Below are 57,671 nucleotides of genomic sequence, written 5' to 3'. Positions count from 1 at the left end.
CGCCGTGTGCTCATCAAGTAATAGAATCTTAGACGGCTGTAGTGATGCCATCAATAGGCTAACGGCTTGGCGCTGACCACCGGATAACAGACCCATGCGGTCAGTCAAACGATTTTCTAAGCCAAGTTTTAAGACCGACAATTTTTCGCGAAATAAGTCACGGTTATTTTGGTTTAGAGCAAAGTTTAAACCACGTTTACCACCACGCTTATAGGCAAGCGCCATGTTTTCTTCAATCGTTAACGCTTCACACGTTCCCGCCATTGGGTCTTGAAAGACACGAGCCACCCAGTGGGCACGCTGATGGGCGGTTTTTTTGGTAACATCAATACCATTTAACAAGATTGAACCACTATCAACGCGTGTGGTACCACTGACCGCATTTAAAAAGGTCGATTTACCGGCGCCATTGGTACCGATGACGGTGACAAATTCACCATCAGCGATATTTAAATCGATACCACGTAGGGCAGGGTTTTCAATGGGCGTTCCAGGATTAAAGGTCAACCGCAAATCTGTAGCTTGCATCATAATTATTATTCCTTATGGGTGCACATTGACATTAAGCCCGAACTTTACGACTTAAGAATTTATTTTTAGCTTTTGGCAATACCAATGCCAATACCACGAGTAGGGCAGTAATCAAGTTCAAATCTTGCGGCCCAAAGCCGATACTACGTAGCGTATCGCTCGATAGTGCCACTTGAATAAACAGCTTGTATAACACCGCACCGACGACCACTGCAAATGTAATCAGCCAAATGCGTTTAGCTGGAATAATCGTCTCACCGATGATGACCGCTGCCAAACCAATAACGATAGTACCGATACCGATCGAGATATCTGCGCCACCTTGGGTCTGGACAAACAGCGCGCCAGCTAATGCAATCAAACCGTTAGAGATTGCCATACCAATGATGGTCATCCATGAAGTATTGATACCTTGTGCTTGCGCCATACGTAGGTTTGAGCCGGTTGCTCGCATAGATAAACCGGTTTCAGTACTATAAAACCAATTTAAAAATAACATGGCCAGTAGCACGACAATACCAATGATCAGACAGCGCATCCAATAGCCATTGCCATCATTAACCAAAGTACTAAAGACAGTCGTTTCACCCAACAGTGGCAAGTTTGGCGCACCCATAATCCGCAAGTTGATAGAATAGAGCGCAACCATCACCAAGATACTGGCAAGGAGCTGTAGTATGCCAAGCTTAACGTGCAACCAAGCAGTGACGATACCGGCAATTGAGCCGGCTAGCATACCAAAGGCGCAAGCAAGCCATGGATTGACACCAGCGATGATAGAGATGCCAGCGACCGCACCACCTAATGGAAAACTACCGTCAGCGGTCAAATCAGGGAAGTCGAGGGTACGAAATGAGATAAGGACGCCAAGCGCCACGAGGCCATAAATCAGACCACTTTCAAGTGCACCAAAAAAAGCAATTAAAGACATAAGAGATCAGTAAGTCATAACCAAGTGTTTAGAGAACCATGAGGTTGAGACGAGTGGCATATATCAGCCATCATCTACAAGCCAAACACTTAGGCGGTGAATGTAACAGATTGTATAATCTGCAGCTAGGGTAAAGCGCAACCGATCACTGTCATAAATGATCATAATCTTTGCTTATTGAAAGCCTTTAAACAACAAGCCCAGCCTACTGACACATAGCTGGGTTTTGTTTGTAGCAATAATTCGCACCAATAAATAGCAAGGTAAAGCTAATGTAGACGATAATGACAGCTTGCGCAATCAACATTATCATCTACTGTTTGTTTTATACTGATTAGGTAAAAGGCAGTTACTCTACCACTTCTTTTGCTTTATCAATAACCGCTTGTGGTAAGGTGATGCCTTGCTCTTTAGCATGTTTTGGGCTGACATATAAGTCAAGAACTTTTGGCGTGTATACGGGAATTGCGCCTGCTTTTTCACCATTTAGGATACGTACAACGATTTTGCCAGTTTCACGACCAAGATCATAGTAGTTGACGCCCAATGCTGCGATGGCACCGCGCTCAACTGAGCTAGTATCCGAAGCAATTAACGGAATCTTACTTTCTTTAGCGGCTTGATATAGTGACTCATAAGCTGAAACCACATTATTATCCGTTGAGGTATAGATCATATCGACTTTACCTTCTAGGCTACGTGCTGCCATCGCAATATCAGTACTACGCTGGGCAGGGGCTTCATGTACTTTGATGCCAAGTGGCGTCAGTTTTTCTTTTAGATTTTTTAGGATAATCGTTGAGTTAACTTCACCTGGGCTATAAACGTAGCCGACGTTTTTGAGACTAGGAATAATTTGGCGCATCAAGTCGATTTGTGGCTCATAAGGAAGCGCATCAGAACCACCAGTGACGTTGGTGCCAGAACCATCAAGTTTTGAGACCAGTTTGGCTTCAACCGGATCAGTAACTGCTGAAAACACTAACGGGATACTGCTGGTTGCAGCAGCAACTGACTGAGCCGATGGCGTACCAATAGCAATGATAACGTCTGAATTGTCGGCGACGAATTGCTTGGCAATCTGACCAGCAGTGGCAGTATTACCTTGAGCACTTTGGAAGTTAACTTTCAGGTTTTCACCATCTTTAAAGCCGGCATCGTTTAGCTCATCGATTACGCCTTTACGTACGGCATCAAGTGCTGGATGCTCAACGATAGCGGTAATAGCCACCGTTTTCATTTCTGTTGTGGTATCGGTGCCCGCAGTACCATCAGTCGCGGTACCTTCTTTAGCTGGCTGATTACAACCAGTCAAAATAGCGGTACATATACCGCCCCATAAAAGAGCTTTGGCAAAACGATTCTGATACAACATGGGTCTTACTCCTGAAAATAATAATGTGTCCGTACATTATATAAAAGATAAATAGAAGATCTTACGTACTGCGGTTATAAACAGTGTTTGTTATAAATTATAAGCTATCTACTGCGTATTCACTCTTATCTACTAGCGATTATTTGCTGGCAGTTTTTGCTTTTTCATCGACATTAATAGCATTTTTCAACAGCTCATCTGACAGTACTACACCTTGCGTTTTAGCATGTTTAGGGCTGACGTAGAGCGTCAATTCGTTCATGACTTCAGGCTTAACGGTACTGACCGCTTCACCATTTAAAATGCGATAAACCATCTTACCTGTCGTACGACCAAAGTCATAATCATTGACACCAAGTGCTGCTGTGGCGCCGCGTTGGACACTGAATTCATCAGAGGCAACAATAGGCAGCTTTAGCTCATTGGCAGCTTGTGCCATCGCTTCAAAGGCTGAGGCAACATTATTGTCAAACGAGGTATAAATAATATCCGCGCGACCCTGTAAGCTACGTGTCGCCATACCGATATCTGTTGGACGGTTGGCTGGAATATCTAGTAATAATAAGCCACGTGCTGGCAGTGCTTTTTTAAGCGCATCACGTAGTGATACTGAGTTGGCTTCACCAGGACTGTATACATAGCCAATGGTTTTGAGGTCAGGCTTGATTTTTTGTAGCAAATCTAGCTGCGGCTCTAATGGCAATTGGCTTGAGAGTCCGGTCAAATTGCTTTGAAAGGGTTTACCATCTGCAGTGATCAATTTGGCACCCAGTGGGTCTGAGACGGCGGTATATATAATTGGTATGGTCGTGGTTGCAGAGACGATAGATTGTGCCGATGGGGTTGAGATAGCAACGATGGCATCAGGATTGTCGCCGACGAACTGCTTGGCAATTTGTCCTGCGGTTGCGGTATTGCCTTGCGCACTTTGAAAGTTAACCTTTAGATTTTGACCTTCGACATAACCGTTGTCCGCCAACTCATCAATAATGCCGCGACGCATATCATCCAATGAGGGATGCTCAACGATTTGAGTAATTGCCAATGTTTTGGCAGGTTTTTGAGCAGTAGTGGTACTGTCATCGGTAGTCGTTGTAGTATCTGCAGGTTTAGAGCAGGCTGATAATCCAAGCGCGGCGCTCATCGCAGCACCAAGTAGGCTAAAGCGTAAAGTAGTAGCAAAAATCATTTTATAGTGGCTCGTAGGTTAGAAAGTGCAGGTTACCCGAGTCAATGTTATGTGAATACTGAGATAACGGGCTAACATCAAAGTAATCAATCCATTGATCATTATGTTCATATTATGACAGTAATGTAACTTATCGCAATAAAAAATTAAAGCGTATTCGTCACCAGTGTTATTAAAGCAAGTATTGACTGTTTTATTTGGCAAAATCATCTTTATTCGGCAAAACTCTGCTTAAAAAACGCACAAACCAGCAATTCAGCGATTACAAACGCACTTTATAATAAACGTAAGCTAATTTTTATACGAAAGTTACAGTGAGTCTGAAATCCATATCATTATTAATCATGCTGACCTTAGTGAATGTTCAACAGACTCTACCATCTACTTAATCTTTTTCAAATGAATATTTTAAGGATGACATTATGAACACTACTAATCTTAAGTTATTAACCATCGCTGGCATTACAGCGATCTCATTGATTTCCTTACCTGCTATGGCAAAAGAGGGTCACGGTAATAATCATGGCAAGGGCAAATCTGCGTATGTCGGTAAAGATAAGCATGAACAAGTACAGCTCAAGCAGCATCAGTCAGAAAAATATAAATTTAAAAATGGTTATAGCAGCAATGCCCAGCCTAACATTAATGCTTATCGTCATGCTAACTCAAACGCCTCATTCAAGCGTGATCTCGATCAATACGGTTACAGAGTAGTCGGCAACATTGATAGAGATATTTATGATCGTTCAGTAATTTTAGACCGTTATGATGACCGCTATGTTCGTATTCGCACGCCAGAAAATAAAATTGTGACGGTCGTTAATGATACGTTGCAGATCATTGATATTTTGACCAGATAAACAGCAAGCTTACTTTCTATTCTTTTTAACATAAAAAACGGTCTATTTAGACCGTTTTTTGTTTTGTTCTTTTGTTATTACTTAATTAATTTAACGTTTTTAAGCAAGTGAATCACCGATAACGGCTTCATCAGGTAAGGTCATTACCACCAGACCTGTTTTCGGGTCGCCTGACGACAATATCATGCCTTCCGATATGCCAAATTTCATCTTACGCGGTGCCAAATTGGTCACGCAAATAACCTTTTTACCTTGTAATTGCTCAGGCTCATAGAATTTGCGAATACCGCTAAAGACGTTGCGAGGTTGTGCTTCACCAACATCTAGTGTGAACTGAAGTAGTTTGTCCGCGCCTTCGACATGGTTGCAAGCGATAACATGAGCGACTTTCATCTCGACTTTGGCAAAGTCCTCGATACCGATATAGTCTGCTTGTTCGGTACTGCTTGGCATTGCTGCAGGTGAGGTATTTTTTGCTGCTGCTTTATCGTCTAGGCTAGCGGTAGGCGCACCTCCTTGTGTCAATGAGGCTTTAGAATCTTCAACCATCGCTGCAATATCTTTTTCTTCAATACGCTGCATCAGTGGCTTAAACTTATTAATTTGATGACCAAGCAACCACTCATTACGGCTGGCAAAACTTAAATCATCAATGTTCAAGAATTCTTTAGCATTGGCAGTCAGCTCAGGTAATACAGGCGCAAGATATACCATTAATTGACGGAAGATATTGATTGCCACAGAGCAGATATCTTGAACTTCTTGCTCTGCGCCTTCAACCTTGGCAAGCGCCCACGGTTTTTTGTCATCGATGTATTCATTGGCTTTATCAGCACACTGCATAATCAGGCGCATGGCACGAGAAAATTCACGGTTTTCATAAGCCGCAGCAATCTCATCGCCCGTCTTGGTGATGTCTTCTAATAGGCTTGGCTCAGCACAGACGTCTGTCAGCATACCATCATACTTTTTGACCAAAAATCCAGCGCTGCGACTGGCGATATTGACTACTTTACCAACGAGATCAGAGTTAACCTTTTGCATAAAGTCTTCTAAATCAAGATTAATGTCTTCGACTTTGTCAGATAACTTACTCGCAAAGTAATAACGCAAGTATTCAGGATGCAAATGCTCCGCATAAGTGTCGGCTTTAATAAAGGTGCCACGCGACTTACTCATTTTTTCGCCATTGACCATCAAGAAGCCATGAGCAAAGACGCCAGTTGGGGTACGCAGCTCACTACCAGCAAGCATGGCAGGCCAAAATAGCGCATGGAAGTAAACAATATCTTTACCGATGAAGTGATACACTTCGGTTTTATGCTCGTTTTCTTGCGCCCAATAATGGTCAAAGTCTAGAGCCTCTTCTGTACCTGCACGTTTATCACACAAGTTCTGAAAGCTTGCCATATAGCCAACAGGCGCATCTAGCCATACATAGAAGTATTTATCTGGCTCATCGCTTGGCGTGTCTGGAATTTGAAAGCCAAAGTAAGGCGCATCACGCGAGATATCCCAACTGGTCAAGCCGGCATCGAACCACTCTTGTAGCTTATTGGCAACTGAGGTTTGCAAGCGATTATCACTGCGCGTCCAATCCTTTAAAAATTGCTCAAACTCTGGTAAATCAAAGAAATAATGCTTTGAAGTCTTTAGAATAGGCGTCGCATTTGATAACGTAGAGTACGGATCTTTAAGTTCTGTCGCATCATAAGTCGTACCACAAACTTCACAATTATCACCATATTGGTCGGTAGCGGCGCACTCAGGGCAGGTACCTTTAACAAAACGATCGGCTAAAAACAGCTGTTTTTCAGGGTCAAATAGCTGCTCCACATCACGAGTAGAGATATGACCTGCATCTCTAAGGCGGCGATAAATCAGCTCAGAAAATTCCCGATTTTCTTCTGAATGCGTTGAATGATAATTGTCAAAATTAATCAAAAACTTAGCAAAATCGGCTTCATGAGCAGCTTGCACATTGGCAATTTGCTGTTCTGGTGTTACGCCATTGTCTTCGGCTTTGAGCATGATGGCAGTACCATGAGCATCATCAGCACAGACATAAGTCACCTTATGGCCTTGCGCCTTCATCGACCGTACCCAAATATCAGTTTGGATATACTCTACAAGATGCCCCAAGTGAATGTCTCCATTGGCGTAGGGCAGGGCACTGGTTACTAAAATCTCACGCACTTTCATCACCTATATTCTTATATAAACGGGTTGGTTATCAATAGAAATTGAAAAAGTGTGCCTATGATACCGTAATTCGGCTAAATTTGTGATATTGCTTACGAATTAATATGGTAATAAGCGCTATAGTTGATTCACTTTTAGAAGAGTGCAGCGCTACTGGTATTAATTATTCGTAGACTCTGTCTGCGTAGGTACAGCAAGCAAGAAAAGTTTATACCAGCAGTACGTTATAATAAGTGTAATGTATTTATTGATATTTATGATAAAAGTCCAACATAGTAAATCCTTATAAAGCGCTCATAAAAACCCCGCTAAGCAAAAGCTTAGCGGGGTTTTTGTAGTCAATTTACAACAGTGAAGCTGTCCCTTTTTTAGATTGACTTCATTATATGCTTTACTGATTCAACCCAATTAAAATGAACCAAACATCGTGCCCAAGGTAATGACAACGACGACAGCAATCAGTGGAATCACCATAGTGACCATTGCCAAGTTTAAGTAGGACTGTTTATGTGTCAGACCACAAATGGCCAACAAGGTAATGACCGCACCACTGTGTGGTAAGGTATCCAAACCGCCTGCTGCCATTACCGCCACTCGGTGCATGAGTTCTGGATCAATACCGGCTGCGACTGCCATTCTTAAATAGTCTTCACCCAAGGTTGATAGTGCGATACTCAAACCACCGGATGATGAGCCAGTGATACCAGCCAACGTGGTCATAGCGACTGCTTCTGAAATGAGTGGATTGTCTGGTGTTAGGTTCAAGATACTATCACGAATGAGCAGAAAGCCTGCTAATGACGCGATAACGGCACCATAGCCTACTTCCGACGCGGTATTAAAGATCGGTAACATCGAGTCATAAGTACCGCGGTTGATGGTTTTTTGTAGATTGGTCCAATGACCGAGACGCATGACGATTAGCACGATACAAGCTACGACCAATGAGAGGATAATCGACCATAGACCAAGCGAACCTGCGATATTCAAATCTGGGAACTGAGCCTGTAGGCCACTAAAATCCATCGATGGGAAGACAAAGTAAGTTAGTAAAGCGTTCAAACTGATGACCAGTATCAGAGGAATCATCGCAACGGTGAATGAGGTATGATGGGTACTAAGCAAGTTGGTCTCTGCTGCGCCTCCACCAACACCGCCTACATCACTCTCATCATGCTGACCATATCCTTCACCAGCGGCATTCGCTTTTCTGGCACGCGATTGCAACCACAACCAACCACAGACAAACATGATCGTACCACCAATAAGTCCCAAGACAGGTGCGGCAAATACGTTGGTATTGTAATAAGGAATCGGAATAGCATTCTGAATGGCAGGCGTGCCAGGTAATGCTGTCATGGTAAAGGTAAACGAACCTAGGGCAATCGCTGCTGGAATCAAGCGCTTAGGAATATCAGCGGCTTTAAACAAGTCTTTGGCGATTGGATAAATAGCAAATGCCACGACAAACAGTGACACACCGCCATAGGTCAAAATACCGCAAACTAAAATAACCGCCAAAATTGCTTTACTGGCACCAAGCTTTTCGACCACCGTTTTGGCAATCGCTGTTGCCGCCCCAGAATCTGCCATCAAACGCCCAAAGAGTGCGCCTAATAAGAAGATAGGAAAGAATTTGAGTAGGAAGCCACTCAATGCGCCCATAAAGACATCAGTATAAGCAGGAATACTGCTTAAAAAATCACCTGAAAGCAGTACGGCTAAAGCAGCCATAATTGGCGCTAAAATCAGTACGGAATAACCGCGATAAGCAAAGAACATCAAAAGTAATAAAGTAATAATAATAGCAAGTGTGCTAAACATGACTGCCCTCCTTGGCTAAGTTAAGCCTGAGAGTATGCAGGGCATAGGGAAATAGGTCAATAAAATTAAACGTAACGGGCTATTTAACGTATTTTATCAAACATTATTTTAGACAATTAGGATGGTGACCTCACCCATATTGCTCAAGCTGCGCTGCCTTGTACGCGCTTTATATTATTGTCTAGTCGCTGCTAGAATTATATGTTAAGTTATTACAGCTGTACTCTATATTTTATAGTGATATAAATTGTATTGCTTTAAATATAAAACTGATTGGTAGTCTAGTGTTTGCTTAAATAAGCAAAACCTATAATGAATCAATGTAAATAATAAAAATGAGACGTGTAAGGAGATAAGCATGAGTCAATCAAAGGTGTATGACAGCGCAGAAGCGGCGTTGAGTGGTATTGTGCGTGACGGACAGACGCTGGCGATAGGTGGTTTTGGTCTATGCGGTATTCCTGAAGCGTTAATCGAAGCATTGCGGGATAGTGGTGTTGAAGATTTGACGTGCATCAGTAATAACGCTGGTGTCGATGACTTTGGCTTGGGATTGTTATTACAGACGCGCCAAATTAAAAAAATGATCTCATCTTATGTGGGTGAAAATAAAGAGTTTGAGCGCCAGTACTTGGCAGGCGAGTTGGAAGTTGAGCTGACTCCGCAAGGTACATTGGCAGAAAAACTGCGTTCAGGTGGTGCAGGTATTCCGGCATTTTATACCGCAACTGGCGTTGGTACCTTAGTTGCTGAAGGTAAAGAAACCCGCGAATTTGACGGTCGTACTTATGTGCTTGAGCATTCATTACGCGCTGATGTGTCTCTAATCAAAGCGCAGAAAGCGGATAAAGCAGGTAACTTAATCTTTAATAAAACGGCGCGTAATTTTAATCCAGACTGTGCGATGGCGGGCAAGATTACTATTGTTGAAGTTGAAGAGATCGTAGAAACAGGCATCTTAAATCCTGATGAGATTCATCTGCCGGGTATTTTTGTGCAGCGTATCGTATTGAATAGCAGCCCTGAAAAGCGTATCGAAAAGACAACAACTAAAGTGGTCGAAGGCGCTTAATCATTGCGATTACAGCATAATTAATAAATTAATAAATTAATAATAATAGAATATCGTAAAAATTAAGGAAGCTACCATGGCATGGACAAGAGAGCAGATGGCACAGCGTGCCGCACAAGAGTTACAAGACGGTTATTATGTTAACTTAGGCATCGGTCTACCGACACTCGTTGCAAACTATATCCCTAAAGACGTCGATGTCTGGCTACAGTCAGAAAACGGCTTATTAGGTATTGGCGAGTTTCCTACTGCAGAAAACGTCGATGCAGATTTGATTAATGCAGGTAAACAAACGGTCACTGCCGAATCAGGTGCGAGTTATTTTAGTAGCTCGGAGTCGTTTGCGATGATTCGTGGTGGTCATGTCAACCTTGCAATATTGGGCGCGATGGAGGTCTCAGAGCAGGGCGATTTGGCAAACTGGATGATTCCCAAAAAAATGGTCAAAGGCATGGGCGGCGCGATGGATTTGGTCGCAGGCGTACAGCGTGTGATTGTGCTCATGGAGCAAGTTAACAAACACGGCGAGCCAAAAATCCTTGCCAATTGCGAATTACCACTGACAGGGAAAGGCGTGGTTGATCGTATTATCACAGAGCTTGCGGTACTTGATGTGACTGATAATGGCCTAAAATTGGTTGAGCTTGCAGATGGTGTTAGCTTCGATGAGCTACAAGAAAAAACACCAGTGAGCATTGCTCAATAGCTTTGATAAACCACTCAATAGTTCAAATACTGATTAGTAAATTGTTTAATAGCCACTATATTTTAGTGGCTTATTTATAGGCTTCATTCATTACTACTCATCACTACACACCATCACCTATTATTAAGGATAATATATGGCGACCCAATTACAACAAGATTTGACCGGCAAAGTAGCATTGGTCACAGGCGCTGCCAGCGGTATCGGACGTGATATCGCCGAAACTTATGCTAAGGCAGGCGCGGCAGTCGGTATTGCAGATATTAATCTTGAAGCTGCTCAGCAAACTGTCGATGCTATTGAAGCCGCAGGTGGGCGTGCCGTTGCAATTGCGATGGATGTAACGTCTGAAACTGCTGTTAATAACGGTGTTCAGAAACTGGTCGATACCTTTGGCGGTATTGATATTCTGGTATCTAACGCCGGTATCCAAATCATTGACCCTATCCATAAAATGGCGTTTGAGGATTGGAAAAAAATGCTTGCCATCCACTTAGATGGGGCATTTTTGACCACTAAAGCTGCCGTACAGCATATGTATAAAGATGACAAAGGTGGCACAGTGATTTATATGGGTTCTGTGCATTCACATGAAGCCTCATTATTTAAAGCACCTTATGTCACCGCCAAACATGGTTTACTTGGTCTATGCCGTGTATTGGCAAAAGAGGGTGCCGCCTATAACGTACGCTCGCATGTGATATGCCCAGGGTTTGTCAAAACGCCTTTAGTCGAAAAACAAATCCCTCAGCAAGCGGCTGAAAAAGGCATCAGCGAAGAGTCAGTAGTGAACGATATTATGCTCGTTAATACGGTTGATAAAGAATTTACTACGGTTGATGATATTGCTCAACTGGCTTTATTTTTGGCTGCATTTCCAAGCAATGTCTTTACCGGACAATCGATTGTCGCAAGCCATGGCTGGTTTATGAATTAATAGTACGAATTAAGAACTTGTTTGATCAGTCAGCTTAATTGCTATGAGCTTGCTAGAAAAGACCAATCGACTAGGATTTAGCTTCATATTGACCAGAGCCAATGATATTGGCTCTTTTTTATGAGCACTCGTTGGGCCATTTTGGGCGCAGGGATAAAGTGATGAATAATAAAGATATATCAGTAAAGTAAAGCAATACTATTGAAAGACAGGATTTTAAGCGCGCGATTGATGCGGTGCAGACGTTAAGTCCTAGTGATATTGTCGATATCACAGCGCTGATTAAGCCCAAAGTTGCTTGGTAATTATTACAGCAGTTGCCCAATCGCTCGATAATATTTGCGTATCCAGATGCCGATATTCAGGGGACGCTTGCTTCGGTATTCCTCGTGCTGTGTTCGCGGTGATTCCATAGTGTCGATGGTATTGGTAATGAGTATGATGTCTGTGGTGATGAGAGCCTATCCCAGATTCTGTGTAACTGCCCTTTAAATTAAATGCTTACTGATGCGGTCATCAAACATAATCATAAAGCGATTAAGAGCAGACGTCCAGTTACGAATGGGCATCGACCACTTTTTGGATGCCTGCTGGGTTGCCAAGTACACCACTTTAAACGCCGCCTGGTCAGACGGGAACACCTTACGCTTATTCACCGCTGTCCGAATCACGCTGTTTAGCGACTCAATCGCATTAGTAGTATAAATCGCTTTTCTGATGTCTTTCGGGTACTCAAAGAACACCGTTAAGCCCTCCCAGTTATTGCGCCAAGACTTAATAACATGCGGGTACTTATCACCCCACACCTCATCAAAGTGCTCAAGATTGGCCTCTGCTATCTCAAGCGTATCAGCGCCGTAGATGGCCTTTAAGTCAGCCGCTACTGCCTTCTTATCCGTCCATGGCACAAACTTCATTGAATAGCGCACCATATGAACGATACACAGCTGAACCTGAGCATTGGGATAGACGGTATTGATGGCATCAGGGAAGCCCTTTAAACCATCGACACAGGCAATGAGTATGTCTTGTACCCCACGGTTTTGTAGTTCAGTGAGAACGCCTAGCCAGAACTTAGCGCCCTCATTCTCTGAGAGCCACATACCAAGCAGCTCTTTCTTACCATTAAGACCGACGCCTAGGGCTAAGTAAATGGCTTTGTTGATGATCTGCTTGTCTTGACGTATCTTCACGACGATGCAGTCCAAATAGACGATAGGATAAACACTGCTTAACGGCCGGTTCTGCCAAGCGGTGATGTCCTCTAATATGTTATCGGTGACTCTTGAAACCAAGCTGCTTGAAATGTCGACGTCATAGAGCTCTTTAATGCTCTCTACAATCTCGGTGGTGGTTTGTCCCTTGGCGTATGAGCGAGGATCAGCAAGTGTCTGGGAGACACTTGCCCGAAGCGCAAGACGTAAGGCTATGCCTGTAGTGAAATATGATCTTGTCATCAAGCCCTGAGATACGAGTTTGATACTTGCGCACGAGTGTAGGTTCAAAGTCACCATCACGCTCCCTTGGGGTGGAAATCTCAAGGTCACCTGTGTCACTGCGGACTGTCTTTTTAGTGTGACCGTTGCGCTCGTTTGGCTTGTCTGCTTTCTCATGCTTGGGGTAGCCAAGATGGTCTTCCATCTCAGCTTCTAAGGCAGTATCGATAAAGGATTGCATGAGCTGCTTTTGAAAGTCTTTGATGTCATCAAAGCTATTCATGCTACCAGCCATTTGCTGGGCCAGTTTTTTAATGTCAGATTGAGTAGTCATTGCTTATTCTCCGGTTAGTGGATTATAAGCAGTTACACAGTTTTTAGGAAAGGCTCGGTGATGATAAGCTGCGAGCTTGCCTTTTGTATTAAACAAACTCATCCTTGTCTCGTGTCATAAAGTAATTCATCTATGTTATTTGATATCGATGATACCGTAGGCTCAAAGCTGTACGCAAAATGCTGTCTTACTGGCATCATGGTTTTTTTATGCTTGCAATTGAGCTACACTGACACGATAAAAGGTTTGGCTAAAAAGCTTATGGCTTCTATCGTTAATTATTCTCGTTATAGTATTAATAATACTTTTTAGCATACCAACCCACTTGTATAGGCAGTCACGGTCGCTATGTTTAATTTTATGAAGAAAAAACCCACCGCACAAAAGGAAACTCCAGAGCAGAAAGCTGCGCTTGATAGCGCTGTTGATAAAGTATTGCTGGGTTATCACGTTGGGGATAGCAGTATTGCTACGATGGTCACTGGGCTTGAGCGTAATGGTGGTGAGCTGACATTAGAGTTGCGTCTGCCACATGAAAGCGATCCTGAGGCCATTCAGCAAGCGCTTGGGCAGTTATTACAGCCGCATGGTATTCAAAGCATTCATATGAATGTTCGGATACCAGCGCCGATGAAAGGTGAAGGCTCAAGTTTGCCAAAAGCAATGCCAAAAACCACCAATGCGATGGATAGTCATAGTAAACCTGTTGCCAAGAGCGATGATAGTACGGTAAATGCTGAACCACCTATCACTAAGCAAGCTCCTACCCAAGCGTCGTTGTCCGCTCATCCGCGTATTCGTCATATCATTGTCGTTGCCTCTGGTAAGGGCGGCGTGGGAAAATCAACCACTACTGTCAATATCGCTTTGGCATTACAAAAGCTCGGCAACCGCGTTGGTGTATTAGATGCTGATATTTATGGACCCAGTATGCCAGCGATGCTAGGTGTGAATAGTATCAGACCTGAGCTTGAAAATGAGCAGTTTGTGCCAATCAATGCGCATGGACTAGCGATGTTATCGATTGGCAGCTTGCTTGATGGTGATAATACGCCTATCGCATGGCGCGGTCCAAAAGCGACCGGCGCGTTGATGCAGCTATATAATCAAACCAATTGGCCACAGTTAGATTACTTAGTCATTGATATGCCACCAGGCACCGGTGATATTCAGCTCACCCTTGCTCAGCGTATTCCGGTGACGGGCGCTGTCATTGTGACGACGCCGCAGCATATTGCGTTACTTGATGCGCAAAAAGGCATTGAGATGTTTAATAAAACCAATATTCCTGTGCTTGGCGTGGTTGAAAATATGGCGCTGCACACTTGTAGTAACTGCAATCATACTGAAGCTATCTTTGGTACAGGCGGCGGCGAAAAGATCGCTGAGCAATATCAAGTGCCGCTATTAGGACAGCTTCCACTGGCAAGCGCTATCCGTGCACAGGTAGATAAAGGTGAGCCAAGCGTATTAGTCGATGATGAGTTTGCGTCTTACTATCTGAGTATTGCCAAAAATATTGAAACCAATATTAATAAGTTTGCCAAACCGGTTAATGATAAGCGTATTTTTTAATGGTTATAGTTTCCTACTAGGAATCACAGCGTTTTATTTTTAATGGGCTATTGTTTGCTATTATAGTGAAGTATTAGTTAGCAATAGCAATAGCAATAGCCATTACATAACAAACTGCTTAACTCTTGGTATAAATTTGGCTAGGATGCCGCCATTATGATTCAAAACAATCATCAACCTTTTTCTGATATCGCTAATGAATTGAAACCAGCGGTGCTCGACCAACTAATCCAAAAAGGTCAGCCTCATTCTGGTATTTTTGCCCAAATCAAAGACATCAACTATTTAGATTATCACAGCCACCTTATCTCACAGAAACCTCTGCCCAATTGGCGTAAAGATTTAAAAGCCAACCAATTCTGCTTTATTCAAATCATTCAACCACCTTATCGAGTCTGCTTGGCACTGGCGACTATTAAGCTTGCGACCAGTGCTTTTGTTTATCTTTATAATGATGAAACAAACGAGATAGAGGTGTGTGAAGCCTTGCAGCCTTTGACGCTTGATACGCGTTTAAAGGGTAGTTGCTATCAAGGGCAGATGGCATTTAGACATAAAAAGCTGACATTGACGTTAGATTTTACCCCGTCACAAGTCAACGTTGTGTTAGACAGTCAGTATCTGGCTATTGAAGCAACGTTACAGCGGCAGTCGCAGCCATTGGCGGTCTGCACACCGACTGGCAGGCGTGGTTGGACTTTTACGCAAAAAGAGCCGCTTACCAAAATCGTAGGTCACTTAGCTATTAAGGCCAATTCAACGTTTAATAACGAACATCAAGCTCAGCAAATATCATTCAATGATGACACTATTGCCAATTTAGATTGGACACTTGGATATATGCGTCATGAGACCAATTGGTTTTGGACATGTATCAATAGCTATTTGCCAGATGGTCGTCATTTCACATTGAACTTATCGATGGGTGTTAATGAAACGGGCACTAGTGAAAATGCGTGCTGGCTAGATGGGCAGATATGTTATTTACCGCCTGTTATGTTTCTTCGTGATGCTCTAAATTTGCCATCCAATCAGCAAGACACTGTTGCTAATAGGTTAGATGACACACCGCAGCCTTGGCATATCTATCATCAAAACCTTGGCTGGAGCAATGTTGATATTGATTTAACCTTTACCCCTATAACGGTTTATAAGAAGACCGATAACTTTGGTATCGTTGCCAGTATTTTTGAGCAATGGCTTGGTTTTTATAATGGTGAGATTAGAATCAAACAAGAGGTGATTAAGCTTGATAATGTGATGGGACTGGCAGAAGATCATTATGCAAAATGGTAGGCGATTATCGTTTTGACTAGAGATTTATTTTAAACGTAGCCAAGCCTATAAATTGAGCGCTCAATTCCGTATAATCGTCGCTATCAAAACACCATCCATATTATAAGTTTTATTTTATATCTGCTAAGGAATAACAATGTCTATCAAGTCTGACCGCTGGATTCGCAAAATGGCTCAAGAACATGGCATGATTGAGCCGTTTGAAGCCGGTCAAGTACGTTTTAATGATGCCGGTGAGCGTTTGGTCAGTTACGGTACCTCAAGCTATGGTTATGATGTACGCTGCGCGCCTGAATTTAAGGTTTTCACCAACGTACATTCAGTAATTGTGGACCCTAAAAACTTTGACGAAAAAAGCTTTATTGATGTCATCGGTGACGAGTGTATTATTCCGCCTAATTCTTTTGCATTGGCTCGTACGATGGAATATTTCCGTATTCCACGCGATGTATTGACTATTTGCCTTGGTAAATCAACCTATGCCCGCTGCGGTATCATTGTCAATGTCACACCACTTGAGCCTGAGTGGGAAGGGCATGTGACTTTAGAGTTTAGTAATACCACCAATCTTCCTGCGCGTATTTATGCCGGCGAAGGCGTTGCGCAGATGCTGTTTTTCCAAAGTGATGCTGATGATGTCTGTGAGACGAGTTATAAAGATCGTGGTGGTAAATACCAAGGACAGCGCGGTGTGACCTTACCAAGAACCTAATCGTTTAAGGTCATCACCACTTTTGGGCTGACAATAAAAAAAGCTGACCGTATATAATACGATCAGCCTTTTTTATACCGGAAAATTGACTATTTTAATACTTTTAAACCGGCTTTATTATCACGTTTGGGCTTAGGAGCTGCTACGTTTGTTTTAGAGCTACTACTCGCAACGGCATCGTCTTCAGGCACATAATTGTCATATTCATTGGGGTCAAAAAACATCCCTTGAGAATTCTCTTTTGCATAAATACCTAGCACTGCTGTGAGCGGTACCCAGATCTCTTGTGATACACCGCCAAATCGCGCACTAAAGTGGATATAGTCATTCTCCATACTCATATTACCGGTGGCACGGCTGGCAATATTGAGCACGATACGACCATCTTGCACATGCTCTTTTGGAATTTGAACATTATCGGCGGTTGCATCGACCATCAGATACGGCGTAAGCGCATTGTCTTCTATCCATTGATACAAGGCACGTATCATATAAGGACGTGTTGGAGTAATAGATGTGGTTTCTTCGCTCATCTTTGGCTTCCTATATTGACGGTATTAAGTAAGGGTTAAAAGGTATCAGTGGCAAAAGATTATTTGCAGAAATTCATTTGCGCTTCATTATTTGTTATTTTAAGGCAGCATTTGACTGTTGTCTAATTAACGCACGCTTTTTTGAAAGCTATCTCGCTCAAAGACCCGTTTTTGATACTCAAACAGAGGGCGACTGATAGCGCGTGGTAGCTCAATGTGCATCTCTTCCAATCGCCATAATAAAGGTGCTAGCAGCACATCACACCAGCCAAACTCATCTGCCATAAAGTAAGACTTGTGCGCAAATAATGGTGATATAGTGATGAGCGAATCGCTCAGCTGTTTTCTAGCCATAACCGCTTGAGCTTTATTAAAGCTGTCTGGATGCATAAGCAATCGCTTACCGAGTGAGAGCCAATCGCGCTGAATACGCCATGCTAACTGGCGAAATTGTGCCCGCTCTTGTGGCGTCTCAGGCAAGAGCTTATTGGCATGATAACGCTCTTCAAGGTACTCAAAGATGACGTTAATCTCATAAAGCGCAATCTCACGCTGCTGTAGGACAGGTAAAGTATGATAAGGGTTTAGCTCGGTTAAATCCTCAGGACGCTCAGAATGCAAACGTGATAAATAATAAGCGAGCTTCTTTTCTTCAAGCAATAGGCGCACCACATGACTGTCGTAGCCGTCATCAGCGTATAAAATTAGCTGACTACTTGGAATGTCATTCGCATCAATCATGAAAGCCTAATGTTAATAGTAAAGCCTGCCATCGTAAACAATGTTGCTGTGTTTATCAAGGTAGCGTACGTAAACACTGTCGCTTAAAAATTTGGCGCTTAGCTCGCTTTTGCGGCTGATTTATAAATATTTAAAGCATAAAAAAGCACTACCGAAGTAATGCTTTTTTTATACCAACATCTTGCTCGATTATCAATATCGCTTATTTGATATCTTTCCAGAATTCTTTATTGAGCAAGTAAACTGGAATCAATAAGACAAGTAAGAATAAAATCACAAAGAAACCAATCACTTTACGGTCATGACGAACAGGTTCTGCCATCCATGCCATGAAGTTAACTAAGTCACCTACTTCAGATTCGAACTCTTCCTGACTCAGCTCTTCTTGCATGTTATGCAAAACGTGAGGCATTGCCGCATTTGCGAGGACTAAGTTATTAGCACCCCAAGGACGGCTTGGATCTTCGTAAAAAGACAATAGGTAAGTGTAAACCCAATCATCGCCACGCAGTCTTGTCTCAAGTGACAAATCTGGAGGAGCCGCGCCAAACCATGAGGCTTGTACTTCAGGGTCAATCTCAGCATCGATATGATCACCGATCTGATCGGTCGTCACCATCAAATACTTTTCGACCAGCTCAGGTGGAATCTCTAAATCTTTAGCGATGCGTGAGTGACGAACATACTTGGCTGAGTGACACCCAGCACAGTAGTTCATAAACGTCTTAGCACCGTTTTGTAGTGAGCCCTTATTGGTAAAATCAATAGGCGCTGTACTACAAGCCAAATGCTCTACAATACCCTCAGCATTGGTAAACGTACCGCAGCCACTACCTGCTGCTAGAGCGCTACCAGCAGTCAAAGTTAATGCCGCGCCTAAGCCCAAACCTGCTAGGGATTTAATTAGCGTGCTCATTAGTGACCTCCGGTAACGCGTTCTGGTGGCTGTTTACACTTCTCAATGGCAGTGTAAAACGGCATCAATAAGAAGAACAAGAAATACAATATGGTAAAGATACGAGCCATTATAGTTGCTGTTGGGGTGGTAGGCGTCGCACCTAAATAACCCAATACTAAGAAACTAATAGCAAACACGGTTAAAGCGATTTTAGATAAAATGCCTTTATAACGTATCGAGCGTACTGGGGATCTATCAAGCCAAGGTATTAAGAACAATACGGCAATAGCAGCACCCATCGCAATCACACCACCAAGCTTATCAGGAACGGCACGTAAGATGGCATAGAAAGGCGTGTAGTACCATACCGGTGCAATATGCGCTGGTGTTTTCAGTGAGTTGGCAGTCTCAAAGTTTGGTGGCTCAAGGAAGAAGCCGCCGCCTTCTGGGAAGAAGAACACCACAGCAAAGAATAAGATAAAGAAGACAACAATACCAACCATGTCATGCACAGTGTAGTACGGATGGAATTCGATACCATCTAATGGCACGCCGTTTTTGTCTTTTAGCTTCTTAATGTCAATACCATCAGGGTTATTAGAACCCACATGATGCAGAGCCACTAAATGCATAAAGACTAAGCCCACAAGCACGAGCGGAATCGCAACCACATGCAAGGCAAAGAAGCGGTTTAGGGTGATACCTGAGATGATATAATCACCACGGACCCATTCAGCAAGACCGTCACCAATGACAGGTAAGGCTGCAGGTAAGTTCAAGATAACCTGAGCACCCCAGAATGACATGTTGCCCCAAGGGAGTAGGTAACCGAAGAAACCTTCTGCCATCAATGCTAAGTAAATACCCATACCGATAAGCCAAATCAGCTCACGCGGTTTTTGGTATGAACCGTATAGCAAGGCTCTGAACATATGCAGATATACCACTACGAAGAACGCTGACGCGCCAGTCGAGTGCATATAACGGATGAGCCAACCGCCCTTAACATCACGCATGATATATTCAACAGACGCAAATGCCCCTTCGGCACTTGGGTTGTACATCATTGTTAGCCAAATACCAGTGACTAACTGATTGACCAGTACCACCATTGATAACACGCCAAAGAAGTACCAAAAGTTAAAGTTCTTTGGTGCATAGTACTTTGACATATGATATTCATAGGTTTCAGTCGCAGGAAAACGCGCGTCCACCCAATGCATTAACTTTTTACCCATGCTCATATTAAGCCTCCCCAATCGTCAAGATGGTACCATCCATGTTGTACTCTGGGATAGGTAAGTTAAGCGGTGCAGGTACGCCACTATAAACGCGACCCGCTAAATCGTATTTAGAGCCATGACAGGGGCAGAAAAACCCGCCATACCAGTCATTACCACCTAAATCGGCTGCGCCAACATCGGGACGGTAGTTTGGTGCACAACCTAAATGTGTACAGACGCCTTCTACCACCAATACTTCTGGCGAGATAGAGCGTTCAGGATTTTTACAGTACTCAGGTTGCAAAGAGGCACTAGAATCAGGGTCAGACAATAATGGCTTTACTGACTCAAGCAACGTCAGCATCTCTTCAGTACGCTTAACCACAAAGATGGGTTTGCCACGATATTTGACAACAATCATTTGTCCTGCTTCGATAGAACCAATATCTTGGGTCACTGCTGCACCAGCAGCTTCAGCTTTAGCACTTGGGGTCCAAGAGCGAACAAAAGGTGTTGCCACAGCAGCTACCCCAGCTGCACCAATTACGGCAGTCGAGGCAATCAGAACTCTACGGCGTTGTACGTTAACGCCTTCGGCATGGCTCATTAATACTTCCTCCAGGTGAATGAAATGGGATTATCCCACACTGGGTTTGTGACTTAGAATAGAAACAATTATCAAGCCACGTTAGCTGTGCCTAATTTTGCTAATTGTTGCTATTCTAAGCTATTTTGGTCATAAAATAAATTATTGTGTTAAAAATAAAGCAACCTTAATAGGGCACGCTTCAGCATTAAACAAAGTGATTAAGACATAACACCTTAATTATCAATGTTTAATAACAGCTTTATATCAACAAAAATGTTATAGATAATGACCTTATAAATGATAAGGGTATTCGGCAATAGCGAATGATACTTGAAATTACGACAATGTTCACTAACTTTCAGCACATCACTAGTTTGTAAGTCGCTGTGACGCTATTATCACCACTTTATATTATAAAATGATGATAAGTACGTGCATAAAGATTTAGATTAGCTCTCAAGCGTATTCCAGCGTTCAAGCTTAATCATCATCTCATCTTCAATGGCAAGCAGTCGCTCACTAGCAGCTGTTGCCGCATCAAAATCTTGATTAAACCAAGTACCGTCGGCTAGCTTTTCTTCTAGCTGCGTTTGTTCCGCTTCTAAAGCAGCAATCTCTTTTGGTAACGCATCAAGCTCACGCTGGTCATTAAAGTTAAGCTTTTTAGCAGCAGTATTAAGTTTCGCTACTGCCGCTGATTTATTAACAGATTTACTGTTGGCAGTAGTATTACTACTAGAGGATTTAGCTGCTTTAGAAGCTTCTTCGCGGTTTTTTTGTACCAAATACTCTTGATAGCCGCCGACATACTCGCTGACCGTCCCTTTACCATCTTCATCAGTATCAAATACCCAAGTGGAAGTGACGACATTGTCCATAAATGAGCGATCATGGCTAATGAGCAAAATCGTACCACCAAAGCTGGCGACGGATTCTTCTAGTAGCTCAAGTGTCGCCATATCTAAGTCATTGGTTGGCTCATCGAGTACGAGGATATTTGCAGGTTTTAATAATTGCTTAGCTAGTAGCACGCGGTTACGCTCACCACCTGATAATGCTTTGACGGGCGTACGGGCACGCTCTGGCGCAAATAAGAAATCTTGTAGATAGCTCATAATGTGTGTTTTACGACCACCCACTTCGACGAAGTCAGAGCCTTCTGAGACGTTTTGCGCCACACTGGCTTCCAAATCTAACTGATCACGCAACTGATCAAAGAAAGCAATTTTTAAGTTAGTACCTAATTCAACGCTGCCTGTTTTGATCACATCATCGTCTGACATATCGAGTAGGGCTTTAATAAGCGTGGTTTTACCTGCGCCATTCGGACCGACGATACCGATTTTGTCACCGCGCATGATGGTCGTACTAAAATTGTCGACCAATACATGGTCATCATATTGTAGGTGTAAGTTTTTAACCTTGCAGACCAGCTTGCCGCTTTTCTCGCCTTGACCCATGGTAATATTAACATTACCGACTTGCTCACGGCGGTCGCTACGCTCTTCACGCAATGCTTTTAGCTCACGCACACGACCTTCGTTACGGGTACGGCGTGCTTTGATACCTTGGCGAATCCAAACTTCTTCTTGTGCTAATTTTTTATCAAAGTTGGCATTATTCTTCTCTTCAGCTAGTAACTGTAGCTCTTTTAATTCTTGATAGCGTGCATAGCCACCTTCACCTTGAGTGACGTCATAGCTGGTCAATTGACCGCGATCAAGCTCAATGATACGAGTCGATAATTTATTCACGAACGCTCTATCATGGGTGACGAATAACAATGTCAAACCTTGCCAATCTAATAAAAAGCGCTCAAGCCACTCAATGCTATCAACGTCTAAATGGTTGGTCGGTTCATCGAGAAGCAGTACATCAGGCTTAGTCACTAAAGAGCGTGCTAATAAAACACGGCGCTTACGACCACCAGATAGTGACGATAAGTCATCGTCTGGATCGAGACCCATTGTCGTGATAAGACGTGTTGCTTCGCGCTCTAAATCCCAACCATGTACCGCATCGATATCATGCTGCAAATCTGCCATACGCTCGCAGGCATCCATGTCACCATTGGCACACAAATCAGTTTGCGTATTATAGTTAATCAGCAGCTCGGCAGTGCGTTTGCTGCCACCCATAACGATATCTAAAATTCTACCGCTGGTTTCAGGTACATCCTGCTCGAGCATAGCGACGCGTACACTATTATTAATAATAACTTCGCCGCTATCAGGCAACAATGTGCCATTAATCAGTTTAAATAAGGTGGATTTGCCTTCGCCATTGCGACCAATTAAGCACACGCGCTCGCCTGAATCGATAGCAAAGTCAATACTATCAAGGACAGGAGCGACGCCAAAGGCTAAGTGAATATCTTTTAAATGTATCAGTGCCATAGAGTATCTTAAGCTTATATAATAGTGAGGTAGGGGTTGTTGCAAAATTTGCAGCAGTATAACATGCTGCCACGTAACTGTAGCGTGCGTAAATAGATTTATCAGCACGATTTTATGACGATTAATTTGTCAAGCAATGTAGAACATCTTATCAAGGCGTTAGCCATCGTTAGCCATCGTTAGCCATCGTTAGCCATCGTTAGCCATCGTTAGCCATCGTTAGCCATAGCATCTAGTATTGAGAAAAATATGAATGAAGCAAATCCAAAAAATAACAGTGTATCCAAGCCGCAAATCGACAGCTTAGCCACACAAGCTGATTTACAATTACAGTTAGTTGAACTGCAGATGAATATGTCTCATCTTGAGCTGACCGTAGAACGCCTTGATGAGGTGATCACTCGTCAAGACAAACATATCCAAACGCTACAACGACAGTTACAATTTATTTATAAACAAGTTGAAAGCCAAGATGAAGAAGGAGGCGTAGCACCTTTTGACGTCATGGCAGATAGACCACCACATTACTAAACAAAATATCGCCATGTTTAACTAGCAAATAAATCAAATTCTGTTAATTAGATTTATATGTGGATTTTTAAATAAAGACACTATCCAGTCATATTGAAGAAATAATGTTGTTTTAGTGTAAGAAAAACATTAGTATCTTTCCCCTTATATACCGTCTACCTAACAAAGTTCGGGCTAGCGGTAAACAATGTGGATGTTTGGAGATACACAATGGGCGCAAATTTTAATCTTAAAACCCTTACAGTAGCTATCGCTGCTCTTTCTGTTGCTAGTGTCGCGAGTGCGGCGGGTCTTGATCGTTCAGGTCAAGATATCACGGCATTCTTACAAGATGGCGTATATGCTGAAGCGGTTTATACTTATCTAGATGCTGATGTTAGTGGTTATGATAAATCAACGCCTGAACCAAAAGTGATCGGTGATATCGCTGAGTCTTATGACTTTTTCCGTTACGGTGTAAAAGCGGACATCAACGACACGTTTAGCGTTGGTGTTTTATATGACGAGCCTTTTGGTGCCGCAGCTGACTATAGTGGCAAAAACGATTTCATATCTCATGAGCCAAATCCTAGTTTTGGTGGATTTATACAACCAAATGGCGAGTCAACTAACGTTGAGGTGCGCACTGAAAATATCACAGGTATTCTTGGCGCGAAACTTGGTGAAAATAAAAACTTCCAAGTATATGCTGGTCCAGTAGCTCAGCGTGTTCAAGCCGACGTGAAATTGCGTGGTAAAGCATATGGTCAAGCAGATGGCTATACTACACATATTAGTGCTGCTCAAGATTATGGTTGGTTAGCTGGTGTTGCTTATAGTAAGCCTGAGATCGCTCTACAAGCGGCAATTACTTACCGCTCAGAGATTGATCATACCTTACCAATTTCAGAAACGTTTCCAGCTTTAGCTCTTAAGCAAATGAATACAACAAGAGTTGGTGAAATCGAAATCACGACTCCTGAATCTGTAAATTTCGATTTCCAGACAGGTATTAATCCTACTATGTTAGCGACGGCTAAAGTACGCTGGGTACCTTGGAGTGATTTTGCTATTGTGCCACCTCTTTATAATCAAGCTAGTAATTTATCACTAGTAAGCTACGATAAAGACCAATGGTTAGTAGAATTAGGCTTAGCCAAACGTTTAACCCCAGCCTTAGCTGTTACTGGTACAGTTGGCTGGGACAGTGGTGCTGGCAATCCAGTCACATCTTTGGGTCCTATCGAAGGCTATTACAGTGCGGGTCTTGGTGCAAAATACAACCTGACTGAAAACTGGGCTGTTTCTGCTGGTGGTAAATATCTGTGGTTCGGTGATGCTGAAGGACAGATACCAAATAAGAAAGTAGTTAGTAACTTTGAAGACAATGATGGTTTTGCTCTGGGTGTGAAACTGTCTTATCAAGCCAAGCAAAACTTTAACTAAAATATCATAAGTTAACTTGATATAAGTCTGATGTCATTATCTATAAAAAGCGATCCATAATGGGTCGCTTTTTCATATGTTAAAAAAATGTATTGCCGTAATACTATTCTCTAATATTTTTACTAAACATTTGAAGTTATTAATTTATAGAACTTAAGTTTAGTTATATATAGATGGTTAAAATATTGATATTAATATAGATAAACTATTGTTTGCTCGATTTTATTGGTTATTAATGCTCTTCAGTCATTCGCAAGAAATAAATTATTTTAGCAGTTGTCTTAATATTAAAAAATCATTACTATTCATTTAGGACGTCGTTTACATAAGTTTATATTTTGAGCAACAATACTGAATATGAGTTATGAAAATGATTTAACAACGAGGATGTTTGGAGATACCCAATGCGCGCTACTTTTCACTTAAAAACTCTTGCTGTAGCGATAGCTACTCTTTCTATAGCTAGTATGTCTAACGCTGCTGGTCTGGATCGCTCAGGTCAAGATATTACTGCATTCCTACAAGATGGCACCTATGCTGAAGCGGTTTATACCTATATTGATGCTGATGTCAGTGGCTTTGATAGTTCTAATAACAATCCTTTTGACAATCGTTATGAACGAGGTAATGCCACTGGTGATATCGCTGAATCTTATGATTTTTTCCGTTATGGCGTAAAAGCGGACATCAATGATACTTTTAGTGTTGGTATTTTATATGACGAGCCGTTTGGTGCTTCTGCAAAATATGAAGGCGATAATAATTTCGTTGCAAACACTAGTCCAGCTCAATCAGCAGGTGAGTTTGCAAATGATCCAAAACCTAGTGGAGCAATCGGCAATGCAATTATAGGGGCTGAATCAACGACTCCTGGAGAGAGTACGAACGTTGAAGTTCGTAGCGAGAACTTAACAGCTATTCTTGGTATGAAGCTTGGCACAAATAAGAATTTCCAAGTTTACGGTGGCCCAGTAGCACAGCGTGTACAAGCTGATGTTAAACTGCGTGGCTTAGCCTATGGTCCTGCTACTGGCTATACCTCAAATATTAACCCAGATCAAGATTATGGTTGGCTGGCTGGGGTCTCTTATAGTAAGCCTGAAATCGCTTTAAAAGCTGCTTTGACCTATCGTTCTGAAATTGACCATAGTATGGACATATATGAGCGTTATCCATTAGCACCAATTATTGGCGCGATTGGTGTGCCTCCGCGTGGGCTGCCAGCTATCCAAGTGACTAATATGGAGTTGACCACACCCGAATCTGTAAACTTTGATTTCCAGACAGGTATTAATCCTACTACCTTGGCTACAGCAAAAGTACGTTGGGTGCCATGGAGCGATTTTGCCATTACTCCACCATTATATAATCAAGTTAGTCAATCTACCGCACGCCCTAATGGTTTGAATTTGGTAGATTATGAAGATGATCAATGGCAGGTAGAGCTTGGTCTTGCTAAACGTATCGCGCCAGCTTTAGCGGTTAGTGGTACAGTTGGTTGGGATAGTGGCGCTGGTGATCCAACGACTTCATTAGGTCCAATTGATGGTTATTACAGTGTTGGTCTAGGTGCTAAGTATAACCTTACAGAGAACTGGGCAGTATCAGCAGGTGGTAAATACTTATGGTTTGGTGATGCTCAAGGTCAACTACCTACAGATAAAATCGTTGGTGACTTCCAAGACAACGATGGTTATGTGGCTGGTGTAAAAATATCTTATCAAGCTAAATAAAACATTATTATAGACAAATAGGTTAGAGATGAGAAAGCGATCCATTAAGGGTCGCTTTTTTTATTGCCTATTGTTTGTTCAGAACAGATGTTTAATATAATTATGGAATTGTTTCGTGTAAAGCCTCGATTATCCTTCACGATTGCCGCTATTTTTTACAAGAAGCTGACACTAATCCCTTGAAATATAATTAAATGATATTTGGACTATACAGTCACATTAGTATAATAGCGTACTTTTGTTGTTGATTTCATGTATAAAAGATATTAGTATGATTTCAGGATACCGAACAGATGATTGGACTTTTGTAGATTTAATAATGAGTCATCATAGTCTAATTGATCAAAAGGTAAAACAACAGGGATGTTTGGAGATAAAAAATGCGTACCACCTTTCATTTAAAAACACTTACGTTAGCCATCACTGCTCTTTCTGTGGCTAGCATAGGTAATGCTGCTGGACTTGATCGTTCAGGTCAAGAAATCAAGGGTTTCTTTAACCCTGGTACATATGCTGAAGTTGATTTTGCTTATATCGATACTAAAGTTACAGCGTATGATAATGCAGGTGCTATTCGAACTTCACCTACTACTGAGATTCGTAACGGTATTACTTCAACAGAAGCCGCTTACGAAAAAGGTGTATCTACTGGCAATGCCACTCCTGATACATATACTTTTATGCGCTATGGCGTAAAAACTGATGTCAATGAAAATATTAGTGTTGGTGTATTTTATGATGAGCCGTTCGGTGCTGAAGTAGAATACTCTGGCGATAATACCTTTGTGTCTAAAGCTGGGAAACCAACAATAGCTGATTCCTCTACAGGTACTTCTGTTCCAAACGAAATCATTAACTCTTCTGTACTAGATCCTAATTACAATAAAAATACCAAGGTTAGTGTACATACAGAGTCTTGGACAGGTTTATTAGGCTATAAGTCTAATGGTTTCCAAGTATATGGTGGTCCTGTACTACAAAAAGCAAAAGCTGATGTACATCTGCGAGGTCAAGCTTATGGTCCATTAACAGGCTACGATGCAAACGTAAATACGGATACGGATTATGGTTGGGTCGCGGGTGTTGCTTACAGTAAACCTGAGATCGCTCTAAATGCAGCTTTGACTTATCGTTCAGAAATAGAGCATAAAACATCAATAGCTGAGAGAGTGCCATTGCTAGGGTCACCGCTAAGAAACATAGCATTAGGTAAACTTGGAATAGATCCAAACTCTGCATTGGGTCAATCCATTAGCGAATATGCTACTACGGAAGCTACTGTTACCACCCCTGAATCAGTCAACCTAAACATTCAAACTGGCTTGAGTGAGAAGTATCAATTACTAGGAACATTGGATGTACGTTGGGTGCCTTGGAGTGATTTTACTATCGTACCGCCTCTTTATAATGCTTATTCTAAAGCCGCTGATCCCAATGGTTTACCGTTACTTTCATATGACAAAGACCAGTGGAAAGTCGATGTTGGCTTAGCCAAACGCTTTAACGAGAAATTGGCAGGTTCAGTGGTTGTAGGATATGACTCTGGTGCAGGTAATCCTGTCAGCTCACTAGGTACGATTGAAGGTTATTACAGCTTTGGTGGTGGTGTGAAGTATAACGTTACACCAGAGTGGGCAGTATCAGTTGGTGGAAAGTATCTAAAATTTGGCGATGCGACGGGAGAATTACCTAACGGCAGTATCGTGAGTAAAGCAGAAGATAACGATGGCTACATAGCTGGCGTCAAAGTTTCTTATCAGAGCTTGTAGTTAAACATAAAGGTCACATGCTTTTCAGTAATACGGATGCTCAGCGTAGTATCACTATAGATAAGGTATTGAGTGATTATAGGTGCAAATACTTAATGCCTTTTTAATGAAAATATGTATCAGGTCTTATTAATCGCTATTAATTGTTTATCAATTTAATTTATATCAATTATTGAATCAGTAATTAATAGATAACGGAATGTCTATCAATCATCCATGGAGGAAGAAAAATGTCACCTAACCGTCATTCAATCTCAGCGGTATCAACCGCTAAAAAGTTTAAAACCCCGCTCAAAGCCAGTGTTGTGTTGCTGACGACTATGATACTAGCAGCGTGTAATACGACAGATGATCCTTCTTATAAGTTAGAAGATATTTTTAGCCCATTACCAGGCGCAACCGATAAAGAAGTAGAAAAAGCTAAAGCAGAAGCTGAGAAAGCTAAAGCTGAAGCCAAAAAAGCAAAGGAAGAAGCTGAGAAAGCCAAAGCAGAAGCTGCTGCAAAGATAGCCTCCGCTGAAAAAGCTGCCGAAGAAAAAGCGCAAGCAGCTATTAAGGCAAAAGAAAATGCAGAAGCTGCTGCTGCCGCTGCTGAAATAGCAAAGGCTGAGGCTATTAAGGCAAAAGAAGACGCCCAAAAAGCTTTAGAAGATGCTTTGGCAAATGGGGGTGGTTCAGAGGCTTTACAAAAAGAAGCCGCTCGTAAAGCTCAGTTAGCACAGCAAGCTCAAATTGCTGCTGATTCAGCTCAAGCTGCTGCTGTAGCTGCACAAGAAAAAGCCCAAGTCGAAGCAACTGCTGCAGCTGCCGCACAGACTGCCGCACTAAATGCAGCGGTCGCTGCAGAGATAAAGAACGCCGCTGAAACTAAAAAATCAGGTGTTCAGCATATTAGTATTGATGCTAGCATATTGAGTCAAGGAAAACTGACTACAACCACACGCGATTTTAAAATCACAGATGCAACCCAAGTAGATGCGCGAGCAGATACCGCTTCAGGAGGCTTGGTTTCTGATCCTGTCGTGCTAAAAGTCAGTGGTGATAACGATGTTCAAATAGCAGGCTCTAACGGCTTTAAATCATTTGAGAATACTACCAAAGTTAAAACTGCATCAATAGGTGAGGTTGATCTGGTTTATACCTCAACTTATAAAGACTTTGGTGATGAACTAAGAATTGCTCATATTGATGGCGTTGCCGGTCCATTACCTGTCAATGGTGTGGCGATAGTTGGTAATGCTACTAAAGCTGAAAATGTGCCAACAGAAGGTAGTGTCAAATATAGCGGTGATGCCACGTATCGCAAATTAGGTGTAGACAGCAATATTGAGTTTGGCACTTCAGTCTTTACCGCCGACTTTGTAGCTAAAAACCTAAAAGGTGATTTAACCTTCAATGATAAAAAAGTTGGCTTAGAAGCGACCATTGCGGGTAATAAATTCTCAGGTAGTCAGGGTGGCTATAATACTGATGGCGGTTTCTTTGGTGGTGATGCTCAGTACCTAGGTGGTGTCTATGAAGGCAATGGTGCTCAAGGTACTTATGGTGCGAAGAGTGACAAGCAAACGGCTGCAGAAAAAGCTGCTGTAGATGCTAAGGCGACGGCAGATGCTAAGGCACAAGCTCTAGCGGCTGCTCAAGTACAAGCGGCAGCCGCCCAAGCTGCGGCAACCAAGGCCCAAGCTGATGCGGCAAAGGCAAAAGCTGAAGCAGAGAAAGCTCAACAAGCGGCTGACAATGCAGGTAATAGTGGCGATGATCAAGCACTTCAAGAAGCCTTAGATAGAGCAGCCGCGGCGGAAGCAGCGGCAGAAAAAGCTAAAGCTGATGCAGCAATTGCCATTCAAGAAGCAGCAAATAAAGCGAAAGAAGAAGTTAAAGCGGCACAAGATAAAGTGACAGCCGCTCAGGCAGAAACGGCTGCCGCTCAAAGCGCTGCAGCCGCTGCTAAAGCAGAAACAGCCGTCGCTGAAAAAGATGCCGCTGCTAAGATTGCAGCAGCAGAATCGGCAGCTGCGAAAGATATAGCAGCTGCGAAAGAAGAGGCTAGAGTAGCTCAAGAAAAGGCTACAGCAGCTAAAGTGGCTCAAGATAAGGCGGAAGCAGATGCCAAAGCTGCACAGGATAGAGCCGCCGCCGCGGCAGCAGCACAAGCAGCAGCTGAACAAAAAGCTAAAGAGTTACAGGATCAGTTAGACAAGTTAACACCTAAAGTGCAGAGTGGTGTCCAATCGCTGAATATTGGCAATGCTTTCGTTACTACAGAGCGTGACTTTGTAGTTAATGCTGACGGCTCTCTCGAAGCTCGAGCTGATTTAGCATCAGAGGGTAAATTGCCAAAAGTTCTGGTTAATATATCTGGTAATAATGATATTACGCTCGATAATGGTTATAAGAGTAATGTCGATGATTCAACGACGATTGTCACTAGCCCAGAACTAGGTAGCGCAAGCATTCCATTAACGTACACCTCAGTCTATAAAGACTTTGGCAGTGATATGCGTGTCAGTCATATCAATGGTACAGCAGATGCTACTGGCTTGGGCATGGGTCCACTACCTGTAGATGGCGTTATAGTGGTAGGTAATGCCACAACAGCGGTGCCAACCGAAGGAGTATTCAACTACGCTGGTGATGCAACCAACCGCAAAAACGGTATCGGTAATGCTATTGAATACGGTACATCTGCATTCAAAGCTGATTTTGTCGGAGGTAAAATAGATGGTACTTTATCATTTGTTACTGCAGGGGACATTAATTTAAAAGCTGACATTACTGGTAATAAATTCTCAGGTACGGCAGCTGTCAACGGTGGCTACAATACCGAAGGTGGGTTCTACGGCGATGCTGCTAAAAACCTGGGTGGTATTTATGAAGGTAATGGCGCTCAAGGTACCTATGGCGCAATTAAAGGCAACGAAGTTATAGTAACCCCACCTGCGCCGCCAGTGAATGAAAATAACCCCGTCGATAGCAATATGACAGGCGTGCAAAGTTTCACCTTATCTAACGCTGACGCTATTGGTTTTAGATCATTCTGGAATGATAAGGATAGCAAAGGGGCTACTGACAGAAGTGACACTTTTGTTAACACTGGAGATGGTGATAATTTTACTGCTTTTGATAAGTTGACTGCACGTGCTGATTTAACTAAGCCTGACACGGTTGAAAAAAGCGTTACGGCGACAATAGCCAGCGCTGGTGATGGTGTTTACGCCAGTAACACAAAAGACTTTAAGGTATACAGTGGTTCAACCAACGTAAATGTTCTTAAGCCTTTTAAACTCTCCTTAACGCTACCTTATCAATCGGTTTATAAAAATTTCGATGAAGTAATGCAAATAGGCCATGTAACGGGCGATGCTAACTCTCCCTTTGGCAAAGCCGCTCGAGTTTCTAGTGTTTATGTACAGGGCAAACTAACTGCTGCTGCAGATATGAATTACATGAAAGATTTGGCTCAGTTTAACAAAGATACGGATATTAATGATGGCCTATTTAAATATGCAGGTAATGCAACTTATGTAGATAACTTACATTTTAGTGCTGCTGATCGTACAGTAAAGGTAGACGGCGTTTCTAACTTCGATGTTGACTTTGTTAATGACACATTAACAGGTAACCTAGCATTTGATAGCATCAGTAAGAGCATTGATATCAGCGCAGCTATTTCTGGTAATTCATTTGCTGGAACCAGCGCTAGCAAAGTTCAGACCTCAGGCGGATTCTATGGTGAGGATGCTAAGTTCTTGGGTGGCATATATCAAGAAGCATTACAACCAGGTGGTTCAGGCACGGCTAATGGCACAGGAACAACGTTCCAAGGTACATTTGGCGCTGAGAAGCAATAAAATAATTTAAAGATAAAGCTAAAAAAGGCACCCTAGGGTGCCTTTTTTAGCTTTATCTTTCTTCGAATTGAATGAAGTGAGCAGCAGATTAGTATTAAATAATTTATAGACAAAAAAATGGTCTATTAAATTTTGAATTTATTTAAAAAGATTTTAATAATTTTTATAAACTATAGTTTATTTATAAAAATAGTAGTTTATGAGAGAAGATAAACATACATCACTCTTATCGGAAATATTTTCATAGATATTTAATCAAAAATATTCCTATATCTTGTTGAAATAAATGGTTTTATCAATCGTATTGATACGATTTATATCATAATTACAGCGTATATTCAAAATACGACATTAATTTGTAACTAGATATTTTAATAGACATTATTTCATTTATTATAATTGACTTCTTACAGGTAATTTGTTTATCTATGCATGTTAATAAACTTATGTTCGTTATCTAATGCATCAACTAAACTTAAGATCTTCATGGAGGAAGATAAATGTTACCTAATCACCACCCAGTCTTGATGGCATCATCAGCAAAGAAATTAAATACTCCTTTAAAAGCCAGTGTGGTTATTTTAAGCGCGATTATATTATCCTCGTGTGCCAGTAGTGGTGGTGATAACGCAACTTCTCCAAATCCAACACCGGTTTTGCCTGGTGATGGGGGTAATGCCGGAGGAAGTGGTGCTATTAGCGAGTTTGAAAAAGCCATTAAAGCTGCAGAAGCAAAAACTAAGATAGCAGAAGAAGCGCTTAAAGTTGCTGAATCTAAAACCAAAGCGGCCACAGAAGCATTGAAAACCGCAGAAGAAAAGTTTGGTAAAGAATCAAAAGAAGCTGCTGCCGCTGCTAAAGCTGCTATAGACACTGCAAATGTAGAAGCAATTCAAGCGAAATCCGCTGCTGAAGCAGCTAGAATAGAAGCAGTCGCAAAAATTGAAGCAGCCGCAAAAGCATCTGCAGTAGAAGTAGACGCTGCTAAAAAAGCAGCAGCAGAAGCAGTAGCAAAAGTAAAAAATGCTGAGGATAAGGTTCAAGCAGCTGATGCCCGTGTTCTAGCAGCAGAAACTAAGTCCAAAGAAGTACAAGAGTCACTTAATGCAGAGATCGCTGCTAAAGAAGAAGCCCAACAACAAGCCACGTCAGCAAATAATCAAGCAACGGCTGCCCAAGCACAAGCTGTACTTGAAAAGCAAAAAGCGGCAGCAGCACAAGATGAAGCAGACAAAGCCAAAGGGGAGCTTGCAGCCGCCGCAAAAGCATTGGCGGACGCAGAACAAGCCTTAGCAGATGCCCTAGCTTCAGGTAGTGGTAATAGCGCCGCCTTACAAGCAGAAGTGGATCGTCGCAAAGCAGCCCTTGATGCCGCTAATGCCCAAATAATAGCTGCCCAACAAGCCCAAGCTGAAGCCGCTTCTGCTGTCGCGGCCCAAATAGCCGCCGCAAACAAAGCGGCACAAGAAGCAAAAGACGCTCTAAAAGCAGCTACCATTAAGAAGGCCCCTGAATCGAAGAAAAGCGGCGTTCAATCACTGAATATTGACCCAACACCTGCTGGTCTACCTGATGCCTTTAAAGCTAACAGCCGTGACTTTGAAGTCACTGTTAATAGTGTTGAAGCTCGAGCAGATATTGCATCAGGTGGTTTATTGCCAATAGTCAATATCACTACTTCTGGTGCAGATGATACTAACTTACAAGGCGGTTTTAAATCACATGATGATAGTACTGGTATTACCACAACTGCGCTTGGTGTTTTACCGCTGACCTACACCTCAACCTATAAGGATTTTGGCGATGACATGCGCATTGGTCACATCGACGGTGCAGCAGCGGTTGGTACAACACAGTTGCCAGTCAATGGGGTTGCCACAATAGGTAATGCCACTCAAGCCGCTAATATGCCAACCGAAGGTAAGGTTGGATACACAGGGGATGCGACCTATCGCAAACTCGGTTTAGGTCAAGACATAGAGTTTGGTAAATCAGTCTTCACAGCAGACTTTGTCGCCAAGAATGTCAAAGGTGATCTTACCTTTGCTAATGCCGGTAAAATTGGTTTAACTGCCGGCATCAACGGCAATCAATTCTCAGGCACGGCTGCTAGCAATGCAGGCTATGCAACCGAAGGGGGATTCTTTGGTGGTGACGCGCAGTATCTAGGCGGTGTCTATGAAGGTAACGGCGCTCAAGGTACTTATGGTGCCAAGAGTGACAAACAAACCGCTGCACAGCAAGCGGCTGCCGAAGCTCAAGCGGCGGCTGATAAAGCCAATGCCGCCATTGCTGCTATCCAAGCCCAAGCGGCTGCTGCCCAAGCGGCGGCTGATAAAGCAAAAGCGGATGCTGCCAAAGCACAAGCTGCATTACAAAGAGCAGAAGAAGCGTTAGCCAATGCGGGTAATGGTACAGATCAGTTGGCAGCGGCATTAGCAAGAGCCGAAGCTGCTGAAGCCGCTGAAGCTGCTGCACAACAAGCGGCTTCAGCGGCAGACGCTGCAAGAGTCGCCGCACAAGCTGCCCAAGCTGCTGCTGAAGATGCCGCTTTAAAAGCCCAGGCTGCTGCTGATAAAGCTGTCGGTGATGCTAAGGTGGAAAAAGAAGCAAAAGAAAAAGCCTTACAAGCACAGAAAGCAGCAGAGACGGCTAAACATGTAGCGGAAGCTGCTAAAGCAGAGTCGGAAATTGCTAAAAATGAAGCGATTGTTGCTAAAGCTAGTGCGGAGCGCGCAAGAGATGAAGCCATAGCTAGAGCAGAGGCTGCAGAAGCTGCCGCATTAGAAGCTGCCGCATTAGAAGCTGCTAATAAGTTTACAGCTCCAGATTCGAGAGTATCAGGCGTACAAAGTACCTCTTTGGATTCTGATGACAGAATATTCGATAACAACTCTAATAGTTATAACAAACTCAAAGTTTATGCTAATGAGTTAGATGGCAGAGCTTCCTTAAAACCAATCGATATAATGCTAAAAGGCACTGATGGTGGTGCTACTGATAAGACTTATGGTACGAGTAATAATGGTTTTAAAGAATATAAAAATGATATATCGTTTGAAGGACGTTTAAGTAATACGGTCCATAAAAGAAATTTTAGTTACTCTTCGGTATATAAAAACTTTGATGATCAGATGCAGATTGGTCATATATTTGGTGATATCAAAAGCGGTACAATTGCTTCAGCATACAATAAAAACTTATCTACCACCTATGTACAAGGTAATGCTACCAACCTTAGTGACATGGACAAGTTGGCCAATATCAATGAAGGTAAAGCCAACTATAAAGGGGTGGCTACCTATGTAGAAGGCGGGAAAATCGCAGTCGACGGTACTTCTAAGTTTGACGTCGACTTCGTCGCTAAATCAGTGAAAGGTGAGCTAAACTTTGCTGATAAACAAGTAGATATTGCTGCAGATATCTCTAACAATACATTTGCTAGTAAAAAAGGTGCAGCTGTTAATACCGTTGGCGGTTTCTATGGTAAAGGTGCGGGTTTACTAGGTGGTGTCTATGAAAGAGAAATCCCAGGTACTAATTATATTAAAGGAACTTATGGCGCTACTAAGTTAGATCCAACGGTAGAAGTGGTTCCAGATCCTACAGAATCTAAAATGACAGGTTTCCAGTCAACTGCATTAAGTAGTAAAGAGAAGACTCTACCTTTTGGTCTAGGCAAATTGGATAATGCAATTGGTTATGTGCAGATTCGTGATGATAAGTCTGATTTTAAGCAGACAGAGAACAAAGACGGTAGCATTGTTCCTATCGATAACCGTGAGGGCGATAACTTTACCAATTTTAATACTGGAGTTGTCCGTGGCGATATGGTTAAGCCAGAAAGTGTATTAACAGCTATAGCAGTATCTCTCACCAATAATGGGTCAGTAACAGTAGATGCAGGTAAAGGTGGCTCTAATCCAACTTTTAAATATAATGCGGTCTACAAAAACTTTGACAACCAAATGCAAGTAGGGCATGTCTATGGTAATTTTGACTCATTGGCTGGGGAGGTCTCACGAGCAGCCAACGTTTATGTACAAGGCTACTTAACTTCTCAAGCGGGTATGGATAATCTAAAGAATATTAATGATGGCAAGGCGCAATATAATGGGGTGGCCACTTATATTGAAAATATCCATCTAGCAGATAATGCCTCTACTGCTCCAGTTAATGGCACTTCCGCTTTCAATGTTGATTTTGTTAATGGTTCAGTAGATGGCACGTTGTCATTTACAGGTACGGGTTATAAATACATGCCTGCTGGCAGTGAAATAAAAATTGACGCCACTATCACAGGCAATACTTTTGCTAGTAATGCAGGTGGTATCGATACCGCTGGTGGGTTCTATGGAGAAGGCGCTAAGTTTTTAGGTGGTATCTATCAGGATGCATCAGTACAAGGTGGTAAGGGAACGATAGCTGGTACTGGAACCAAGTTCCAAGGAACATTTGGCGCTGAAAAGCAATAAGTTAATATGACTGTATAAAACAAAAAGAAAGCGTCCTAGGGCGCTTTTTTGCTCGATTAAGTTTTTAAAGTCATTTACGATGGATAAGCTTTAAGACTAAACAAATGTAATATGGTAAGGATACCTATGAATAATCAATATATGCGTAAACCGCTCACCATGTCGATTTTGTTATCAATGATAGCGGTGTCTCTACCAGCTATAGCAGATACAAGTACTTCAATAGTAGAGCCTGAGCTTGACCAAGCAGCCGAGCTTGTCAAAAGACAGAACCAAACTTCTGTATCAGACCCTACCGCTCCCTCCACCGCCATATCAGATGCAGAAGCGCAAGATGCAATCAGAAGTCGTCAGCAGCTGGCAACGGCAAGCGCTTATAATTTAGCCACACTGATGGCAGATCCGGTAAAGTTTAGCCAATTTTTAAATACAGCGCTTGCCGCTCAAGATATGGAAACCGTCAAAGCATTATTACCGCACTATAAAACTCTAAAAAGTAATGATCCGATGCTGATCAAGTTTGCTGATGCACTTGTATATCGAAGTGAAGCTAAGAACAGACAAGCGATAGCCATTTATCGCGAAATGCTAGCAGCAGACCCAGACTTTCATCCTGTACGTCTAAATATGGCTATTGCCATGCAAGCCGATAAGCAATATGCAGCTGCTAAAGAACAGTTTTTAAAGCTGCAGTCGGTAGATCTTCCTGTACCTATTATGGCTCGAGTTAAAAATTCATTGTCTCAAATCCAGAGTTCAGAAAAATGGCAGTTTAATGCCTCTGCAAGCTACGTAAGAGATAACAATATTAACGATGCACCGTCGAAGACTATCCAATCTCAGTTAGGTAAGTCTGTTGAGCAACAATCAGCTAACGGGATTCAGGTCTCTGGTAGTGCCAATAAACGCTTCAATCTGCCCAACAATTTCTACGCCACTGTAGGTGGTAATGCCTCCTTAAAAGGTTATTGGGACGAAACTGACTATAATGACTATCTGCTGACTGCCTCTACTGGTGTCGGCTACGATGATGCCAAAAATGATGTTTCGCTCACGCCGTTTATCACCAAGCGCTATTATGATGAAGAACCTTATAGTCTACGTAAAGGGGTAACGATTAGTGGCTCACGCTGGGTCAAACCAAAGCTTAAGCTATCTGCCACGACTATTTTTTCTAACGAAACTTTTGAAGATGATAGCAATGCAAATCGTGAAACAGATGGGCGATTCCTTGGGTTAAATGCTTTTTATATTAAAGATGCCAAAGAATATTTTTATGGAGGTTTAGGCAACTATAGAAATGATGTACCGCAGTCTAGCATCATTAGTTATGATCGTAACTCAATTAACGGCGGTTGGGGTCGTGAATGGAAAAAAGGTCTCTCAACGTTGACGACAGCGGGTTATGGTATTAAAAAATATGATGATCCTGCAGAGGGATTAGCAGGTGGCGCCTTGAAAGGTTACTATGATGCGGTTGGTGGTGAATCAGGCTCGAAACGAGAAGACAAAACGGCTTCCTTAGGGTTGCAAGTTTGGAAACGTGATTTTACCTTATGGGGACTGACGCCGCGGTTGGTATTTGATTATGAAACAACCTCAAGTAACTTTGCTTATTATGATGATCGTGATGAAAAATCAGCGACGGTATTATTAACCAAAACTTTTTAGGGCTACCGATTTGATAGGTTATCCTCATAAAAAAACCTCGCCACGATAGCGAGGTTTTCTAATTTAACAGCAGTAATTAAAAAGTGCTTATTGATCTAAGTTCATTTCCATTTCTTTAAACTTCGCTGAGACTGAGGCTTTTGGACCACCTGTCATAATACTTACAGCAAAGATGGCAATAGTACTTAGGATAAAGCCTGGAACGATAGCGTATAACCAGCTATTTAGTGCCATACCATTCATCTGGAAAGGACCATAGATCCATAAGATGACAGTTAATGCACCAACGACCATACCAGCAACCGCACCGTTTCGGTTCATACCGCGCCAGATAAGACTGAAAATAACCAACGGTCCAAATGCCGCACCAAATCCTGCCCAAGCGTTAGAAACCAAACTTAATACAGAGCTTTCAGGATTAGAAGCCAGCAAAATAGCAACGACGGCGACCACGATAACTGAAAGACGACCGACCATTACTTGGCGGGCTTCTGGTGCATCTCTATCAAAAAACAGCTTGTACACATCTTTAGTTAATGAGCTTGATACGACCAATAGCTGTGATGAGATCGTACTCATGATCGCAGCTAAAATAGCGGCTAACAAGAAGCCTGAAACTAATGGCGTGAATAAGAACTGGGTGAATACTAAGAAGATAGTTTCAGGATCATCTAAAGTCATTGCTGTTTTTTGTACATAGGCACGACCTGCAAAACCAGTCATCAATGCACCGATTAGACTCACAATCATCCAGCTCATACCAATGTTACGTGCCGTTGGTATATCTTTGACTGAGCGAATAGCCATAAAGCGTACAATAATATGCGGCTGCCCAAAGTACCCCAAACCCCAAGCCATTAACGAAACAATACCAAGGATCGTCATACCACTGGTGACATTAAGTAAGCTTGGATCAATGTTCCTGACCGCCTCAGTTGTGGCTGAAATTCCGCCAAGATCAGTAAAGGCTACAACAGGTACGATAACCATCGCAAATAGCATGATAATGCCCTGTACAAAGTCAGTCATTGACACTGCTAAAAAGCCGCCAAATAGAGTATAGGCGACAACCACACCAGCAGTCACCCACAAACCTGTGGTATAAGATAAGTTGAGTGAGCTTTCAAACAGTTTACCACCACCAACTAAGCTAGCTGCTGTATAAACAGTAAAGAATAAAATAATTACAACTGCTGAGATAACACGCAGCATATGCGACTTATCTTCGAATCGATTTGCAAAGTAGTCAGGTAATGTGATGGCATTATCTGCAATTTCAGTGTAAACACGTAAGCGCGGTGCCACGATGATATAGTTTAAAAATGCACCCAATGTCAAACCGAGGGCAATCCAGATACTCACGACGCCATCGGCATACATATAACCCGGTAAACCAAGTAATAACCAACCGGACATGTCTGATGCGCCAGCGGATAAAGCGGTTACCGCAGGACCGAGACTACGACCACCAAGCATATAGCCTTCGGTATCATTGGCTTGCTTAAAATAAGCATAAACCCCAATCCCGATCATCACTAAGAAATAGGCGCCAAGTGATATCAGCACGCCACTAGAAACTCCGTTCATATAAATAGTCCTTAACCAACGTTGTTGGCTGTCATTATTTTTAACGAGAAAAATTAAGTCTTGCAAGACGATGTTTAGAAACAATATCTAAAGACAAAAAAAGCCATTAAGTAGGACATAATGGCTTTTATTCAATATCTTCTGTTAGTTTTATATGATTGATGCTGTTTCAGGACCAATAATTATCAAACAATGTTGTATAGAAAAGGGCAAATACACTTCTGTGTTAAATGCCATCATCTCTACCACTTGCCAAATATTAATCGCTTATATAACCAATCATTTAAAACCATTAAACCTACTGTTTACTATCATATATTACTAGAGATATTCAATATATGATTATCAGTGCCAGTTGGGTAAAATTATGTTATAAAAAACGTCAGAGGCATTATAACGTATGAGCGTCATAAATGCTAACTCAGTATCTTTCAGCAAGTAATATTTTAGAAAGTTATTTTATCTTAGCTATTCAACCACACTAGACTAGGAGTTTTTATTGAATAATGGTGCTATTTAATAGCACCATTATTCAATGGGTGCTAGCAAATCTAATAGCGCAGTTACACTGTTTGATTGGGTCAGTTTTGGGTTGATTACCACGCCTAAATGACGCTGTAATTCGATATTATCTGCCATATCAATACGCTCTAAGTCTTGGCTAATCATCGTTTGCGGCAATACTGACCAACCAAGTCCTACAGACACCAGCATCCGAATAGATTCAAGTGGGTTGGTGCTCATGGTGGCATAAGGCTTTAGATTGTGTTTGGCAAATTCAGCCAAGGTAATTTGACTGGTAAAGGTATTGGCAGATGGCAAGATAGCAGGGTAACGTGCCAATTGCTCTAGTGTCACATTAGATTTACTGGCCAAAGGTGATAAGGTACCAGTCATAAAGTAAAGTGGATCTGACCATAGGGTATGATAGGTTAAACGCTTGTCATAGACGGGTGGCAGGGTCAAAAAGGCTAGAGATAAGTCACCATCAAGTACCGCTTTATGTGCGGTTTCTGAATCGACGAAATGTACCTCTAGCTGTACGGCAGGATAGGCTTGGATAAAATGCTTAAGAACAGGGGCGAGATGGTGTAAGCCTATATGATGGCTAGTACCAATGACAAGTTTGCCGGATACAATATGCTTAGAGTGCTGTAGATTGATTTTAAAGTTTTCGTAGTCTTCAAGCCATCGTTTGGCATGAGGTAGCATCTCACTGGCTGCTTGAGTTGGGACAATACCGCGACCCACCGTATCAAATAACGTGATATTAAACTCATCTTCTAAGTTTTTGATGCGTTTACTGACCGCAGGCTGAGTAATAAAAAGCTTTTCTGCTGCACCCGAAATACTACCTGTATTCATCACAGTCACGAATGTCGTCAAATTTGTGGTATTCACACCGATGTCCTTAGCTACATAACGAGCTATAAATAAAAGTTGGCTGACCCAATCATAATGTATTAGAAATAAAAGTTTGCAACTATGAAAGAATCATCAATTATTATTATAGGATTAGCCTGCTATAATCACAAGACATCGAAACGTATTTTAGACATATTTATTGTATTTACTTGATAATCTGCGCCACAAATCTTATTTTAGGCATCAATTATCGCAACCGTTAGTAAGTAACAGATAAAAACCTAGCACACTATGGGTTTAATAAATGAAAAATATAGTCATTAGCCACTAAAAAGGATAGCAATATGGCCGGTCAAACGTTATATGACAAACTTTGGAATGCTCACGAAGTCACCAAGCGTGATGATGGTTCGAGCCTGATTTATATCGACCGCCATTTGCTACATGAAGTGACAAGTCCGCAAGCATTTGAGGGTTTGGAATTGGCTAATAGAGCGCCGTGGCGTCTGTCGGCTAATATTGCAAGCCCTGACCATAACGTACCGACAGTCACCAAAGAGCGCTCAGAAGGTGTGGCAGGTATCAAGGATAAGGTCTCGCGCTTACAAGTACTGACCTTAGATGAAAACTGCAGCAAATTTGATATCGCTGAGTTTACGATTAATGATGCTCGTCAAGGGATCTTGCATGTCGTCGGTCCTGAGCAAGGCCTAGTATTGCCTGGTATGACCGTTGTTTGCGGAGATTCTCATACCGCGACTCATGGGGCACTTGGCTGCTTAGCACACGGTATCGGTACCTCTGAGGTTGAGCACGTATTGGCAACCCAGTGTTTGATTCAAAAGAAATCAAAGAATATGCAAATCCGCGTCACGGGTGAGCTTGGCGCTGGCGTAACCTCAAAAGATGTGGTGCTTGCTATCATTGCAAAAATCGGTACTGCTGGCGGAACAGGGCATGCGATTGAATTTGCTGGTCAAGTATTTGAAGACATGAGCATGGAAGGTCGTATGACCGTCTGTAATATGGCGATTGAAGCGGGCGCACGCGTGGGTATGGTTGCAGTCGATGATACGACGATTGACTATGTTAAAGGTCGTCCATATGCGCCGAACGAGTCACAATGGCAGCAAGCAGAAGCTTACTGGCGTACTTTTTACTCAGATGATGACGCTGTGTTTGATAGCGTGATTGAGATTGATGGTAGCCAAATTGCACCGCAAGTGTCTTGGGGTACGTCACCTGAAATGGTGGTTGATATCACCCAGTCAGTGCCAACGCCTGATCAAGCGATTGATGAAGCGCAAGAAGAAGGGTGGTTGCGTGCTTATACTTATATGGGTTTGGAGGCGGGTCAAAAAATTACCGATATTCAACTTGATCGTATTTTTATTGGCTCTTGTACCAACTCGCGTATTGAAGATTTGCGTGATGCCGCCGCCGTGATCAAAGGTCGTAAAGTAGCGGATACTATCAAAGAAGCGATTGTCGTTGCTGGCTCTGGGCAAGTGAAACTTCAAGCGGAAGCAGAAGGTCTAGATGCTTTATTTACGGATGCTGGTTTTGAATGGCGTGAGCCTGGCTGCTCGATGTGTCTTGCGATGAATGCTGATAAGCTTGAACCACAAGAGCATTGCGCCTCGACATCCAATCGCAACTTTGAAGGTCGTCAAGGTAATGGTGGTCGTACGCATCTGGTCAGTCCAGCAATGGCAGCGGCAGCAGCATTGGCAGGTCACTTTGTTGATGTGCGAACTTTTTAGTTATTACGCGTCATTTAATAATAAGCACAATATCGATAGGAAATACTATGCAAGCTTATAACACCCAAAAAGGTATCGTTTGCCCACTTGATCGCGCAAACGTTGATACCGACCAGATTATCGCAAAACAATTTTTAAAGTCTATTAAGCGTACCGGTTTCGGCGTCAATTTATTTGATGATTGGCGTTATCTGGATGAAGGGTATCCGGGACAAGACAATAGCACACGTGTTATCAATCCTGACTTTATTTTAAATAAACCACGCTATCAAGGTGCTACTATTTTGCTAGCCCGCCGAAACTTTGGCTGCGGATCAAGCCGTGAACATGCTCCTTGGGCGCTTTCAGAGTATGGCTTTCGTACAGTCATCGCACCAAGCTTCGCTGATATTTTTTATAACAACTGTTTTAAAAATGGCATGCTACCGATTGTATTGGATGAAGAAATCGTTGATAGCCTAATGAAAGCTACGTTTGCCAACGAAGGCTATGAGCTGACTGCAGATCTTGAGCGTCAGGTGGTCATCACCCCAACTGGCGAAGAGTATGCGTTTGAAGTCGATGACTTCCGTAAGCATTGCCTATTAAATGGTCTTGATGATATTGGACTGACGTTGCAGCAAAGCGATGCTATTAAAGAATACGAGCAAAAAATGATGCAAAAAACGCCTTGGATATTTAATGAAGTCAGAGCCTAGTGTTTAAGCATGAAATAAAACCGCTAATGGCAAACGATTAATAACGAATATGAATCGCCATAAAAACGAGCTTAGCGCTAATACAGCGTTGAGTTATGGCGACTAAGTGGCTAAAATGAACGGTAATCTATTCTTATATTATATATTTCCATCTGATAAATAGTAGCCACCATTATGAATAAAATACGTTTTGCGGTATGGACAAGTACGGCTATTGCTATAACCTTATTATCTGGTTGTCAGGCATTGACAGGCTATCAACAGATAGATAAAGCAGAAAGCGCAAAGGTATGGACGGGTACTATTAAGCCCATTGCTGGCGAGGTAAATATTGCCTGTGTCGGCACCTACCACTGTGAGATTGTAAAGATAGATCGCACGATGGTGATATCGCCTGAAAATCACAAACCTGTGAATGCCACCATGGTGGTTGCGATGCATGCTGCGAGCCAAAACAATAAAACTCGCACAAGAAATAAGCATTCTCAAGCTGCTATGACGATGGATATGACGCCGCTTATTCATAATAATGCCATTAAGATTGTGCCATTGTCAGCGTCTGCTATGCCAAATCTTATTAACTATTATGCTCGGGTTAAACCCGCTAAACGTGAAGTGCACGTTAATTTTTATCCAGAAAATAATCTAGGCTATGTCGAGCGTTTTGCTATGATTCATGACTTTGCTGGCCCAGGCACTTATCAGCTGCGTGCTTATCAAAAAAAGTCTGGCCAGAACTCCGGTAGCTTGTTAGATACAGCATCGCCAGAGCCTTTATGTGTTGAGCTTTATCAAGGCAATACCGTGCAGCGCCGCTTTTGCAAGCAGATTGGCACTGAGCATCAAGGAGAGTTTGTAGAAACTGGTATCGCTAAGGCGGCATCAGTGCCATCAAAAGTAAAGGTAAAAGCCAAAGTATAATTATTAAAAGCCTGTCGTTATTAGCTACAAACAAAAGCAAGTATAAAATAAGTCATAGAAATATAAATTTACTCAACCTCAAGGACCAGTATGGCAACGATTTTAACATTAGCGGGCGATGGTATTGGCCCTGAAATCATGACTCAGGCCATTGATGTGCTGAACGCTGTCAATGATAAGTTTGCGGTAGGTTTGACCCTTGAGTCTGGATTGATCGGCGGTGTGGCAGTTGATGCAACAGGTGAACCCTTGCCAGAAGAGACGCTACAACGTGCACGCGCAGCAGATGCAGTGTTATTAGGTGCAGTTGGTGGTCCTAAGTGGGATGGTATCGAACGTAGTAAACGTCCTGAGCGCGGTTTGCTAAAAATCCGTAGTGAGCTTGGTTTGTTTGCCAATCTGCGTGTAGCCAAACTTTATCCGCAGCTTGTGAATGCTTCAAGCATTAAACCTGAGATTATCTCAGGTCTAGACTTGCTGATCGTGCGTGAACTGACTGGTGGTATTTATTTTGGTGAGCCGCGCGGTATTCGTACACTAGAAAATGGTGAGCAGCAAGGCTATAACACCATGGTGTATAGTACCAGCGAAATCAATCGTATCGGCAAAGTTGCTTTTGAATTGGCGCAAACACGCGCGCAAGCAGCAGGAACCGCTGCCAAAGTCTGCTCTATCGACAAAGCCAATGTATTGGAAGTTACTGAGCTTTGGAAACAGACCATGATTGAATTACAGCAGTCAGAATATAGCGATGTGGCGTTATCTCATATGTATGCTGACAATGCCTGTATGCAGCTGATTAAAGACCCTAAACAATTCGATGTTATGGTCACTGGCAATTTATTCGGCGATATCTTATCTGATGAAGCGGCGATGCTGACGGGTTCTATTGGCATGCTGCCATCAGCCAGCCTTGACGAAGCGGGCAAAGGCATGTATGAGCCTTGTCATGGTTCAGCGCCTGATATCGCAGGACAAGATATAGCCAATCCACTAGCGACCATTTTATCGGTCGCTATGATGTTACGTTATACTTTTAAACAAGAAGCAGCAGCACAAGCGATTGAACAAGCGGTCAGTGATGTGCTTGATGATGGTTTACGTACGGTTGATATCTTGGATCGCAGCGAAGCTGGACTTATACAAGTCGGTTGTCAGCAAATGGGGCAAGCCGTATTGGCAAAACTGATTTAATAGAGATTACTTTATCATAATCTGAATTTTTGAAAATTTATAATAATGAACCCATAATTTGCTAAGCAAGTTATGGGTTTTTTACTGTCCGCTTTTAGAGAAGATAAGCGTTCGCTAATGTTAACGTCTTTAAACAGAAAGCTGCATAAAAGCATTTGTTTTAACACAGATACTGCAGTCTAATGCGCTTATTAACACAATGCTGTTATATGCTCACATGGGAATATGTCACCATAGCTTATCTATAACTGGTTTAGATAAATTAATATCTACTGGCTCAATCCACATTGTAAAATCAGTCCTATACTAGTCATAGGATTTTTGACATGGACATATGGTATGTTGAACTAATTATATAATCCTAATTGGGCATTAATGGTAATAATTTTATAATTACTTATAAGTTGTTTGTAATAAAAAATATAACTTAACAAATTGGAGTAATACATGTATCAATTGACCAAAATCAGCACGGCAATCGCAGCGCTTGGTCTATCGACCATTTTATTTATGGGGCAAAGTATTGCAGTAACGAGCGATGTCAAAAATGACACGGTCGAAGGAAGCGCAAAAGGTACTGCCACTAAGAGCACAGAGTCCAATAATCCAAATCAAGTAATTATTGATACCAACGATGTCAGCCCAGTAACCAATGGCGTAAGTCAAAAAGTTGCTGGTAAAAGTAAGACAGCAGTATCGTTGAATAAGTATTTACCGACCATAAAATATACCACTGAAAATCTACCAATGGAGGCGCAAAAGGTAAATAGTGCTACTTGGAAACAAGGTATGAAGAGAAACCGTGATACTACCACTAAGCTGCAAGCTCTATTAAACTGGCATCAAAACGGCGTTGGTGCAGTTGATGGCTATTGGGGAAAGAACTCTCGTAAGGCGATGCAGGCTTTTCAGATGGCAAATGGGTTGGCAGTGACCGATACATTAAATATTGAGACGTGGCAGGCATTGACCAAGAATGATAAGCTTATGGCACAACCGGTATTGGTCAACTATCAGCTCACTGATGCAGATATCAATATAAAAACCACGGTTATTCCAGCAGGAGTAGAAGCCAAATCCAAGCTTGAAGGGATGTACTATGAAACTGTCATTGAAGGTTTGGCAGAAAAGTTTCATATCAGTGAAAATTATCTTAAGGCGCTCAATCCTAATGCTAAATTTGCAGTAGGCGAAACTATTACTGTTTACAATCCAGGCAATCCTAATATCAAACCTGTTAGTCGAGTGGTTGCTGATAAGACTACCGAAACATTGTATGCATATGATGATAAAGGCATCTTGGTTGCTAGCTATCCAACCACAGTAGGAAGTACAGCGACGCCATCACCAACAGGTACGCATACAGTTGCAGTTAAGGTACACGAGCCTAATTATACTTATACAGCAGAGAACGGCAGCAAGTCTATTTTACCACCCGGTCCTAACAACCCTGTAGGGTCAGTATGGATTGGACTCAGTAAGCCGTCTTATGGGATTCATGGTTCGCCTGATCCTGCTCGTATCAGTCGTCAGGCATCAGCAGGGTGTATACGTCTAACCAATTGGGATGCGCTTGCATTACTTGGCGTGATACAAAGTGGTGCAACTGTTGAATTCAAATAACGGCTAAATTCTAGACAAAAAAATACCGCTGATATCTAGCGGTATTTTTTATGGTAAAAACCATATTAACTTACTAAAATATGATAGGCAATAATGAGTAGGTTAGCAGTATCATTATTATTATCAGTTAAACCACTCAAGCATTATACATATGCTCTTATAACTATCTTAGTAGATAAGAATTTAGTTTTTACCACGATAAGTAATGCGACCTTTAGACAAATCATAAGGTGTCATCTCAACCTTAACTTTATCACCAGTCAAAATTCGGATGTAATGCTTACGCATCTTACCTGAGATGTGCGCAATAATTTCGTGTCCGTTTTCTAAACGAACTTTAAACAAAGTATTTGGAAGGGTGTCAATGACTTCGCCTTCAAATTCAATAATCTCGTCTTTTGCCATAATTTGTATCATCAATCAATTTAAAATAAGCCCATATTATACGTAAGTTAGCAGATTAAAGCAATACGAAACCTGATTTTTACTTGACAGCCTGTAAGTGATATGTATGCCAGATTATATGGATTTAATCAGGAAGGTTGAGCCAAATAGGCGTGAGCGGCGCATCGGGCAGTAAGGTTTGAAAATGCTCAGGATAATAGGCATTAATGAAATACAAGCCATCACCTGAAGCAGTTGGTGGTGCTATTGTCCGATCTTTTTCAGCCAAAATCTTTAAGAAGTCAGCCGGTTCTAACTCGTGTCTGCCGATCGCATATAACGTGCCCATCAGGTTTCGCACCATATGGTGCAAAAATCCATCAGCTTGAATATCGAAGACGATAAACTGACCATGAGTAAAAAGATTGGCATGGCTAATATGGCGCACGGGCTGATTAGATTGACAAGCGGCAGCACGGTAGCTACTAAAATCATATGTACCAACGATATCAGATGCTGCAAGCTGCATGGCTTTTAGGTCAAGCGGCTCGTGAATATGTGTCACTTGATGGTTGAGGATGGCAGGTCGCTGAGTTTGATTGAGAGTAATGTAACGATAACGACGAGCAATTGCGGCAAAACGCGCATGAAAGTCAGCAGGCATCGGCTGAACCCAGCGTAAAGCGATATCATCAGGCAAAAGACTATTTACACCACGCAGCCAATTGTGCGTTGGTCGATAAGCATGAGTAACAAAATGTGCAATCATATTGCCAGCATGAACACTTGAGTCTGTGCGCCCTGCAGCAATCACTTCTACTGGTTCATTGGCAACAGTACTAATGGCGGTCTCTAACGCTTCTTGTACGCCAAGTACCTCTCTTTGGCGTTGCCAACCATGATAGTGAGTGCCCAAAAATTCAATAGCAATGGCTAAGGTATAAGTTGGGCGCTTTGCTTCGCTGTTTTCAGTTATGGACATGGTCATTTTGGAACTTATACAGAGTTTGTGAGTGATAGTTTAACGTTTTTTGATACTGGTACCCGTTTGCTGGACGTTATTTAACCAGCGTTGTCGACGCCTTGCTGGGCTATCGTAGCGTAGCAGTAACCACAGTAAGCGTGCATAAATGGCTGGAATGGTTAAACGACCACCTGCAATCACTTGATGATCGTATTGCCAACTGCCAGCAGCATAGGTGTCACTTACGCCGCCAAACGGCGATTGGCTAGCGCATACGACCATATGACCTTTTTCATAAGCCAGTTGCAAGGCTTCTGCCAACTCTACTGAATAAGGAACGTTGCCAGCACCATAGCCTAATAAAATAATGCCACAAGGCGGCTGTGATAATAAGGCGCGCAGCTGTTGGTTTAATGCGTCGGTTGCATTGGGCAAGCAGTACAACGCATGAACGTAAGCGTGCTCGGCACGAACTGCAATATCAGCACTAATATCTTGTTGGTCATCAAGCCAATGCTGCCGACGAGTATCTGGTAAGCTTTTGACATAGCTATTGGCAGGATAAGCCGCTCTAGAGTGACCAGTAAATGCCATAAAGTCATGGCTATGTATTTTTTGCACCGTTTGCGCTGGCCATGATTCGCCGCCGAAGGCAATCTTCACCCCAGATTCACCTACACTTGCTAGCGTTAACGAGTCAGTAAGGTTGTTCCAAGCATCACTCTGTGCATCTACTTTATAAGAGTGCAGTTCCTCACTATCTAGGAGCGGACGCATACTACCAGTAACGACAATACAAATATCGCTACCTGCAAAGGCTTCTGCTAAGAACGCTCCCAAATAACTGAGTGTATCCGTGCCCGTAATTAACACAAAACGTCTACTGCCTTGTTGATATGTCGACAATAAAAGTTGGTAAAAATGCACAAAATCACTGGGTGTAAACTGACTGCTGTCTTTAATCAGAGTATTGTGAAGCCAAGCAATGGGCGATAGATTAAGCGCATTATCCGATTCTGCCAGTAGTTGCTGCAAAGTTGGCAAAAAAACCTCTGCTGATAGCGGCGCTAATGGACGACCATAACTCCCAAAAGTGCCGCCAGCATAAATAAGTTGGATAGGTACAGGGATTGTATTTGTCATAGATGAGTGCACTGTATTGGTTTTAAATTACATAGACGATAGAGCAGAATTATTGAAAGAGAAATCATTGCTAGAGAAGAGATAGAAAAAGCACCATTATTCTAAATGCAGCGAGTATTCTAAGTGGCTAGAATACTCGCTATCACACCATTTATTTTAAGCAGTGCGATCAAGCAATCGTTGTGCTTGCTGCTGCTGTTCATCATTACCTTTAGCAATGACTTCATTAAGTAGGCGTTTGGCGCTATCATATTCGCCAAGCTGCACGTATTGACCTGCTAAATCTAGTGTGACTTGATTGCTGTCTAAGGATTTAACAAAATCAAAGTCTGCTGCGAACCGTGACGAAAAATCTTCAGTAGTGCTAGTGTCGGCTGCAGGAGCTATATCAATAGCATTGTCGAGATGAGTATTGGCATATTCGCTATCAACCTCAACTGGCGTGCTTGCTGTTGTAGACTCTGATAAAGATAAAGAATCAAAGTCAAAATCATCATCTATTACCGTATCATCATCGAACATCAGAGTAGTAGAGGCACTGCTAGAAGCGTCGGACTCATTTTTCATGATATCTATTTCTTCAGCGCTTGTATCTTCAATATTTGCATCTTCAATACTGATATCTTCGAAACTAAAATCTTCAAAATTATCTTCGACAATAGAATGCTGAATTTCTATTTGCTCTGGCGTCTCATTCGACACATCATCACTGTGTAAAGATAAGGTCAGATGGTCATCATCTAAATAAGTTGTCTCTGTTGTGACAGGCGCATTATTGATAACGTTATTGGTATCGTCATCACTGTCTAACTCTAAGACAAAGTCATCTTCTAATGATAACTCATTTAAGCTGCTGTTAAAACTATCGTCGGTAGCGTCATTGGTGGGAGCCTCTGTAGATGCAAGACTGTGCTCAGATAATTCAAAATCAAAATCGCTGTCAGTACTAGGACTATTATCAGTGTCGCTGTCAGTGTTTATAGCCACAGTTGCAGGCGTCAAAATATCTTCATCTACTACATCAAACGTGGTGACAGGTGCCGGGTTATTACTAGTATGGACAGGTTTATTAGTGCCATCTTCTAAATCACTCAGACTAAGATCAAACGCTTGCTCAATATCATCGAAATTATTATCATCAAAAGCATTCGAAGCTACTAAGGTTTCATTAGTAGCCTCTGACAAGTCGTTTTTGTATTCAACATTTTGAACCGTATTAGTATCAAGGGTTGGACTATTGCTGCTCGCTTTATTGGTCGGTAAATCGAAATCTAAACTTTCAAATCCAGCATCTTCGCTTTTGTCTGCTAACATAGTTTGTTTAGTGACTTGGTTTTGTTCTTCAGTCAGCAAAGCTTTTAACTCATCAGCTTGTGCGATACTTTTGTCATCATTATTTGCTTTGATAGCATCATAGACTTTATTGAAATTCTCAGACTCATCTATCGTGGCATATACCGCAAGGAGCTTGAGAGATAATTGGCTATCATTTGGCTTTTCGCTTAAGCCGCGATTGAGCGTTTCAATCGCTTTATCATAGCGCTGTTGATCCATAAAACGTTGAGCAATCTCAATATGATCAAACTTTTTCTCATGATTGATAGCTGTTTGAGTAGGCGTACTTCTAGAAGCAGCATGCTTCGATAAGGGCTCAATTTTGCCAGTATTTGTACTCAAATGCTCTGATGGCTTTTGCGCTTTGTTTTTGCGCATGACCAAGACCGCAACGAGTAAAATAACCACCAATCCGGCGATGATATATAGCATATTGTCCATAGTTACTCCCACGCCTACGATCAGAGCTGCTTGCATTGATCTGTTAGGCAGTTATTGATTGCGTAATTTTTTGAGACGAGCTTGCAGCTCAGCCAGTTTTTGATTTTGTAATTGTAATTTGCGAGTATAGCTCTCAAGCGTACCACTAGTTTTTGATAACTGCTGCGCTTGCGATGCGGTACTTTGTCTTGATGATTTAAGCAGGTCTAACACTTCCATGCTAAGTCCGTTACCCGTTGCCATGCCTGCTTTGGTTTTAGTGCCATCTGCGCTGCCTTCATGACCAGGAGCAAGGACAGAAAACTGCGCCTTTGGTAAAAATTGAGTCTTAGTGGTCGCCGGCTTTTCAGTATGTTTTGTTGCTTGCGTATTGGCACCTTTGGACACAGGATTTGATGCAGTTGGTTTTTTTGCGACAGGTGTATTGGCGCTTCTATATTGCCTTTGAGCACTGATAGCAGCTTCAAGTTTTTGCTGTGAAGGTAGCGCATCATAATTAGGTAAACTCAACTGTGCATCTGCTTTTAATTGATTAGCGTTTCTATTGATAAAAGCGTCAGGATTTTGCGTCTGAATTTCTTTCATGACGGTTTGAACGTCGATATTGTTCTTCTCTGCAATTTGCTGGGCAATCACCCACAAGTTATCGTTACGCTGCACGGTATAATTGATCTCGCTACTAGCTGAATTATCTGATACTTGCCTTGAAGTGTTTTTTGCTGCGGCCGACGTTTTAGGCGTCACTGCTTTCTGCCAGGCATTCGAGTTAGGGGGAATATTGTTGAGTGGGGCTGTAGCGACCATATTATTACTATCATTTGGAATAATAGCTTTATTTTTATTGGTGAAAGCTGCTTCATTCGGCGTCAGGGTTTTAGGCGCCATAGGACTAGCAACCATCATATCTGTATTGCTTTGACTCTTCGGCTGTATCTGACGAGTAATTTGTATGTTTAAAATATCGAGCTGTTTATCAGTCTCGCTAGTAGCAGAAAGCGTACTATTTGATGAGACGGTTAAAGCTGTATTATTGTCATTATTTGCGCCCGCCATGACACTATTGTTTGTCATATCAACAGGATTATTTAATCGACCGTTTTCTAAACGGCTAGGCGCATAGGTTGTGATATTGCTTTGTGTCGTTGTTGCAACTGCTGTTGGTAAGCCAGAGGGTATAGTCGTTGCCTGAACGCTTGGTATTTGTGAGCTTGACGCTTGGATACTTGGCGTTTGAATAACAGGTACTCGTATATTAGGCGATTGAACATTGCGCTCGGGTAATGTTGCAGCCTTTAGTGTAGGTTTCGATGAACCAGATGATAATAAAGGTGGCGGTGCACCATTTCTAACCGTCAATGGCTGCGCGTTAGTTGTAGAAACCACGGGTAAATTAGGCTTTTTTGCGCCTGTTACGATATTTTTAGAAGTCGCAATCGGTAAGCTGTCATTAAGTGGCATCAGTAATGTTTTTGGAATAACATTACGCTGATTGCCATCATTAATTGCTAGAACCACATCAGCAAAGGGTTTGGACATAGGCTTGGTGGTGGTAATAAAAACTTGACCACTTGTAGCTGAAGTCGGATGAAAGCGTACGATCATGGAATCAGTTGGCGTTAGACCCATTTGCTGATAAATGGCAGAATTTGCCAAACTGGCTGAAAAGTCAGTGTTTTCAATATCAGTGACCATAATACTGGCAACTAAAGGTTCGTGCTGAGCTGAAATAACAACTGTTTTGCCAATGTTTGCTGCTTGGGCGCTAGATACTAAGGCTGCATAACTTATTGAATAAAACAATGCCATCGATACTGCGCGATGTATGCTAGTCAAGCGATAAGATAAATGACAAGACATATGCAGCCCTTTGGAGTAAAAGTTGTCTGTGTTGTTATAACAAAATACTGTTTAGTTTACCAGTTTATTCCACTGCTGTTGTGACCAATAGTTCAATTGCATGTTTAATATTTACACACATCAGTCAACTTTTTTATCAAGCAGCATGGCATCACCATAACTAAAAAATCGATACTCGGATTCGATGGCATGTTGATAAGCTTCTTCAATAGATTTTTTTGTCGCAAATGCGGACACTAGCATCAGCAATGTAGACTTTGGCAAGTGAAAATTGGTCAGTAGCTTATCTACGACGCCAAACTCAAAACCGGGATATATAAAGATCTCTGTATCACCTGCCCAGCCAGAGAGTGGCTGTCCATCGACTGCAGTTTGTTGGTAGGCCGTTTCAAGGACACGTGTGACAGTAGTCCCGATAGCAATGACTTGCTTGCCATTGGCATGGGTCTGATTGATAAGGTCGGCAGTGGCTTGAGGCAGGTGTGCATATTCGCTATGCATCGTATGATTCAGCAGGTTCTCTGTTTTTACCGGAGCAAAAGTACCTGCGCCGACATGCAGTGTAACAAAAGCGGTTTGAATACCTTTTGCCGCCAGCTTTTCTAATACAATATCGTCAAAATGTAAGCTTGCTGTCGGGGCAGCGACGCTGGCAAGCTTAGCAGGGTCATGAAAAACAGTCTGATAGCGAGTATTGTCGGTCTCATCGGCATGGCGTTCGAAATAGGGTGGAATAGGCAGCTCACCATAACGCTCTAAATCAGGCAGAATGGGCGTATCAAAAGCCAAGATAAATAAGTTCTCTTGGCGTCCAATCATGACGCCAGTCATATGACCATCAGCAAGTACAAGACCTTGTCCAAGCTTCAACGCTTTACTGGCTTTAACATGACAAAGAGCGATATGCTTTTTTGCAATAACCGTCATGTCTATGATGTCAGAGTTTGACGTTATTGTGTCTAGATCCGTGCTATTTAAATCCGATAGAGCGACCAAACGCTCTATTAATACTTCAATCTTTCCACCGGTATCTTTTTGACCAAATAAGCGCGCTTTCATTACCTTGGTATCGTTAAAAACAATCAAGTCTCCTGCATTAAGTAATTCTGGCAACTCAGAAAACAGCTTATCTTCAACTTCAACCTGACGATTAACATTGTTAGCAGGCAAATAAAGTAGCTTTGACGCGGAGCGCTGCGCCAATGGATAACGGGCAATCAGCTGGTCTGGCAGTTCATAATCATAATCATCAACACTTAGATACTCTAAAATATCGTCATTATGACGGGCAGTAATTTCAGAGTTATTATTTAAGGTTTGAGGTTCAGAATCAGTCATAAGAAAGTCTTTCGATAGGTGGGAATTTTGAGAGCAATTGTAGCAGAAATGAGGATATGAAAGAATGTTTTACTAAATAGTACTTTTTTATTTACCTCTAAATACAAATAAAATAGCCTAAGTAAAAAATTGAGTTATTTATTTAGGAAAGCTCTCTAAAGAATTCAGGCGAAAAATCATTCAAATAAATTTAATTGTGGCGTGACTTGCATGGCAGATGTGAGCGAAGAAAATGTCACACCAACCAATCTAATAGGAAGAGTACGCGGAATGTCCAAAAAGAGTTTATCTAACCAAAAGTGAGCGGATTCTGCGCTATCAAATGCCGTCGATAAGGTATGCGAGCGCGTGACTTGAGTAAAATCTGCGTATTTGACCTTTAGAGTAATAGTATAGGCAATGAGCTGTTTTTTGTGCAGCTGACTAAAGGCATCAGCATTTTGTTCATAGACTTGTATTTTTAGTTTATTATCATCCGTTAAGTTTTCTCTAAACGTAGTCTCAGAGCCAACCGATTTGTGTGTACGCTCAGACTTGACCGCACGCTCGTCACGTCCATGAGCGATATCATGATAAAACTGTCCACGCTTACCGAACTCATTGACTAATATGGTAGCTGGCGTGCGCCGAAGGTCAGCGCCGTTACTAACACCCATTGCATGCAGGCGTTTGGCCGTTGCCTTACCAATACCGTGGAAGCGCTCAATAGGTAAGGTGCTGATAAAGGCATCGGCATCGGCTGGCGTGATGACCGCTGTGCCATTAGGTTTATTAATATCAGAGGCGATTTTTGCCAGCATCTTATTAAATGAGACACCGGCAGAGGCGTTTAGAGCGGTTTGTTCTAAAATCTGCGCTCGTAACCAATTTGCCATTAATGTGGCTGAGCCTTGATGAACAGACAATCCAGTAACATCCAAATAGGCTTCATCTAATGATAACGGCTCAACATGTGGGGTCAGACTGTGCATGATACGACGTATCTCAACACTAACAGCACGGTAAACATCAAAGCGCGGCGGTACAAATATCACGTCAGGACAGCGCTTTCTGGCTTCATAGCATGACATGGCGGAGCGTACGCCAAACTTACGAGCTTCATAGCTTGCTGCCGCAACCACGCCCCGACCATTGGGATCGCCGCCAACCACCAATGGCTTGCCACGTAGCTCAGGGAAATCGCGCTGTTCTACACTGGCATAAAAAGCATCCATATCAATATGAATGATTTTGCGAAGGTTAGATTGGCTAACGTCAGGTTTAGTGTTTGTTGTTGGAACATGTATAGTCATAAAACTATTTTACCTGATTTTTCGCACCGATTTTGGTCTCTAATACTCAATCAAAAAGTGAGAAGTGTTACATAGATTGATAAAAAACAAGATTTTCATTAGAGTTTTTAACTACTGAAAACTGTTCTAAAAATTTAATATCGATAGTGCATCATCGTTCATTTAATCGATAATACTCAAAGAACTATTAGATTATAAGGTGCCAAATCTGATAAATATGCATGACACTTAGTAGTGTTTTTAATTGTACTGACCGTTCATATTCATATCTTGACCATTCATCGGAAATACTATATCTGGTTGTTACACTTTTGCTTGCATAGCGTTACAATAAGACAGCTAGGATACAAAGCGTTTATAGATAGAGCAAGAAAGGTAAATCATCGTTAAATATAGGCATAATGTTTGATGAGTACAGATGAGTAGCAAATGGATTTGCATCGCTTATATCAAGCTCATCGCTTTAGCAACGATAAAGATCATTAATAAATATCAGTATAGAAAACCCTATATTTCATGACGAATAGCTCAAACTATGGTGAGAGAAGTTAAGGAGCTGGGTATGAATAATGAGTTGAGAGGAAGTGATTTAACACGCGCATTGCTTGCACGAGGCGACAAACAAATATGGTGCGCAGTCGATGATGACAGTGATGAACAAGCGATGATGGATCATTGTGGTAACGATTTTACCGCTTATATTGTCGAATTTAAAGATGGCTGTTTTTACTGTAATTGTGGTACGGCTTGGCTGTTCGCAGTACCCATAAAAACAGTGGCTGCAACACAATCTGATATGAATATTTGAATAGCCTATTTTTCATACTTTAAGTTAAATAGTATAAATGGCAATAGCACCACTATATTTCCAGAAAAAAGCCTCCTAAATCGGAGGCTTTTTTGCAGCTTATATCAAGCATTTGGTGCATCAGGCTGCACCATAGGGTCAGC

General features: G+C 42.1%; 42 protein-coding genes and 1 pseudogene (2 of these 43 running past the window's edge). 20 read left to right on the top strand and 23 right to left on the bottom strand.

What is annotated here, in order from left to right:
* The 4 genes from H0262_RS05990 to H0262_RS05975 all read right to left on the bottom strand — a co-directional run.
* On the bottom strand, positions 1-531 hold the 5' portion of the coding sequence (locus H0262_RS05990) for an ABC transporter ATP-binding protein (protein WP_011513927.1). The gene continues 264 nt to the left of window position 1, outside the view; the window shows 531 of its 795 coding nt (coding positions 1-531); it begins with the start codon at positions 529-531; its stop codon lies off the left edge, out of view.
* 31 nt (positions 532-562) lie between these two features.
* Positions 563-1,462: an ABC transporter permease gene (locus H0262_RS05985; RefSeq protein ID WP_011513926.1), complete on the bottom strand. Its 900-nt coding sequence runs from the start codon at positions 1,460-1,462 to the stop codon at positions 563-565.
* Positions 1,463-1,811: 349 nt separating this feature from the next.
* Entirely contained in the window at positions 1,812-2,837 is a 1,026-nt protein-coding gene (locus tag H0262_RS05980) for an ABC transporter substrate-binding protein (protein WP_011513925.1), read from the bottom strand.
* 139 nt (positions 2,838-2,976) lie between these two features.
* Positions 2,977-4,026: an ABC transporter substrate-binding protein gene (locus H0262_RS05975; RefSeq protein WP_181210064.1), complete on the bottom strand. Its 1,050-nt coding sequence runs from the start codon at positions 4,024-4,026 to the stop codon at positions 2,977-2,979.
* 422 nt (positions 4,027-4,448) lie between these two features.
* Here H0262_RS05975 and H0262_RS05970 point away from each other — a divergent pair, with 422 nt between their 5' ends.
* The gene (locus H0262_RS05970) at positions 4,449-4,886 is read left to right on the top strand and encodes a hypothetical protein (RefSeq protein WP_133104496.1); all 438 of its coding nucleotides are present in this window, start codon (positions 4,449-4,451) and stop codon (positions 4,884-4,886) included.
* A gap of 99 nt (positions 4,887-4,985) precedes the next feature.
* On the opposite strand, the gene metG is transcribed toward H0262_RS05970, so the two are convergent.
* Entirely contained in the window at positions 4,986-7,088 is a 2,103-nt protein-coding gene (metG, locus tag H0262_RS05965; protein WP_181210159.1) for a methionine--tRNA ligase, read from the bottom strand.
* 408 nt (positions 7,089-7,496) lie between these two features.
* On the bottom strand, positions 7,497-8,912 hold the full coding sequence (locus H0262_RS05960) for a GntP family permease (RefSeq protein ID WP_181210063.1): 1,416 nt from the start codon (positions 8,910-8,912) through the stop codon (positions 7,497-7,499).
* 358 nt (positions 8,913-9,270) lie between these two features.
* On the opposite strand from H0262_RS05960, the gene H0262_RS05955 reads away from it, so the two are divergent.
* From H0262_RS05955 to H0262_RS05945, 3 genes are all read left to right on the top strand, one after another.
* On the top strand, positions 9,271-9,984 hold the full coding sequence (locus tag H0262_RS05955) for a CoA transferase subunit A (RefSeq protein WP_020443730.1): 714 nt from the start codon (positions 9,271-9,273) through the stop codon (positions 9,982-9,984).
* A 76-nt stretch (positions 9,985-10,060) separates the two neighbouring features.
* Positions 10,061-10,690, top strand: coding sequence for a CoA transferase subunit B (locus H0262_RS05950; protein ID WP_011513919.1), 630 nt, complete (start codon positions 10,061-10,063; stop codon positions 10,688-10,690).
* A gap of 136 nt (positions 10,691-10,826) precedes the next feature.
* Positions 10,827-11,627, top strand: coding sequence for a 3-hydroxybutyrate dehydrogenase (locus H0262_RS05945; protein ID WP_181210062.1), 801 nt, complete (start codon positions 10,827-10,829; stop codon positions 11,625-11,627).
* Between the two features lie 488 nt (positions 11,628-12,115).
* Here H0262_RS05945 and H0262_RS05940 read toward each other — a convergent pair.
* Positions 12,116-13,397, bottom strand: a pseudogene (locus H0262_RS05940) (IS256 family transposase).
* Positions 13,398-13,745: 348 nt separating this feature from the next.
* Here H0262_RS05940 and apbC point away from each other — a divergent pair.
* The 3 genes from apbC (at position 13,746) to dcd (ending at position 16,980) form a co-directional block, all read left to right on the top strand.
* A complete protein-coding gene (gene apbC, locus H0262_RS05935) occupies positions 13,746-14,972 on the top strand; it encodes an iron-sulfur cluster carrier protein ApbC (protein ID WP_149409551.1) in 1,227 nt (408 codons plus the stop codon).
* Between the two features lie 156 nt (positions 14,973-15,128).
* On the top strand, positions 15,129-16,268 hold the full coding sequence (locus tag H0262_RS05930; protein WP_181210061.1) for a DUF2804 domain-containing protein: 1,140 nt from the start codon (positions 15,129-15,131) through the stop codon (positions 16,266-16,268).
* Between the two features lie 136 nt (positions 16,269-16,404).
* The gene (gene dcd / locus H0262_RS05925; protein ID WP_020443725.1) at positions 16,405-16,980 is read left to right on the top strand and encodes a dCTP deaminase; all 576 of its coding nucleotides are present in this window, start codon (positions 16,405-16,407) and stop codon (positions 16,978-16,980) included.
* A gap of 89 nt (positions 16,981-17,069) precedes the next feature.
* Here the strand turns inward: dcd and H0262_RS05920 are convergent, their stop codons facing one another.
* The 6 genes from H0262_RS05920 to H0262_RS05895 form a co-directional block, all read right to left on the bottom strand.
* The gene (locus tag H0262_RS05920; RefSeq protein ID WP_181210060.1) at positions 17,070-17,513 is read right to left on the bottom strand and encodes a ClpXP protease specificity-enhancing factor; all 444 of its coding nucleotides are present in this window, start codon (positions 17,511-17,513) and stop codon (positions 17,070-17,072) included.
* Positions 17,514-17,639: 126 nt separating this feature from the next.
* Positions 17,640-18,254: a glutathione S-transferase N-terminal domain-containing protein gene (locus tag H0262_RS05915; RefSeq protein WP_181210059.1), complete on the bottom strand. Its 615-nt coding sequence runs from the start codon at positions 18,252-18,254 to the stop codon at positions 17,640-17,642.
* A 202-nt stretch (positions 18,255-18,456) separates the two neighbouring features.
* Positions 18,457-19,170, bottom strand: coding sequence for a cytochrome c1 (locus H0262_RS05910; RefSeq protein ID WP_011513911.1), 714 nt, complete (start codon positions 19,168-19,170; stop codon positions 18,457-18,459).
* A complete protein-coding gene (locus tag H0262_RS05905; protein ID WP_406626821.1) occupies positions 19,170-20,390 on the bottom strand; it encodes a cytochrome bc complex cytochrome b subunit in 1,221 nt (406 codons plus the stop codon). The genes H0262_RS05910 and H0262_RS05905 overlap by 1 nt, the downstream gene beginning before the upstream one ends.
* 7 nt (positions 20,391-20,397) lie before the next feature.
* Positions 20,398-20,982 carry a ubiquinol-cytochrome c reductase iron-sulfur subunit gene (petA, locus tag H0262_RS05900; RefSeq protein WP_011513909.1) on the bottom strand — a complete coding sequence of 195 codons (585 nt, stop codon included), beginning with the start codon at positions 20,980-20,982 and terminating at the stop codon, positions 20,398-20,400.
* Positions 20,983-21,413: 431 nt separating this feature from the next.
* Positions 21,414-23,360: an ATP-binding cassette domain-containing protein gene (locus tag H0262_RS05895; protein WP_181210058.1), complete on the bottom strand. Its 1,947-nt coding sequence runs from the start codon at positions 23,358-23,360 to the stop codon at positions 21,414-21,416.
* A 249-nt stretch (positions 23,361-23,609) separates the two neighbouring features.
* Here H0262_RS05895 and H0262_RS05890 point away from each other — a divergent pair, with 249 nt between their 5' ends.
* The 7 genes from H0262_RS05890 to H0262_RS05860 all read left to right on the top strand — a co-directional run bounded on the left by H0262_RS05890 (position 23,610) and on the right by H0262_RS05860 (position 38,815).
* Positions 23,610-23,891, top strand: a complete 282-nt coding sequence (locus H0262_RS05890) for a SlyX family protein (protein ID WP_181210057.1) — start codon at positions 23,610-23,612, stop codon at positions 23,889-23,891.
* A 210-nt stretch (positions 23,892-24,101) separates the two neighbouring features.
* Positions 24,102-25,316 (top strand): OmpP1/FadL family transporter, encoded by a 1,215-nt coding sequence (locus tag H0262_RS05885; RefSeq protein WP_181210056.1) that lies wholly within the window; start codon positions 24,102-24,104, stop codon positions 25,314-25,316.
* 404 nt (positions 25,317-25,720) lie between these two features.
* A complete protein-coding gene (locus H0262_RS05880) occupies positions 25,721-27,049 on the top strand; it encodes an OmpP1/FadL family transporter (protein ID WP_181210055.1) in 1,329 nt (442 codons plus the stop codon).
* 380 nt (positions 27,050-27,429) lie between these two features.
* Positions 27,430-28,818 carry an OmpP1/FadL family transporter gene (locus tag H0262_RS05875; protein WP_181210054.1) on the top strand — a complete coding sequence of 463 codons (1,389 nt, stop codon included), beginning with the start codon at positions 27,430-27,432 and terminating at the stop codon, positions 28,816-28,818.
* A gap of 230 nt (positions 28,819-29,048) precedes the next feature.
* Entirely contained in the window at positions 29,049-32,669 is a 3,621-nt protein-coding gene (locus H0262_RS05870) for a transferrin-binding protein-like solute binding protein (RefSeq protein WP_181210053.1), read from the top strand.
* A 500-nt stretch (positions 32,670-33,169) separates the two neighbouring features.
* On the top strand, positions 33,170-37,144 hold the full coding sequence (locus H0262_RS05865; protein ID WP_181210052.1) for a transferrin-binding protein-like solute binding protein: 3,975 nt from the start codon (positions 33,170-33,172) through the stop codon (positions 37,142-37,144).
* A 126-nt stretch (positions 37,145-37,270) separates the two neighbouring features.
* Positions 37,271-38,815 (top strand): porin family protein, encoded by a 1,545-nt coding sequence (locus H0262_RS05860; protein WP_181210051.1) that lies wholly within the window; start codon positions 37,271-37,273, stop codon positions 38,813-38,815.
* Positions 38,816-38,902: 87 nt separating this feature from the next.
* Here the strand turns inward: H0262_RS05860 and putP are convergent, their stop codons facing one another.
* Positions 38,903-40,402 carry a sodium/proline symporter PutP gene (gene putP / locus H0262_RS05855; RefSeq protein ID WP_011513904.1) on the bottom strand — a complete coding sequence of 500 codons (1,500 nt, stop codon included), beginning with the start codon at positions 40,400-40,402 and terminating at the stop codon, positions 38,903-38,905.
* Positions 40,403-40,930: 528 nt separating this feature from the next.
* Positions 40,931-41,803, bottom strand: coding sequence for a LysR family transcriptional regulator (locus tag H0262_RS05850; RefSeq protein ID WP_020443718.1), 873 nt, complete (start codon positions 41,801-41,803; stop codon positions 40,931-40,933).
* Positions 41,804-42,111: 308 nt separating this feature from the next.
* Between H0262_RS05850 and leuC the strand changes: the two genes are divergently transcribed.
* The 5 genes from leuC (at position 42,112) to H0262_RS05825 (ending at position 47,966) form a co-directional block, all read left to right on the top strand.
* The gene (gene leuC / locus H0262_RS05845) at positions 42,112-43,530 is read left to right on the top strand and encodes a 3-isopropylmalate dehydratase large subunit (RefSeq protein WP_020443717.1); all 1,419 of its coding nucleotides are present in this window, start codon (positions 42,112-42,114) and stop codon (positions 43,528-43,530) included.
* A 47-nt stretch (positions 43,531-43,577) separates the two neighbouring features.
* Positions 43,578-44,228: a 3-isopropylmalate dehydratase small subunit gene (gene leuD, locus H0262_RS05840; protein ID WP_181210050.1), complete on the top strand. Its 651-nt coding sequence runs from the start codon at positions 43,578-43,580 to the stop codon at positions 44,226-44,228.
* Between the two features lie 174 nt (positions 44,229-44,402).
* Entirely contained in the window at positions 44,403-45,149 is a 747-nt protein-coding gene (locus tag H0262_RS05835) for a hypothetical protein (protein ID WP_181210049.1), read from the top strand.
* Between the two features lie 90 nt (positions 45,150-45,239).
* Complete coding sequence (gene leuB / locus H0262_RS05830; RefSeq protein ID WP_181210048.1) at positions 45,240-46,343, top strand: 3-isopropylmalate dehydrogenase; 1,104 nt, start codon at positions 45,240-45,242, stop codon at positions 46,341-46,343.
* A 447-nt stretch (positions 46,344-46,790) separates the two neighbouring features.
* Positions 46,791-47,966 (top strand): L,D-transpeptidase family protein, encoded by a 1,176-nt coding sequence (locus tag H0262_RS05825; RefSeq protein ID WP_181210047.1) that lies wholly within the window; start codon positions 46,791-46,793, stop codon positions 47,964-47,966.
* Between the two features lie 183 nt (positions 47,967-48,149).
* Here H0262_RS05825 and infA read toward each other — a convergent pair whose 3' ends face one another.
* The 7 genes from infA to dinB form a co-directional block, all read right to left on the bottom strand.
* A complete protein-coding gene (gene infA / locus H0262_RS05820; protein WP_010199824.1) occupies positions 48,150-48,371 on the bottom strand; it encodes a translation initiation factor IF-1 in 222 nt (73 codons plus the stop codon).
* Between the two features lie 124 nt (positions 48,372-48,495).
* Positions 48,496-49,338, bottom strand: coding sequence for a tRNA pseudouridine(38-40) synthase TruA (gene truA, locus H0262_RS05815; protein ID WP_181210046.1), 843 nt, complete (start codon positions 49,336-49,338; stop codon positions 48,496-48,498).
* A gap of 33 nt (positions 49,339-49,371) precedes the next feature.
* Positions 49,372-50,457: an asparaginase gene (locus H0262_RS05810; RefSeq protein ID WP_181210045.1), complete on the bottom strand. Its 1,086-nt coding sequence runs from the start codon at positions 50,455-50,457 to the stop codon at positions 49,372-49,374.
* Positions 50,458-50,613: 156 nt separating this feature from the next.
* On the bottom strand, positions 50,614-52,233 hold the full coding sequence (locus H0262_RS05805) for a FimV/HubP family polar landmark protein (protein WP_181210044.1): 1,620 nt from the start codon (positions 52,231-52,233) through the stop codon (positions 50,614-50,616).
* A 51-nt stretch (positions 52,234-52,284) separates the two neighbouring features.
* Positions 52,285-54,090: a peptigoglycan-binding protein LysM gene (locus tag H0262_RS05800; RefSeq protein ID WP_181210043.1), complete on the bottom strand. Its 1,806-nt coding sequence runs from the start codon at positions 54,088-54,090 to the stop codon at positions 52,285-52,287.
* Between the two features lie 120 nt (positions 54,091-54,210).
* The gene (gene queA / locus H0262_RS05795; protein ID WP_181210042.1) at positions 54,211-55,428 is read right to left on the bottom strand and encodes a tRNA preQ1(34) S-adenosylmethionine ribosyltransferase-isomerase QueA; all 1,218 of its coding nucleotides are present in this window, start codon (positions 55,426-55,428) and stop codon (positions 54,211-54,213) included.
* 176 nt (positions 55,429-55,604) lie between these two features.
* A complete protein-coding gene (gene dinB, locus H0262_RS05790) occupies positions 55,605-56,720 on the bottom strand; it encodes a DNA polymerase IV (protein WP_181210041.1) in 1,116 nt (371 codons plus the stop codon).
* A 562-nt stretch (positions 56,721-57,282) separates the two neighbouring features.
* Between dinB and H0262_RS05785 the strand changes: the two genes are divergently transcribed.
* On the top strand, positions 57,283-57,528 hold the full coding sequence (locus tag H0262_RS05785) for a hypothetical protein (RefSeq protein ID WP_020443706.1): 246 nt from the start codon (positions 57,283-57,285) through the stop codon (positions 57,526-57,528).
* Positions 57,529-57,632: 104 nt separating this feature from the next.
* Here the strand turns inward: H0262_RS05785 and maiA are convergent, their stop codons facing one another.
* On the bottom strand, positions 57,633-57,671 hold the end of the coding sequence (maiA, locus tag H0262_RS05780; protein WP_198010350.1) for a maleylacetoacetate isomerase. The gene runs 606 nt beyond the window's last position; 39 of the gene's 645 nt are visible here — the last part of the coding sequence; its start codon lies beyond the right edge, outside the window; it ends in the stop codon at positions 57,633-57,635.

Origin of the sequence: Psychrobacter sp. D2 (genome assembly GCF_013608135.1) — a bacterium.
GTDB classification, from domain to species: Bacteria; Pseudomonadota; Gammaproteobacteria; order Pseudomonadales; family Moraxellaceae; genus Psychrobacter; species Psychrobacter cryohalolentis.
This window is presented reverse-complemented; position numbering and strand designations above follow the sequence as displayed.

Excerpts from the sequence above, each read along its gene's own strand:
- H0262_RS05985 (WP_011513926.1), bottom strand. The coding sequence starts at position 1,462 with ATGTCTTTAATTGCTTTTTTTGGTGCACTTGAAAGTGGTCTGATTTAT.
- H0262_RS05980 (WP_011513925.1), bottom strand. The coding sequence starts at position 2,837 with ATGTTGTATCAGAATCGTTTTGCCAAAGCTCTTTTATGGGGCGGTATA.
- H0262_RS05975 (WP_181210064.1), bottom strand. The coding sequence starts at position 4,026 with ATGATTTTTGCTACTACTTTACGCTTTAGCCTACTTGGTGCTGCGATG.
- H0262_RS05970 (WP_133104496.1), top strand. The coding sequence starts at position 4,449 with ATGAACACTACTAATCTTAAGTTATTAACCATCGCTGGCATTACAGCG.
- metG (WP_181210159.1), bottom strand. The coding sequence starts at position 7,088 with ATGAAAGTGCGTGAGATTTTAGTAACCAGTGCCCTGCCCTACGCCAAT.
- H0262_RS05960 (WP_181210063.1), bottom strand. The coding sequence starts at position 8,912 with ATGTTTAGCACACTTGCTATTATTATTACTTTATTACTTTTGATGTTC.
- H0262_RS05955 (WP_020443730.1), top strand. The coding sequence starts at position 9,271 with ATGAGTCAATCAAAGGTGTATGACAGCGCAGAAGCGGCGTTGAGTGGT.
- H0262_RS05950 (WP_011513919.1), top strand. The coding sequence starts at position 10,061 with ATGGCATGGACAAGAGAGCAGATGGCACAGCGTGCCGCACAAGAGTTA.
- H0262_RS05945 (WP_181210062.1), top strand. The coding sequence starts at position 10,827 with ATGGCGACCCAATTACAACAAGATTTGACCGGCAAAGTAGCATTGGTC.
- apbC (WP_149409551.1), top strand. The coding sequence starts at position 13,746 with ATGTTTAATTTTATGAAGAAAAAACCCACCGCACAAAAGGAAACTCCA.
- H0262_RS05930 (WP_181210061.1), top strand. The coding sequence starts at position 15,129 with ATGATTCAAAACAATCATCAACCTTTTTCTGATATCGCTAATGAATTG.
- dcd (WP_020443725.1), top strand. The coding sequence starts at position 16,405 with ATGTCTATCAAGTCTGACCGCTGGATTCGCAAAATGGCTCAAGAACAT.
- H0262_RS05920 (WP_181210060.1), bottom strand. The coding sequence starts at position 17,513 with ATGAGCGAAGAAACCACATCTATTACTCCAACACGTCCTTATATGATA.
- H0262_RS05915 (WP_181210059.1), bottom strand. The coding sequence starts at position 18,254 with ATGATTGATGCGAATGACATTCCAAGTAGTCAGCTAATTTTATACGCT.
- H0262_RS05910 (WP_011513911.1), bottom strand. The coding sequence starts at position 19,170 with ATGAGCACGCTAATTAAATCCCTAGCAGGTTTGGGCTTAGGCGCGGCA.
- H0262_RS05905 (WP_406626821.1), bottom strand. The coding sequence starts at position 20,390 with ATGGGTAAAAAGTTAATGCATTGGGTGGACGCGCGTTTTCCTGCGACT.
- petA (WP_011513909.1), bottom strand. The coding sequence starts at position 20,982 with ATGAGCCATGCCGAAGGCGTTAACGTACAACGCCGTAGAGTTCTGATT.
- H0262_RS05895 (WP_181210058.1), bottom strand. The coding sequence starts at position 23,360 with ATGGCACTGATACATTTAAAAGATATTCACTTAGCCTTTGGCGTCGCT.
- H0262_RS05890 (WP_181210057.1), top strand. The coding sequence starts at position 23,610 with ATGAATGAAGCAAATCCAAAAAATAACAGTGTATCCAAGCCGCAAATC.
- H0262_RS05885 (WP_181210056.1), top strand. The coding sequence starts at position 24,102 with ATGGGCGCAAATTTTAATCTTAAAACCCTTACAGTAGCTATCGCTGCT.
- H0262_RS05880 (WP_181210055.1), top strand. The coding sequence starts at position 25,721 with ATGCGCGCTACTTTTCACTTAAAAACTCTTGCTGTAGCGATAGCTACT.
- H0262_RS05875 (WP_181210054.1), top strand. The coding sequence starts at position 27,430 with ATGCGTACCACCTTTCATTTAAAAACACTTACGTTAGCCATCACTGCT.
- H0262_RS05870 (WP_181210053.1), top strand. The coding sequence starts at position 29,049 with ATGTCACCTAACCGTCATTCAATCTCAGCGGTATCAACCGCTAAAAAG.
- H0262_RS05865 (WP_181210052.1), top strand. The coding sequence starts at position 33,170 with ATGTTACCTAATCACCACCCAGTCTTGATGGCATCATCAGCAAAGAAA.
- H0262_RS05860 (WP_181210051.1), top strand. The coding sequence starts at position 37,271 with ATGAATAATCAATATATGCGTAAACCGCTCACCATGTCGATTTTGTTA.
- putP (WP_011513904.1), bottom strand. The coding sequence starts at position 40,402 with ATGAACGGAGTTTCTAGTGGCGTGCTGATATCACTTGGCGCCTATTTC.
- leuC (WP_020443717.1), top strand. The coding sequence starts at position 42,112 with ATGGCCGGTCAAACGTTATATGACAAACTTTGGAATGCTCACGAAGTC.
- leuD (WP_181210050.1), top strand. The coding sequence starts at position 43,578 with ATGCAAGCTTATAACACCCAAAAAGGTATCGTTTGCCCACTTGATCGC.
- H0262_RS05835 (WP_181210049.1), top strand. The coding sequence starts at position 44,403 with ATGAATAAAATACGTTTTGCGGTATGGACAAGTACGGCTATTGCTATA.
- leuB (WP_181210048.1), top strand. The coding sequence starts at position 45,240 with ATGGCAACGATTTTAACATTAGCGGGCGATGGTATTGGCCCTGAAATC.
- H0262_RS05825 (WP_181210047.1), top strand. The coding sequence starts at position 46,791 with ATGTATCAATTGACCAAAATCAGCACGGCAATCGCAGCGCTTGGTCTA.
- infA (WP_010199824.1), bottom strand. The coding sequence starts at position 48,371 with ATGGCAAAAGACGAGATTATTGAATTTGAAGGCGAAGTCATTGACACC.
- truA (WP_181210046.1), bottom strand. The coding sequence starts at position 49,338 with ATGACCATGTCCATAACTGAAAACAGCGAAGCAAAGCGCCCAACTTAT.
- H0262_RS05810 (WP_181210045.1), bottom strand. The coding sequence starts at position 50,457 with ATGACAAATACAATCCCTGTACCTATCCAACTTATTTATGCTGGCGGC.
- H0262_RS05805 (WP_181210044.1), bottom strand. The coding sequence starts at position 52,233 with ATGGACAATATGCTATATATCATCGCCGGATTGGTGGTTATTTTACTC.
- H0262_RS05800 (WP_181210043.1), bottom strand. The coding sequence starts at position 54,090 with ATGTCTTGTCATTTATCTTATCGCTTGACTAGCATACATCGCGCAGTA.
- queA (WP_181210042.1), bottom strand. The coding sequence starts at position 55,428 with ATGACTGATTCTGAACCTCAAACCTTAAATAATAACTCTGAAATTACT.
- dinB (WP_181210041.1), bottom strand. The coding sequence starts at position 56,720 with ATGACTATACATGTTCCAACAACAAACACTAAACCTGACGTTAGCCAA.
- H0262_RS05785 (WP_020443706.1), top strand. The coding sequence starts at position 57,283 with ATGAATAATGAGTTGAGAGGAAGTGATTTAACACGCGCATTGCTTGCA.